This is a genomic window from Bacteroides sp. 2201st1_D9_2201SCRN_220225, assembly GCF_040928965.1.
Lineage (GTDB): Bacteria > Bacteroidota > Bacteroidia > Bacteroidales > Bacteroidaceae > Bacteroides > Bacteroides stercoris.
This window is the reverse complement of sequence record NZ_JBCODG010000032.1, coordinates 1-54,024: the sequence shown is the minus strand read 5'-3', so window position 1 is coordinate 54,024 and position 54,024 is coordinate 1. Positions and strand designations below refer to the sequence as shown.

The 54,024-nt window shown below is 49.6% G+C and carries 52 protein-coding genes and 3 pseudogenes; 40 read left to right on the top strand and 15 right to left on the bottom strand.

Translation table 11 applies throughout. From position 1 onward, the window contains the following. The 3 genes and pseudogenes from AB5903_RS12335 to AB5903_RS12325 form a co-directional block, all read left to right on the top strand. Positions 1–268, top strand: a pseudogene (locus tag AB5903_RS12335) (MATE family efflux transporter); the annotation flags it as partial. A gap of 30 nt (positions 269–298) precedes the next feature. Then, on the top strand, positions 299–1,396 hold the full coding sequence (gene dinB, locus AB5903_RS12330) for a DNA polymerase IV (RefSeq protein ID WP_005654549.1): 1,098 nt from the start codon (positions 299–301) through the stop codon (positions 1,394–1,396). Between the two features lie 92 nt (positions 1,397–1,488). Continuing rightward, entirely contained in the window at positions 1,489–1,863 is a 375-nt protein-coding gene (locus tag AB5903_RS12325; RefSeq protein WP_005654550.1) for a YccF domain-containing protein, read from the top strand. Between the two features lie 94 nt (positions 1,864–1,957). On the opposite strand, the gene AB5903_RS12320 is transcribed toward AB5903_RS12325, so the two are convergent. Continuing rightward, on the bottom strand, positions 1,958–2,098 hold the full coding sequence (locus AB5903_RS12320; RefSeq protein WP_165438829.1) for a hypothetical protein: 141 nt from the start codon (positions 2,096–2,098) through the stop codon (positions 1,958–1,960). Positions 2,099–2,503: 405 nt separating this feature from the next. Between AB5903_RS12320 and AB5903_RS12315 the strand changes: the two genes are divergently transcribed. Then, on the top strand, positions 2,504–3,739 hold the full coding sequence (locus AB5903_RS12315; RefSeq protein WP_004291422.1) for a site-specific integrase: 1,236 nt from the start codon (positions 2,504–2,506) through the stop codon (positions 3,737–3,739). Positions 3,740–3,750: 11 nt separating this feature from the next. Then, a complete protein-coding gene (locus tag AB5903_RS12310) occupies positions 3,751–4,113 on the top strand; it encodes a hypothetical protein (RefSeq protein ID WP_004291423.1) in 363 nt (120 codons plus the stop codon). A gap of 77 nt (positions 4,114–4,190) precedes the next feature. On the opposite strand, the gene AB5903_RS12305 is transcribed toward AB5903_RS12310, so the two are convergent. Both AB5903_RS12305 and AB5903_RS12300 read right to left on the bottom strand, forming a co-directional pair. Next, a complete protein-coding gene (locus tag AB5903_RS12305) occupies positions 4,191–4,496 on the bottom strand; it encodes a helix-turn-helix domain-containing protein (RefSeq protein ID WP_004291424.1) in 306 nt (101 codons plus the stop codon). A 31-nt stretch (positions 4,497–4,527) separates the two neighbouring features. After that, entirely contained in the window at positions 4,528–4,827 is a 300-nt protein-coding gene (locus AB5903_RS12300; RefSeq protein ID WP_004291426.1) for a helix-turn-helix domain-containing protein, read from the bottom strand. 201 nt (positions 4,828–5,028) lie between these two features. Here AB5903_RS12300 and AB5903_RS12295 point away from each other — a divergent pair, with 201 nt between their 5' ends. From AB5903_RS12295 to AB5903_RS12235, 13 genes are all read left to right on the top strand, one after another. After that, a complete protein-coding gene (locus tag AB5903_RS12295) occupies positions 5,029–5,391 on the top strand; it encodes a helix-turn-helix domain-containing protein (RefSeq protein WP_004304264.1) in 363 nt (120 codons plus the stop codon). 3 nt (positions 5,392–5,394) lie between these two features. Continuing rightward, on the top strand, positions 5,395–5,745 hold the full coding sequence (locus tag AB5903_RS12290; protein WP_004291454.1) for a helix-turn-helix domain-containing protein: 351 nt from the start codon (positions 5,395–5,397) through the stop codon (positions 5,743–5,745). Between the two features lie 20 nt (positions 5,746–5,765). Continuing rightward, complete coding sequence (locus AB5903_RS12285) at positions 5,766–7,337, top strand: DUF3945 domain-containing protein (RefSeq protein WP_004291455.1); 1,572 nt, start codon at positions 5,766–5,768, stop codon at positions 7,335–7,337. A 60-nt stretch (positions 7,338–7,397) separates the two neighbouring features. Then, positions 7,398–9,485, top strand: coding sequence for a type IA DNA topoisomerase (topB, locus tag AB5903_RS12280; protein WP_004291456.1), 2,088 nt, complete (start codon positions 7,398–7,400; stop codon positions 9,483–9,485). A gap of 162 nt (positions 9,486–9,647) precedes the next feature. Continuing rightward, complete coding sequence (locus AB5903_RS12275) at positions 9,648–10,100, top strand: DUF1896 domain-containing protein (protein ID WP_004304266.1); 453 nt, start codon at positions 9,648–9,650, stop codon at positions 10,098–10,100. Beyond that, a complete protein-coding gene (locus AB5903_RS12270) occupies positions 10,090–15,906 on the top strand; it encodes an N-6 DNA methylase (RefSeq protein ID WP_004291462.1) in 5,817 nt (1,938 codons plus the stop codon). The genes AB5903_RS12275 and AB5903_RS12270 overlap by 11 nt, the downstream gene beginning before the upstream one ends. 657 nt (positions 15,907–16,563) lie before the next feature. Further along, on the top strand, positions 16,564–18,489 hold the full coding sequence (gene tet(Q), locus AB5903_RS12265) for a tetracycline resistance ribosomal protection protein Tet(Q) (protein ID WP_004291466.1): 1,926 nt from the start codon (positions 16,564–16,566) through the stop codon (positions 18,487–18,489). After that, complete coding sequence (locus AB5903_RS12260) at positions 18,489–20,807, top strand: ATP-binding protein (protein WP_004291467.1); 2,319 nt, start codon at positions 18,489–18,491, stop codon at positions 20,805–20,807. The genes tet(Q) and AB5903_RS12260 overlap by 1 nt, the downstream gene beginning before the upstream one ends. After that, positions 20,800–22,122, top strand: a complete 1,323-nt coding sequence (locus AB5903_RS12255) for a sigma-54 dependent transcriptional regulator (RefSeq protein ID WP_004291471.1) — start codon at positions 20,800–20,802, stop codon at positions 22,120–22,122. Before AB5903_RS12260 ends, AB5903_RS12255 begins: the two co-directional genes overlap by 8 nt. Before the next feature lie 279 nt (positions 22,123–22,401). Beyond that, positions 22,402–22,824: a dihydrofolate reductase family protein gene (locus AB5903_RS12250; protein ID WP_004291474.1), complete on the top strand. Its 423-nt coding sequence runs from the start codon at positions 22,402–22,404 to the stop codon at positions 22,822–22,824. 238 nt (positions 22,825–23,062) lie between these two features. Beyond that, complete coding sequence (locus AB5903_RS12245; RefSeq protein ID WP_004304269.1) at positions 23,063–23,668, top strand: RteC domain-containing protein; 606 nt, start codon at positions 23,063–23,065, stop codon at positions 23,666–23,668. Between the two features lie 301 nt (positions 23,669–23,969). Next, positions 23,970–25,100 (top strand): ATP-binding protein, encoded by a 1,131-nt coding sequence (locus AB5903_RS12240; RefSeq protein ID WP_004291480.1) that lies wholly within the window; start codon positions 23,970–23,972, stop codon positions 25,098–25,100. A gap of 16 nt (positions 25,101–25,116) precedes the next feature. Then, complete coding sequence (locus AB5903_RS12235; RefSeq protein ID WP_004291481.1) at positions 25,117–28,371, top strand: P-loop NTPase fold protein; 3,255 nt, start codon at positions 25,117–25,119, stop codon at positions 28,369–28,371. A gap of 131 nt (positions 28,372–28,502) precedes the next feature. On the opposite strand, the gene mobC is transcribed toward AB5903_RS12235, so the two are convergent. The 3 genes from mobC to mobA are packed head-to-tail and all read right to left on the bottom strand — an operon-like array spanning position 28,503 to position 32,206. After that, positions 28,503–30,521, bottom strand: coding sequence for a conjugal transfer protein MobC (gene mobC / locus AB5903_RS12230; RefSeq protein WP_004291482.1), 2,019 nt, complete (start codon positions 30,519–30,521; stop codon positions 28,503–28,505). A 30-nt stretch (positions 30,522–30,551) separates the two neighbouring features. Then, complete coding sequence (gene mobB, locus AB5903_RS12225; protein WP_004291483.1) at positions 30,552–31,799, bottom strand: conjugal transfer protein MobB; 1,248 nt, start codon at positions 31,797–31,799, stop codon at positions 30,552–30,554. Next, complete coding sequence (mobA, locus tag AB5903_RS12220) at positions 31,778–32,206, bottom strand: conjugal transfer protein MobA (protein ID WP_004291488.1); 429 nt, start codon at positions 32,204–32,206, stop codon at positions 31,778–31,780. The genes mobB and mobA overlap by 22 nt, the downstream gene beginning before the upstream one ends. Positions 32,207–32,627: 421 nt before the next feature. On the opposite strand from mobA, the gene AB5903_RS12215 reads away from it, so the two are divergent. The 21 genes and pseudogenes from AB5903_RS12215 to AB5903_RS12115 all read left to right on the top strand — a co-directional run bounded on the left by AB5903_RS12215 (position 32,628) and on the right by AB5903_RS12115 (position 49,436). Then, complete coding sequence (locus AB5903_RS12215; protein ID WP_004291492.1) at positions 32,628–33,677, top strand: ParA family protein; 1,050 nt, start codon at positions 32,628–32,630, stop codon at positions 33,675–33,677. Positions 33,678–33,679: 2 nt separating this feature from the next. Next, positions 33,680–34,120, top strand: coding sequence for a DUF3408 domain-containing protein (locus tag AB5903_RS12210; protein ID WP_004291503.1), 441 nt, complete (start codon positions 33,680–33,682; stop codon positions 34,118–34,120). Between the two features lie 2 nt (positions 34,121–34,122). Next, on the top strand, positions 34,123–34,476 hold the full coding sequence (locus AB5903_RS12205) for a DUF3408 domain-containing protein (RefSeq protein ID WP_004291505.1): 354 nt from the start codon (positions 34,123–34,125) through the stop codon (positions 34,474–34,476). A gap of 16 nt (positions 34,477–34,492) precedes the next feature. Next, a complete protein-coding gene (locus tag AB5903_RS12200; protein ID WP_004304280.1) occupies positions 34,493–35,221 on the top strand; it encodes a hypothetical protein in 729 nt (242 codons plus the stop codon). Positions 35,222–35,422: 201 nt separating this feature from the next. Beyond that, complete coding sequence (locus AB5903_RS12195) at positions 35,423–35,740, top strand: DUF4134 domain-containing protein (protein ID WP_002560983.1); 318 nt, start codon at positions 35,423–35,425, stop codon at positions 35,738–35,740. A 10-nt stretch (positions 35,741–35,750) separates the two neighbouring features. Beyond that, positions 35,751–36,083 carry a DUF4133 domain-containing protein gene (locus AB5903_RS12190; RefSeq protein ID WP_004291514.1) on the top strand — a complete coding sequence of 111 codons (333 nt, stop codon included), beginning with the start codon at positions 35,751–35,753 and terminating at the stop codon, positions 36,081–36,083. Further along, positions 36,080–38,584 carry a TraG family conjugative transposon ATPase gene (locus AB5903_RS12185; protein WP_004291515.1) on the top strand — a complete coding sequence of 835 codons (2,505 nt, stop codon included), beginning with the start codon at positions 36,080–36,082 and terminating at the stop codon, positions 38,582–38,584. The genes AB5903_RS12190 and AB5903_RS12185 overlap by 4 nt, the downstream gene beginning before the upstream one ends. A 40-nt stretch (positions 38,585–38,624) precedes the next feature. Beyond that, positions 38,625–39,005 (top strand): DUF3876 domain-containing protein, encoded by a 381-nt coding sequence (locus AB5903_RS12180; RefSeq protein ID WP_004291516.1) that lies wholly within the window; start codon positions 38,625–38,627, stop codon positions 39,003–39,005. Between the two features lie 23 nt (positions 39,006–39,028). Then, entirely contained in the window at positions 39,029–39,658 is a 630-nt protein-coding gene (locus tag AB5903_RS12175) for a DUF4141 domain-containing protein (protein WP_004304283.1), read from the top strand. 3 nt (positions 39,659–39,661) lie between these two features. Continuing rightward, on the top strand, positions 39,662–40,666 hold the full coding sequence (gene traJ / locus AB5903_RS12170) for a conjugative transposon protein TraJ (RefSeq protein ID WP_004291518.1): 1,005 nt from the start codon (positions 39,662–39,664) through the stop codon (positions 40,664–40,666). 31 nt (positions 40,667–40,697) lie between these two features. Further along, on the top strand, positions 40,698–41,321 hold the full coding sequence (gene traK / locus AB5903_RS12165; protein ID WP_004291519.1) for a conjugative transposon protein TraK: 624 nt from the start codon (positions 40,698–40,700) through the stop codon (positions 41,319–41,321). A 6-nt stretch (positions 41,322–41,327) separates the two neighbouring features. Next, positions 41,328–41,636 carry a TraL conjugative transposon family protein gene (locus AB5903_RS12160; RefSeq protein ID WP_004291520.1) on the top strand — a complete coding sequence of 103 codons (309 nt, stop codon included), beginning with the start codon at positions 41,328–41,330 and terminating at the stop codon, positions 41,634–41,636. Next, the gene (traM, locus tag AB5903_RS12155; protein ID WP_004291521.1) at positions 41,617–42,969 is read left to right on the top strand and encodes a conjugative transposon protein TraM; all 1,353 of its coding nucleotides are present in this window, start codon (positions 41,617–41,619) and stop codon (positions 42,967–42,969) included. The genes AB5903_RS12160 and traM overlap by 20 nt, the downstream gene beginning before the upstream one ends. Positions 42,970–43,003: 34 nt before the next feature. Continuing rightward, on the top strand, positions 43,004–43,990 hold the full coding sequence (gene traN, locus AB5903_RS12150; RefSeq protein WP_004291522.1) for a conjugative transposon protein TraN: 987 nt from the start codon (positions 43,004–43,006) through the stop codon (positions 43,988–43,990). A gap of 2 nt (positions 43,991–43,992) precedes the next feature. Further along, positions 43,993–44,568, top strand: coding sequence for a conjugal transfer protein TraO (locus AB5903_RS12145; RefSeq protein ID WP_004291523.1), 576 nt, complete (start codon positions 43,993–43,995; stop codon positions 44,566–44,568). A gap of 7 nt (positions 44,569–44,575) precedes the next feature. Then, positions 44,576–44,752: pseudogene (locus tag AB5903_RS12140) on the top strand (DNA primase); the annotation flags it as partial. Between the two features lie 559 nt (positions 44,753–45,311). Further along, a complete protein-coding gene (locus AB5903_RS12135) occupies positions 45,312–47,120 on the top strand; it encodes a reverse transcriptase/maturase family protein (RefSeq protein WP_007850383.1) in 1,809 nt (602 codons plus the stop codon). A gap of 115 nt (positions 47,121–47,235) precedes the next feature. After that, a pseudogene (locus tag AB5903_RS12130) lies at positions 47,236–47,958 on the top strand (toprim domain-containing protein); the annotation flags it as partial. Next, complete coding sequence (locus tag AB5903_RS12125) at positions 47,955–48,458, top strand: DUF3872 domain-containing protein (protein ID WP_004291525.1); 504 nt, start codon at positions 47,955–47,957, stop codon at positions 48,456–48,458. The pseudogene AB5903_RS12130 and the gene AB5903_RS12125, both read left to right, overlap by 4 nt. Further along, positions 48,455–48,982 (top strand): hypothetical protein, encoded by a 528-nt coding sequence (locus AB5903_RS12120; protein WP_004291526.1) that lies wholly within the window; start codon positions 48,455–48,457, stop codon positions 48,980–48,982. Before AB5903_RS12125 ends, AB5903_RS12120 begins: the two co-directional genes overlap by 4 nt. A gap of 64 nt (positions 48,983–49,046) precedes the next feature. Beyond that, positions 49,047–49,436 (top strand): hypothetical protein, encoded by a 390-nt coding sequence (locus AB5903_RS12115; RefSeq protein WP_004291527.1) that lies wholly within the window; start codon positions 49,047–49,049, stop codon positions 49,434–49,436. Between the two features lie 33 nt (positions 49,437–49,469). Here the strand turns inward: AB5903_RS12115 and AB5903_RS12110 are convergent, their stop codons facing one another. The 9 genes from AB5903_RS12110 to AB5903_RS12070 form a co-directional block, all read right to left on the bottom strand. Continuing rightward, positions 49,470–49,778 carry a hypothetical protein gene (locus tag AB5903_RS12110; RefSeq protein WP_004304290.1) on the bottom strand — a complete coding sequence of 103 codons (309 nt, stop codon included), beginning with the start codon at positions 49,776–49,778 and terminating at the stop codon, positions 49,470–49,472. Between the two features lie 53 nt (positions 49,779–49,831). Next, a complete protein-coding gene (locus AB5903_RS12105; protein WP_005783104.1) occupies positions 49,832–50,134 on the bottom strand; it encodes a hypothetical protein in 303 nt (100 codons plus the stop codon). Next, positions 50,074–50,307: a DUF3873 domain-containing protein gene (locus AB5903_RS12100; protein WP_004304291.1), complete on the bottom strand. Its 234-nt coding sequence runs from the start codon at positions 50,305–50,307 to the stop codon at positions 50,074–50,076. Before AB5903_RS12100 ends, AB5903_RS12105 begins: the two co-directional genes overlap by 61 nt. A gap of 19 nt (positions 50,308–50,326) precedes the next feature. Further along, positions 50,327–50,584 carry a hypothetical protein gene (locus AB5903_RS12095; protein ID WP_004291531.1) on the bottom strand — a complete coding sequence of 86 codons (258 nt, stop codon included), beginning with the start codon at positions 50,582–50,584 and terminating at the stop codon, positions 50,327–50,329. 24 nt (positions 50,585–50,608) lie between these two features. Beyond that, positions 50,609–51,940, bottom strand: a complete 1,332-nt coding sequence (locus AB5903_RS12090; RefSeq protein WP_004291532.1) for a PcfJ domain-containing protein — start codon at positions 51,938–51,940, stop codon at positions 50,609–50,611. Continuing rightward, positions 51,937–52,353 carry a PcfK-like family protein gene (locus AB5903_RS12085; RefSeq protein WP_368117861.1) on the bottom strand — a complete coding sequence of 139 codons (417 nt, stop codon included), beginning with the start codon at positions 52,351–52,353 and terminating at the stop codon, positions 51,937–51,939. Before AB5903_RS12085 ends, AB5903_RS12090 begins: the two co-directional genes overlap by 4 nt. A gap of 13 nt (positions 52,354–52,366) precedes the next feature. After that, the gene (locus AB5903_RS12080; protein ID WP_004291534.1) at positions 52,367–52,588 is read right to left on the bottom strand and encodes a hypothetical protein; all 222 of its coding nucleotides are present in this window, start codon (positions 52,586–52,588) and stop codon (positions 52,367–52,369) included. Positions 52,589–52,599: 11 nt separating this feature from the next. Further along, positions 52,600–52,815: a hypothetical protein gene (locus AB5903_RS12075; RefSeq protein ID WP_004291535.1), complete on the bottom strand. Its 216-nt coding sequence runs from the start codon at positions 52,813–52,815 to the stop codon at positions 52,600–52,602. A 161-nt stretch (positions 52,816–52,976) separates the two neighbouring features. Further along, positions 52,977–53,387 (bottom strand): hypothetical protein, encoded by a 411-nt coding sequence (locus AB5903_RS12070; protein ID WP_004291538.1) that lies wholly within the window; start codon positions 53,385–53,387, stop codon positions 52,977–52,979. 106 nt (positions 53,388–53,493) lie between these two features. Here AB5903_RS12070 and AB5903_RS12065 point away from each other — a divergent pair, with 106 nt between their 5' ends. Beyond that, positions 53,494–53,706 carry a hypothetical protein gene (locus AB5903_RS12065; protein WP_007567577.1) on the top strand — a complete coding sequence of 71 codons (213 nt, stop codon included), beginning with the start codon at positions 53,494–53,496 and terminating at the stop codon, positions 53,704–53,706. Positions 53,707–54,024: the final 318 nt, after the last annotated feature.

The following is a 54,024-nucleotide window of genomic DNA, read 5'->3' as shown; positions in this document are numbered from 1 at the left end:
GCATATATCTGTCTCTTTCTTCCCGATACTTGGTTTGCTTTGTATTTTGCGTTATACAATTCAGGGAGTAGGTTATACTAATCTGGCTATGCTTTCGGGTGTTTCCGAAATGATAGCCCGTATCCTGATCAGTTTGCTGGCAGTTCCGGCGTTCGGCTATATCGCTGTTTGCTTCGGTGACCCGACTGCCTGGATTTTTGCAGATTTATTCCTCATTCCCACTTTTGCTTATGTCTACCGGCGCATACTGCGAATGAACAAAAATTAGTGTATCTTTGTATCGGTAGTTGGCAAGGTTATGACCGAACGTAAGATTATACATATTGATATGGACGCTTTCTATGCTTCCGTAGAACAGCGCGACAATCCGGAACTGCGTGGCAAACCCGTAGCGGTGGGGCATGCGGAAGAGCGTGGTGTGGTGGCTGCCGCCAGCTATGAAGCCCGTCGGTTCGGGGTGCGTTCGGCAATGTCATCACAGAAGGCAAAACGGCTGTGTCCGCAGCTTATTTTTATTCCGGGGCGTATGGACGTCTATAAATCGGTGTCCCGTCAAATTCATGAGATATTCCATGAATATACGGATGTCATAGAACCTATCTCTTTGGATGAGGCGTTTCTGGATGTGACGGAAAATAAGCCGGGTATTCTTCTGGCTGTGGATATAGCCAGAGAAATAAAACGGAAAGTGCGCGAGCGGCTGAGTCTGGTGGCCTCTGCCGGAGTTTCCTACAATAAGTTTCTTGCCAAAATAGCATCCGATTACCGTAAGCCCGACGGTTTGTGTACCATTCATCCCGACCAGGCTTTGGATTTTATAGCACATCTGCCGATAGAGAGTTTTTGGGGAGTGGGTCCGGTGACGGCAAGGAAGATGCATGTTTTGGGGATACATACCGGCGGGCAACTGCGTGCCTGTTCGCAAGCGATGCTGTTGCGCGAGTTTGGTAAGGTGGGGAACATCTATTATGATTTTGCGCGCGGGATAGATCTTCGTCCTGTAGAAGCGGTGCGCATTCGTAAGTCTGTGGGGTGTGAACATACTTTGGAGAAGGATATCAACCGGCGGTCGTCGGTCATTATCGAGTTGTATCATACTGCGGTGGAACTGGTAACCCGTCTGGAACATAAGAACTTCCGGGGGAATACGCTGACGCTGAAAATCAAGTTTCACGATTTCAGCCAGATAACCCGCAGCGTTACGCAGTCCAGGGAGTTGACGGCACTTGATGTGATCCTGCCGTTGGCGAAACAACTGTTGAGGGAGGTTGATTACGAACACCATCCTATCCGTCTGATAGGCCTTTCCGTATCCAACCCTCGTGAAGAAAGTGATGAAAAAGGTGTTTGGGAGCAGTTGAGTTTTGAATTTAGTGACTGGGAATTTGATGAATAAAAGGCACGTTCCTGATATAAATAAATTCTTATTATCCGCTTAAGACCAAAAGAATGGTATCTTTGCAATGTAGAACGTAAAAATGTAATGCAATGGGTTGTCTGATGAATGTTTTATGGCTGGTGTTTGGCGGCATACTAACTGCCGTGGAGTATATGATTGCCAGTTTGCTGATGATGATTACAATCGTCGGCATTCCTTTCGGTATGCAAACAATGAAGATGGCGGGGCTTGCCCTGTGGCCTTTCGGCAAAGAGGTGCGCAGCGGAGAGCGTTCGGGAGGCTGTCTGTACATACTGATGAATGTGTTATGGATTTTTCTGGGAGGAATATGGATTTGCCTTTCGCATTTGGGCTTCGGCGTATTGCTGTGTATCACCGTCATCGGTATTCCTTTCGGGATGCAACATTTCAAACTTGCCGCTTTGGCGTTGGCACCTTTCGGGAAAGATATTGTAGAATCATAACATCCTATTATCCCGTATAGGCAGGAGGCTTGTAAAAGAAGAGGGCAGGAAATGAAAATTTCCCGCCCCCGTTCATTTTATTTAAAGGTGTAATTTACATGGTCATGGTAGCTTGCTTTGCAAGCAGTTTTTGCAGTTTGCCGTTTAAAGTTTGGCACATAGTTCCGTTACCCATTGCCTGATAGCGTTTGATACGGTACTGTAACATAAAAATTTCATTTGCATTCTTTTTCATAATCGTCTTCTTTTTTGCTTTCCGCGTTTCGGAAAGCGGTTGAACATCTTTTATTGTTTTCTCTCTTATTAACGCTGCAAAGTTACTACAAAAAAGTGAAATGCGGAAAGATATAGTGATAGAATTGAGTTACAAGGGTTTTGGTTGAAGTGGCGATAATCCGTGAAGCCATTACAATCCCTGCCGAAGCCAAATCCTGACGCCGCTACGTTACTTGTTCGTAACCATGCCCGAAAATGCGACAAACGGGTACGAATAGCGAAACAAGGCTCTAAGGAATAGTGAGTTATCCATAACTCATGCGAAAAATCAGGTTACGGAAAAAGATTGCGCCGTTCCTCCCCGTTTTGCGTACCAACACCGGACTCTTCACCAACTAATTTTGAAACCCAAAAATTAAGGACAATGAAGAGTACATTTTCAGTAATCTACTACCTCAAGCGTCAGGTAGTGAAAAAGGACGGGACAGTTCCCGTCATGGGACGCATCACGGTGGACGGCAGCCAGACACAGTTCAGCTGCAAACTGACTGTCGATCCGAAACTGTGGGACACCAAAGGTGGACGTGTCACGGGCAGAAGCACGGCGGCACTCGAAACGAACCGTATGCTTGACAAGATGCGGGTACGCATCAACAGGCATTATCAGGAAATCATGGAGCGTGACAACTTCGTCACGGCGGAGAAGGTGAAGAACGCCTTTCTCGGACTGGAACACCGCTACCACACGCTGATGCAGGTGTTCCGCCAGCACAACGAGGACTACGAGAAGCAGGTGGAGGCAGGCATGAAAGCCAAAGGCACGCTGCTGAAGTACCGCACCGTTTACAAGCACATGCAAGAGTTCCTCGACATCCGCTACCATGTGAAGGACATCGCCCTAAAAGAGCTTACCCCGGCTTTCATCTCCGACTTCGAGATGTTCCTGCGCACGGACAAGCACTGCTGCACCAATACCGTGTGGCTGTACGTCTGCCCGTTACGGACGATGGTATTCATCGCCATCAACAACGAGTGGCTGACGCGCGACCCGTTCCGCGAGTATGAAATCAAGAAGGAGGAAACAACACGCAGTTTCCTGACCAAAGATGAGATCCGCCTGCTGATGGAGGGGAAACTGAAAAACGCCAAACAGGAATTGTACCGCGACCTCTACCTGTTCTGCGCCTTCACGGGGCTGTCGTTCGCGGATATGCGCAACCTTACGGAAGAGAATATCCGCACCTACTTCGACGAACACGAGTGGATAAACATCAACCGCCAGAAAACGGGCGTGGTGTCCAACATCCGCCTGCTCGACATCGCCAACCGCATAATCGGCAAATACCGGGGACTGTGCGGGGACGGCAGGATATTTCCCGTTCCGCATTATAACACGTGCCTTGCCGGTATCCGTGCCGTCGCCAAGCGTTGCGGCATCACCAAGCATATCACGTGGCATCAGAGCCGCCACACGGCAGCCACGACGATATTCCTCTCCAACGGTGTTCCCATCGAAACGGTCAGCTCCATGCTCGGACACAAGAGCATAAAGACGACGCAGATTTACGCAAAGATAACCAAAGAGAAGCTCAATCAGGACATGGAGAACCTTGCCGCAAGATTGAACGGCGTCGAGGAATTTGCAGGTTGCACCATCTAAAAAGAAAAGCCATGAAACGTGACACAATCATCATCGAGGACAAGGCAGTCAGCGTAACCGGTAACGACGTGTGGATGACCGCCACCGAAATAGCCGGATTGTTCCATACGACCGTCCCGGCAGTGAACGCCGCCATCAGAGCCGTCCGCAAGTCGGACGTGCTGAACGACTACGAGGTGTGCCGCTACATGCAGCTTGAAAACGGGCTGCACGCGGACGTGTACGCCCTTGAAATCATCATCCCGGTCGCTTTCAGGGTGAATACCTACAACACCCACCTGTTCCGCACATGGCTGGTGGGAAAGGCACTCTCACAAGAGAAACGGCAGACATACGTGATGTTCATACAGAACGGAAAAGCCGGGTATTGCTGATTGCACATACCCCATAAGACAAGTAAACGGGTAGCACCACAAAAGGTGTCACCCGTTTACTTTTTCATGAAACCGCCTCACTCCAGCGGCTTGCGGTAGTTCGCTTCCAGTACCCCGCGCAGCCCCGTTTCCGGGTAAAGCACCTTCCCTCCCAAAAGTATGAAGGGCAACACGCGGTTGTTGCGGTATTCCTGCAAGGTGCGCCGGCTCACACGGAGCAGTTCCGACACCTCGCCGTCCGTCAGGTAACGTTCCCCGTCCAGCGGAGGACGGTAGCTTTCCAGAAATGCGGACAGCCATTTCGAGCCTTTGCGCATATCCTGCACCACAGAGGCTATCGGCTCGTCTTCCATCGTAAAAACATCGTTGTTCTCGTTCATCATAACTTCGGATTCAGTGGGTGAATAAATCAAATCATCTGCCGTGCGGATAGAGCGTGCCGACAAGCGGTATCAGCCGCTTCACCTCCTCTGGCTTGTAATAGAACCTGCGGTTTATCTGCGAGTAGCCGATAAGCCGCCTGTCACGCAGCGTCTGCAACGTGCGCGGGCTTATTCTCAACTGCCCGCAGACCTCCTCGCCCGTGAGCCATCTTTCCATGCGCCCCGTGTCGCTTTTGCGCCTCAGGGCGGCGACCTTCTCCGAGAGTGCGCCGAATGCCGCCACCATCATCTCGAAAGTCTTTTTCTCGATAGATACTATTTCCATATTCATGTCATTTAGAGTTTGCCGCAAAGGTAACGAAACGGCATACAAGACGTATCGTTTTCCGCTGAAAGGCTGCCTGTTGCGCCGTTTGACCGGGTTACGGAGCCATCTTCCGCAAAAATCTTACGTGAGTCACGTAGTGAGTTGTTAAAGCCCCTTTTGTTTATTGCCGAATTTTGTCGCAGAAACAAAAAGAAAGGACTGAACATGAAAGTGATAACAATGGAAAGTTCCGCCTACAAGGAGATGATGGCGCAGATTGCGAACATCGCAGGGTACATCCGCGAGGCAAGGGACGAGAAGAAACGGAAGCGGGAAACCGAAGACAAGCTGCTTGACACGGCACAGGCGGCGAAGATGCTCAACGTGAGCAAGCGCACCATGCAGCGTATGCGCACCGACCACCGTATCGAGTATGTGGTGGTACGCGGAAGCTGCCGCTACCGCCTTTCCGAGATACTGCGGCTATTGGAGGACAACACAGTAAGGAACGAGGAAGGGACAATAGACACCCTGTTCCACAACCACACGCTGCGCACGGGCGGCAAACCAAAAGGAAGGAGGACATAGGTCATGGAACTGCTCACACGAAACAACTTCGAGGGCTGGATGCAGAAGCTGATGGAACGGCTCGACCGTCAGGACGAACTGCTGCTGGCGATGAAGGCTGAGGGGAAACAGCCCACTATCACGGAAAGCATCCGCCTTTTCGACAATCAGGATTTGTGCATGTTGCTCCAGATAAGCAAACGCACCCTCCAACGCTACCGCAGCGTAGGCGCATTGCCCTACAAGACGCTGGGCAAGAAGACCTATTACAGCGAGGAGGACGTGCTGACATTCCTTTCCAACCATATCAAGGACTTCAAAAAGGAAGATATAGCCTTCTACAAGGCTCGTATCCATAATTTCTTTCATAAATAACCCATTAAAACATTTTTCAGATGGCAAAGAAAAAAGACGAAAAGGACGTGCTGGTAGTCCGTGACGAGAAGACAGGCGAGATCAGCGTGGTAGCCGGGCTGAACGCGGACGGCACACCCAAGCGCACCCCCGCAAAAGCGGAGAACGCGCAGAGTTTCCTGCAATTCGACCGACATGGCGACGTGCTGGACAACTTCTTCAAGAACTTCTTCCGGCAGTGCAAGGAACCCAGCCGCTTCGGTTTCTACCGCATTGCGGCAGACCAAGCTGAAAATCTCTTAGAGGTGATGAAGCAACTGCTGAAAGACCCCGAAGCGAACAAGGAGCTGCTCGCCCCTCACAAGGTGGACACCTCCGACTATGAGAAGAAGGTGCAGGAAGAGATGGCAGCACAACAGACAGAGAAACAAGAACCTCAAAAACAGGAGAACATGGAACAACGGAAAGAACAGCAACAGGACAAATCCGAACAGATGCAGGGCAAACGTGGCTACCAGCCCATCGACGAGAGTAAAATCAACTGGCAGGAGCTGGAGGACAGATGGGGCGTAAAGCGGGACAACCTTGAAAAGTCCGGCGACCTTACGAAGATGCTCAACTATGGCAAGTCCGACTTGGTAAAGGTCAAACCGACCTTCGGCGGCGAATCATTCGAGCTGGACGCCCGCCTCTCCTTCAAGAAGGACGGTGAGGGAAACATCAGCCTCGTGCCGCACTTCATCCGCAAGGAGCAGAAGCTGGATGAGTACAAGGAACACAAATTCTCCGACAATGACCGGAAGAACCTCCGCGAAACGGGCAATCTCGGTAGGGTCGTGGACATTGTGGACAGGGAAACGGGCGAGATCATCCCCTCCTACATCAGCATCGACCGCAAGACGAATGAAATCACGGACATTCCGGCAAGCAGGGTGCGCATCCCGGAGCGCATCGGCAAGACGGAAATCACCACGCAGGAGCGGGACATGCTCCGCGCCGGACTGCCCGTACGCGACAAGCTCATCGAGCGCAACGACGGCAGAAAGTTCGTCACCACCCTGCAAGTGAACGTGGAGCAGCGCGGCGTGGAGTTCGTGCCGGGAACCGGCAAGTCGCCCCGTACCGCACAGACACAGGAAACCAAAGGCGACACATCGAAAAGTCAGGCGCAGGGCGGGGAAAATGCCGCACAGACCAAGAAGGAGCAACGCCGCAACACGTGGACGAACGAGGACGGCAGCATCCGCCCCATCAGCAAATGGAGCGGCGTGAGCTTCACCGACCAGCAGAAAGCCGACTATGTGGCGGGTAAAGCCGTGAAGCTGGAGAACGTGACCGACAAGCAGGGCTTCCATGCCACGATGTATATCAAGTTCAACCCGGAGAAGGGACGCCCGTACCGCTACGACACGAACCCTGACAATGCACAGCAGGTTGCTCCGTCCAACGAGAGCCGCACGCAGGTGGCGGTGAACAACGATGGCAAGACCAACGAGGCTACAAAGAATCTGAGAGAGCCGTTGCAGAAAGGTCAGACCAACCCGAAGGACGCCCGCCAGCAACAGCAGCAGGAGAAGCCGCAGAAGAAAACGGGCAAGGGCATGAAAATGTAATCCCGTGTCCGCCACTGAATCCAAAATAAAATCCAAAGTATCAACAAAAAAGAAGAAGACATGAAGACAATCATTGCAGAAAAGCCCTCCGTGGCACGTGAAATCGCCCGCATCGTGGGCGCGACAAAGAGAGAGGAAGGATATTTCGAGGGAGGCGGTTATGCCGTGACATGGGCATTCGGACACCTCGTTCAGCTTGCCATGCCCGACGGCTACGGCGTGCGCGGATTTGTCCGTGACAACCTCCCGATTATTCCCGACACATTCACGCTCGTCCCCCGTCAGGTCAGGACGGAGAAAGGTTACAAGCCCGACAGCGGCGTGGTGTCGCAGATAAAAGTCATCAAAAGACTGTTCGACACAAGCGAACATATCATCGTGGCGACCGATGCCGGACGCGAGGGAGAGCTTATCTTCCGCTACCTCTACCACTATACGGGTTGCACCACTCCTTTCGTGCGCCTGTGGATCAGCTCTCTCACCGACAAAGCTATCCGCGAGGGACTGCGGAAACTCGAAGACGGCAGCAAATACGACAACCTCTACCTCGCCGCCAAAGCGCGGAGCGAATCCGACTGGCTCGTGGGCATCAACGGCACACAGGCGTTATCCATCGCCGCCGGACACGGCACGTATTCCGTGGGGCGGGTGCAGACACCAACGTTGGCTATGGTATGTGAACGCTACTGGGAGAACCGCCGCTTTACGTCCGAAGCATTCTGGCAGCTCCATATCGCAACGGACGGTTGCGACGGCGAAGTCGTGAAATTCTCATCCTCCGAGAAATGGAAAGAGAAAGAACCGGCGATGGAACTATATAATAAGGTAAAGGCGGCAGGTTGCGCCACTGTCACGAAAGCCGAGCGCAAGGAGAAGACGGAGGAAACTCCCTTGCTCTACGACCTGACCACGCTCCAGAAAGAAGCCAACGCCAAGCACGGCTTCACGGCGGAACAGACGCTTGAAATCGCGCAGAAACTCTACGAAAAGAAGTTGATAACCTATCCGAGAACGGGAAGCCGCTACATCCCCGAAGACGTGTTTGCCGAAATTCCCAAACTGCTCGCTTTCATCGGCACACAGCCCGAATGGAAAGACAAGGTGCGGGCAAAAGCCGCCCCGACACGCCGCAGCGTGGACGACGGCAAGGTGACAGACCACCATGCCCTGCTCGTCACGGGTGAGAAACCGCTCTTCCTCTCCAAAGAGGACAATACCATCTATCAGATGATTGCCGGGCGCATGGTCGAGGCATTCTCTGAGAAATGCGTCAAGGATGTGACCACTGTCACGGCGGAATGTGCCGGAGTGGAGTTTACCGTAAAAGGCAGCGTCGTGAAGCAAACCGGATGGCGTGCCGTCTATGGCGAGGAAAAAGAGGAAATTACCATCCCCGGCTGGCAGGAAGGCGACACGCTGACACCGAAAGGCTCGTCCATTACCGAAGGAAAGACCAAACCCAAGCCGCTGCATACCGAAGCCACCCTGCTCTCGGCAATGGAAACGGCGGGCAAGGAAATTGAGGACGACGCACTGCGGCAGGCGATGAAGGACTGTGGCATCGGTACTCCCGCCACACGCGCCTCCATCATCGAAACGCTTTTCAAGCGCGGTTACATGGAACGCTGCAAGAAGTCGCTTGTTCCCACCGAAAAAGGACTTGCCCTCAATTCCGTCGTCAAGACGATGCGCATCGCCGATGTTGCCATGACGGGCGAATGGGAAAAGGAGCTGGCGCGTATCGAGCGCGGGGAACTGTCCGACGACACCTTCCGCAAGGAGATAGAGGCGTACACACGTGAGATAACCTCCGAACTGATCTCGTGCGACAAGCTCTTCGGCAGCCGTGACTCCGGCTGCGCGTGTCCCAAGTGTGGCACGGGCAGGATGCGGTTCTACGGCAAGGTGGTACGCTGCGACAACACGGAGTGCGGACTGCCCGTGTTCCGGCTGAAAGCGGGACGCACCCTGTCCGACGATGAAATCAAAGACCTGCTCACCGAAGGGCATACCAAGCTGCTCAAAGGGTTCAAGAGCAAACAGGGCAAGAGTTTCGATGCTGTTGTCGCCTTTGACGGGGAATATAACACGACTTTTGTGTTCCCGGAGGCTAAAAAGGACAAGAAATTTTCAGGACGGAAGAAATAGTATTAACTTTGCCACTTGTTCAGAGTAATGAATTGTTCTTCGATACCGGATTACACTCATACTTTGGATTTAGTGGTGGCACTCGGAGGGATACCGAGTGCCTTTTTCTTCCTTTTTCCAACCGATTATCCCGTTAATTATCAATCCGCTAAATCCAAAGTAATGAACAACAAGAAGAAAAACGAGGGTCAGACCGACTTTTCCTATTACGGTCTGTACCTGCTGGACTATCTCCGCACGAACAAGTTTGAACAGGCTGACGACACCGCTTTCATACGGGAACGGGCCGACCGTGCCGCCGAAACGTATGAGAGGGCACGGCTTGAAGGCTATCCCGCCGATGGTGCGCAGGAACTGGCGATGGACACGCTGCTGCGCGGGCTGCATTATTCCCGTTACGCCATCCTCCGCGAAGTCGTGGAAAACGAGTTTGCCGATGAAGTGCCGGAAGAGAAGCGTGAAGCCTTTGTCCTGAAACTGCTGCCGCTTGTCGGCAACGTGTTCTCCGTCTATGACCTCTCGGATGACAATTTCGCCCTGTCTTCCGATTACGACCTGCTCTACACGGAGCTGACGGGAGCAACCGTCCTTTACTTAGACGAATATGGCGTTTAACCGCAAACAGAAACTGCGGGACAACATCGAGGCGATACGGACGGCATTCATCCTTGACAGGGAAAATAGGACAGCGACAACCGAAGAGCGTGCCATACTTCAAAGGTACTGCGGTTTCGGCGGTCTGAAATGTATCCTCAACCCTGCAAAGGAACTGACGGATGCCGTCCGGTGGGCGAAATCCGACCTCGAACTGTTCGCCCCGACGGTGGAGCTGCACAGGCTTATCCGTGAGAACAGCAAGGACGAAACAGAGTACAAGCGGTTTGTGGATTCGCTGAAAGCGTCCGTGCTGACCGCTTTCTACACCCCCAAAGAGATAACCGACACCATCGCGGACGTGCTGGCAGATTACAGCGTCCGCCCCGCCCGTATGCTCGAACCGTCGGCAGGTGTCGGCGTGTTCGTGGATTCCATGCTGCGGCACAGCCCCAATGCGGATGTGATGGCTTTCGAGAAGGATCTGCTCACGGGTACAATCTTGAGGCATCTCTATCCCGACCAGAAAATGCGCACCTGCGGTTTTGAGAAAATCGAAAGACCGTTCAACAATTATTTCGACTTGGCGGTGTCCAACATTCCGTTCGGTGACATTGCCGTGTTCGACGCGGAGTTTCAGCGGAGCGACTCTTTCGGCAGACGCTCCGCCCAGAAAACCATCCACAACTATTTCTTTCTCAAAGGACTGGATGCCGTGCGTGACGGCGGTATCGTGGCGTTCATCACCTCGCAAGGGGTATTGAATAGCACCAAGACCTCCGTGCGTAACGAGCTGTTCAGTCAGGCCAATCTGGTATCCGCGATACGCCTGCCCAACAACCTGTTCACGGACAACGCGGGCACGGAGGTGGGCAGTGACCTGATTGTCCTGCAAAAGAACCTCAGCAAGAAGGAAATGTCGCAGGACGAGCGGCTGATGACCGTGATACAGACGGACACGAAAACCGCCCTGACCGACAACGCCTATTTCATCCACCACCCGGAACGCATCGTGCATACGATGGCGAAACTTGACACAGACCCCTACGGGAAGCCCGCTATGGTTTATCTGCACGAGGGCAAGGCAGCAGGCATCGCCGGGGATTTGCGCCGTATGCTCGACGAGGATTTCCATTACAGGCTTGCCATGCGCTTGTATTCGGGTTCAATCCGGCAGGCAGGAACGGAAGAAAAAGTTGCCGTTCAAAATAAAGTAGAGCGTCCTGCCATAAAATTGGAAACAGTATCCTCGGCGCAGACGGTGGAAACTCCGACAGAAAAGCCGCAACCCGCAGATGAAAAGCCGGAGATAGAACCGCGCCCGCAATATTCCGCAGGCGTGCAGCTCACCCTGCTTGACCTCTGGGGGATGACGGAAGAGGTCAGCCAACCGAAAACCTCCAAAAAGAAAAAGACGGTGAAAAAGGCAGTTACGGCAAAGTCCACTCCGCCCAAACCGAAAGTCACGGTTACACCGACAGCTCCAACTGCAAAACCCGCAATGGAGAATAAGGAGGTGAAAGCGGAGAACACCGCCAAGCCTGCCGACCCGGACGACATCTATGCCACACTGGACTGGGATACCAATCCTCCCATCAACGGTTTCTATGAAATGATGATGGGTTTGACGCCGGAGCGTAGGAAAGAACTTCGGGAACTGGCAAGGCAGCATAACGAGAAACAAGTGGCGGAAAAGACGGAAGTGAAAGCCGTGCCGGAAACTTCCCGTGAGCAGCCACGACAGGAGGAAACACAGCCGGAGGCAGTCGCCGCACCTGCCGTTACAGATACCCCATCGGAAGCGGTGGGGACTTTCCTTTTCCCCGACATCGAAGCGGAAAAGCCGAAGGAGGAAGTCGTGGACCTTTCTCCGCGTGCCTACCACCGCACGCCGGAGATGCACCTGCGCGAAGGGTCGCTGGTGGCTGACCGGGGGCGTCATAACATCGGCTACCTGAAAGACATCACGCCATACGGGGCGACATTCCAGCCGCTCGACCTGAAAGGATACCAGAAGGAAAAGGCGTTGTTGTATGTGTCGCTGCGTGACGCCTACGAGCGTCTGTACCGTTATGAATCGCTCCGGCGCGAGGCAAATGTTCCGTGGCGAGAGCATCTGAATACCTGTTACGATGAGTTTGTCATGCGCTACGGCAACCTCAACGCCAAGCAGAACGTGAAGTTAGTGATGATGGATGCGGGCGGGCGCGACATCCTTTCGCTGGAACGGATGGAAAACGGAAAGTTCGTCAAGGCGGACATCTTCGAGCATCCTGTTTCCTTCGCGGTGGAGAGCCATGCCAACGTAGGCTCTCCCGAAGAAGCCCTGTCTGCGTCGCTCAACAAATATGGTACGGTCAATCTCGACTATATGCGGGAGATAACCGACAGCACGGCGGAGGATTTGCTCACTGCCCTGCAAGGGCGCATCTACTACAATCCGCTCGTGACCGGTTACGAAATCAAAGACCGTTTCATCGCCGGAAATGTCATAGAGAAAGCGGAACGCATAGAGGCATGGATGGGTGACAATCCCGAAAATGAGCGTATGCCGGAGGTGAAGCAGGCGTTGGAGGCTCTGAAAGATGCCGAGCCGCAGCGCATCGCCTTCGAGGATCTGGACTTCAATTTCGGGGAACGCTGGATTCCGACGGGTGTCTATGCCGCCTACATGAGCCGGCTGTTCGACACGGAGGTGAAAATCGCCTATTCCGCAAGCATGGACGAGTTTTCGGTGGTGTGCGGCTACCGCACCATGAAAATCACGGACGAGTTTCTGGTGAAGGGGTATTACCGGAACTATGACGGTATGCACCTCCTAAAACACGCCCTGCACAACACCTGCCCTGACATGATGAAGTCCATCGGCAAGGACGAGCATGGCAACGACATCAAGATGCGCGACAGCGAGGGAATACAACTCGCCAACGCCAAGATTGACGAGATACGAAACGGCTTCTCCGAATGGCTCGAAGAGCAGTCGCCGCAGTTCAAGGAGCGGCTTGTGACGATGTATAACCGCAAGTTCAACTGTTTCGTGCGCCCGCGCTACGACGGCTCCCATCAGACCTTTCCCGACCTCAACCTGAAAGGGCTGGCAAGCCGGGGTATCAAGAGCGTCTATCCCTCACAGATGGATTGCGTCTGGATGTTGAAACAGAACGGCGGCGGAATTTGCGACCACGAGGTGGGAACCGGTAAGACGCTGATAATGTGCATCGCCGCGCATGAGATGAAGCGTCTGAATTTGGCACACAAGCCGATGATTATCGGGCTGAAAGCCAACGTTGCGGAGATTGCAGCCACCTATCAGGCGGCATATCCCAACGCACGTATTCTGTACGCTTCGGAGAAGGACTTTTCGACCGCCAACCGTGTGCGCTTCTTCAATAATATAAAGAACAACGACTACGATTGCGTCATCATGTCGCACGACCAGTTCGGCAAGATACCGCAGTCGCCGGAATTGCAGCAGCGCATCCTGCAAGCAGAGCTTGACACGGTGGAGGAAAACCTCGAAGTGCTACGGCAGCAGGGAAAGAACGTGTCGCGGGCGATGCTGAAAGGATTGGAGAAGCGCAAGCACAACCTTGAAGCGAAGCTGGAGAAGGTGGAACACGCCATAAAGTCACGCACGGACGACGTGGTGGATTTCAAGCAGATGGGCATCGACCACATCTTCATAGATGAGAGCCACCAGTTCAAGAATCTGACTTTCAACACGCGCCACGACCGTGTGGCGGGATTGGGAAACAGCGAGGGAAGCCAGAAGGCACTTAACATGCTCTTTGCCATACGCACCATACAGGAGCGCACAGGAAAAGACTTGGGTGCGACCTTCCTCTCCGGCACGACTATCAGCAACTCACTGACTGAATTGTACCTGCTGTTCAAGTACCTGCGCCCGAAGGAGCTGGAACGGCAGGACATAAGGTGTTTCGACGCTTGGGCGGCGATATTTGCCAAGAAGACGACGGATTTTGAATTTAACGTGACGAACAATGTGGTCCAGAAGGAGCGTTTCCGCTACTTCATCAAAGTGCCGGAGCTTGCCGCCTTCTATAATGAAATCACGGACTACCGCACGGCGGAGGATGTGGGCGTTGACCGTCCTGCCAAGAACGAGATACTGCACCATATACCGCCCACGCCGGAACAGGAGGACTTCATACAGAAACTGATGCAGTTCGCCAAGACGGGCGATGCCACCTTGTTGGGCAGGCTGCCGCTTTCGGAAACGGAAGAAAAGGCGAAGATGCTCATCGCCACGGACTATGCCCGGAAAATGGCACTCGACATGCGCATGATAGACCCGAATTACGAAGATCATCCCGACAACAAAGCGAGTCACTGTGCCAAGATGATCGCGGAGTATTATCAAAAATACGACGCCCAGAAAGGCACGCAGTTCGTTTTCTCTGATTTGGGGACATACCAGCCGGGCGACGGGTGGAACGTCTATTCGGAAATCAAGCGCAAACTGACGGAGGACTACGGTATACCGCCAAGCGAGGTGCGCTTCATTCAGGAGTGCAAGACCGACAAGGCGCGGAAGGCGGTGATAGACGCCATGAACGCCGGGACGGTGCGTGTGCTGTTCGGCTCTACCTCTATGCTCGGAACGGGTGTGAACGCCCAGAAACGGTGTGTGGCTATCCATCATCTCGATACGCCGTGGCGACCGTCCGACTTGCAACAGCGTGACGGACGCGGAGTTAGGGCAGGTAATGAGATTGCCAAACATTTCGCCGGGAACAACGTGGATGTAATCATCTACGCGGTGGAGAAGTCACTGGACAGCTACAAGTTCAACCTCCTGCACTGCAAGCAGACTTTCATAAGCCAGCTCAAAAGCGGTGCGATGGGTGCGCGTACCATCGACGAGGGGGCAATGGACGAAAAATCGGGCATGAATTTCTCGGAATACATGGCGTTGCTCTCCGGCAATACCGACCTGTTGGACAAGGCGAAACTGGAAAAGCGGATCGCATCGCTCGAAGGGGAACGCAAGTCGTTCAACAAGGGCAAGCGTGATTCGGAGTTCAAGCTGGAGTCAAAGACCGGCGAGTTGCGCAACAACACGGCTTTCATAGATGCCATGACGGAGGACTGGAACCGCTTCCTGTCGGTGGTGCAGACCGACAAGGAGGGCAACCGCCTTAATATAATAAAGGTGGACGGAGTGGATTCCGCCGATGAGAAGGTCATCGGAAAGCGTTTGCAGGAGATAGCCAAGAATGCCACGACCGGAGGGTTGTACACGCAGGTCGGTGAACTTTACGGTTTTCCGATAAAGGTGGTGAGCGAAAGGATACTCAAAGAGGGATTGGAGTTCACCGACAACCGCTTCGTGGTCGAGGGGAACTACAAGTACACCTACAACAACGGGCATCTGGCGATGGCTGACCCGTTGGCCGCCGCCCGCAACTTCCTCAACGCGATGGAGAGGATACCCTCCATCATCGACCAGTACAAGGCGAAGAACGAGGTGCTGGAGATGGAGATACCGCAGTTACAGGAGATAGCGGGTAAGGTGTGGAAGAAGGAGGACGAGCTGAAGCAGTTGAAGTCCGAACTTGCCGCCCTTGACCGAAAAATTCAGCTGGAGCTTGCGCCACCCACGCCCGAAGTCGCAGAAAAGGAGAATGAAGGGCAACAGCTCAAGCCGGAAGCGGAAGATGTGAGGAACAGGCAGGCGCAATATCCCGAAAATGCACCGCCGCAGATACGCAGTCCGGCGGATAGTATCGTTGCCAACCATGTCATAATCGGGCGTCCGGGACTGTATGCCAAGGAGGAAACCCGGTCCAAAGGATTGAAAATATAACCTAAGGAATTTTATCTGAAGTATTAATAAGGGCTATCCCAAAAGGTCTAAAAGTAAATTTTATCCTTTCTGCAAGTATCTATAGGATGGCAACTGCATTTTTTTCTTTTTGGGCAGCCCTTATTAAAATTTATTCTTATTTTAGGTTATATACATTCATGTCCATTTATGTAAAAAATTCCTGCTGACCTTGTTTATGTCTTGTCAGTCACCATTTGCAAAACCATATTTGACCCTCAAAGAGGCTGAATTTGATAAGTAACTTGCTACATACTCATAATAAGGAGCTAAATAGAACACGAATGGGAAATACACAAATGCTAAACTAAAGAAGATATTGGCCAAAATAAACGCTATACCGAGAGAGAAACTTGATTTTTCAACTTCCTAAAACGGTGTTGTTCAAACATTTCTACTTATTTGTACTTGCCAGTTGAACCTACGCTTCCCTAATAAAATGTCTATGGTAAAAAGTTAAAAAATCCTCCCACTTTTGTTAGATATATTTTTTTGTGTAATTTTGTAATCGTTATGCGGCAGTAATAATATACATATTAATACGAGTTAGTAATCCTGTAGTTCTCATATGCTACGAGGAGGTATTAAAAGGTGCGTTTCGACAATGCATCTACTGTAGTATATTATTGCTTAATCCAAATGAATATTATAAATTTAGGAATTCTTGCTCACATTGATGCAGGAAAAACTTCCGTAACCGAGAATCTGCTGTTTGCCAGTGGAGCAACGGAAAAGTGCGGCCGTGTGGATAATGGTGACACCATAACGGACTCTATGGATATAGAGAAACGTAGAGGAATTACTGTCCGGGCTTCTACGACATCTATTATCTGGAATGGAGTGAAATGCAATATCATTGACACTCCGGGACACATGGATTTTATTGCGGAAGTGGAGCGGACATTCAAAATGCTTGATGGAGCAGTCCTCATCTTATCCGCAAAGGAAGGCATACAAGCGCAGACAAAGTTGCTGTTCAGTACTTTACAAAAGCTGCAAATCCCGACAATTATATTTATCAATAAGATTGACCGTGCCGGTGTGAATTTGGAGCGTTTGTATATGGATATAAAAACAAATCTGTCGCAAGATGTCCTGTTTATGCAAACTGTTGTCGATGGATCGGTTTATCCGGTTTGCTCCCAAACATATATAAAGGAAGAATACAAAGAATTTGTATGCAACCATGACGACGATATATTAGAACGATATTTGGCGGATAGCGAAATTTCACCGGCTGATTATTGGAATACGATAATCGCTCTTGTGGCAAAAGCCAAAGTCTATCCGGTGCTACATGGATCAGCAATGTTCAATATCGGTATCAATGAGTTGTTGGACGCCATTTCTTCTTTTATACTTCCTCCGGCATCAGTCTCAAACAGACTTTCAGCTTATCTCTATAAGATAGAGCATGACCCCAAAGGGCATAAAAGAAGTTTTCTTAAAATAATTGACGGAAGTCTGAGACTTCGAGACGTTGTAAGAATCAACGATTCGGAAAAATTCATCAAGATTAAAAATCTAAAGACTATTTATCAGGGCAGAGAGATAAATGTTGATGAAGTGGGTGCCAATGATATCGCGATTGTAGAAGATATAGAAGATTTTCGAATCGGAGATTATTTAGGTGCTAAACCTTGTTTGATTCAAGGATTATCTCATCAGCATCCCGCTCTCAAATCCTCCGTCCGGCCAAATAAGCCCGAAGAGAGAAGCAAGGTGATATCCGCTCTGAATACATTGTGGATTGAAGACCCGTCTTTGTCCTTTTCCATAAACTCATATAGTGATGAATTGGAAATCTCGTTATATGGTTTGACCCAAAAGGAAATCATACAGACATTGCTGGAAGAACGATTTTCCGTAAAGGTCCATTTTGATGAGATCAAGACTATCTACAAAGAACGACCTATAAAAAAGGTCAATAAGATTATTCAGATCGAAGTACCACCCAACCCTTACTGGGCCACAATAGGGCTGACTCTTGAACCCTTACCGTTAGGGGCAGGGTTGCAAATCGAAAGTGACATCTCCTATGGTTATCTGAACCATTCTTTTCAAAATGCCGTTTTTGAAGGGATTCGTATGTCTTGCCAATCTGGTTTACATGGATGGGAAGTGACAGATCTGAAAGTAACTTTTACTCAAGCCGAGTATTATAGCCCGGTAAGTACACCTGCTGATTTCAGACAGCTGACCCCTTATGTCTTCAGGCTGGCTTTGCAACAGTCAGGTGTGGACATTCTCGAACCGATGCTCTGTTTTGAGTTGCAGATACCCCAAGTAGCGAGTTCCAAAGCTATTACAGATTTGCAAAAACTGATGTCTGAGATTGAAGACATCAGTTGTAATAATGAGTGGTGTCATATTAAAGGGAAAGTTCCATTAAATACAAGTAAAGACTATGCCTCAGAAGTAAGTTCGTACACTAAGGGCTTAGGCATTTTTATGGTTAAGCCATGTGGGTATCAAATAACAAAAGACGGTTATTCTGATAATATCCGCATGAACGAAAAAGATAAACTTTTATTCATGTTCCAAAAATCAATGTCATTAAAATAATGGAGCGGTCAGGAAATTTCTATAAGGCAATACGGTTGGGATATATACTTATCTCCATTCTTATCGGATGTATGGCATATAATAGCCTCTATGAATGGCAGGAGATAGAAGCATTAGAACTTGGCAATAAAAAAATAGACGAGCTCCGAAAAGAAATAAACAATATCAATATTCAAATGATAAAATTTTCTCTATTGGGTGAAACAATACTGGAATGGAACGATAAAGATATCGAGCATTACCATGCACGGCGTATGGCAATGGACAGTATGCTCTGCCGTTTCAAGGCCACCTATCCAGCAGAGCGCATCGATAGTGTGCGCAGTCTTTTAGAGGATAAGGAACGACAGATGTTCCAGATAGTCCGGTTAATGGATGAACAACAATCTATTAACAAGAAGATAGCCAATCAAATTCCGGTTATTGTACAGAAAAGTGTGCAGGAACAGTCCAAAAAGCCAAAACGAAAAGGTTTCTTAGGCATATTCGGCAAAAAAAAGGAAGTAACTCCAGCAGTATCAACCACTATCCTTCATTCGGTCAATAGAAACGTAATCAGCGAACAGAAAGTGCAGGATCGCCAATTGTCGGAACAAGCCGACAGCCTTGCAGCTCGTAATGCAGAACTTAACAGACAACTGCAAGAATTGATTTGCCAAATAGAAGAAAAGGTACAAACCGAACTGCAAAGCCGGGAAAACGAAATAGTTGCCATGCGTGAAAAGTCATTTATGCAAGTAGGCGGTTTAATGGGATTCGTTCTTCTATTGTTGTTAATTTCCTACATCATCATACATCGTGATGCAAAAAGCATTAAACAATACAAGCACAAGACAACTGATTTGATAAGGCAACTGGAACAATCCGTACAACGGAACGAGGCACTGATAACGTCAAGGAAGAAGGCGGTACATACTATCACCCATGAACTGCGCACACCGCTGACAGCAATAACAGGCTATGCCGGACTGATACGGAAAGAACAGTGTGAGGATAAGTCCGGGCAGTATATCCAAAACATACTGCAATCCTCCGACCGTATGCGGGATATGCTTAACACTTTGCTTGACTTCTTCCGCCTGGACAACGGCAAGGAACAGCCCCGTCTGTCACCCTGCCGGATTTCAGCAATCACGCACACACTTGAAACGGAGTTCATGCCTGTTGCCGTGAACAAAGGGCTGTCCTTGTCCGTGAAGACTGGACACGATGCCATTGTATTGACCGACAAAGAGCGAATAATACAAATCGGGAATAACCTGCTGTCAAACGCTGTCAAGTTCACAGAAGAAGGCGGTGTTTCTTTGATTACTGAATATGATAATGGAGTTCTGACACTGGTCGTTGAAGATACAGGTACAGGCATGACAGAAGAGGAACAGAAACAAGCGTTCGGTGCGTTTGAACGTCTATCAAATGCCGCCGCAAAGGAGGGTTTCGGGCTTGGGCTTGCCATAATGCGTAATATTGTGTCGATGCTTGGCGGAACAATCCGTTTAGACAGCAAGAAAGGGAAAGGCAGTCGTTTCACAGTTGAAATTTCTATGCAGGAAGCTGAAGAACAGCTTGGATATACAAGCAATACACCTGTTTATCATAACAATAAATTCCATGATGTTGTCGCCATTGACAATGATGAGGTATTACTTCTGATGCTGAAAGAGATGTATTCCCAAGAAGGAATACACTGCGACACTTGCACCGATGCTGCGGCACTGATGGAAATGATACGCCAGAAAGAATACAGCCTGTTGCTGACAGACTTGAATATGCCCGATATAAACGGTTTCGAATTGCTGGAACTGTTGCGTTCGTCCAACGTGGGCAATTCACCAACAATCCCGGTGGTTGTGGCAACCGCTTCGGGCAGTTGTAACAAAGGGGAACTATTGGCAAAAGGCTTTGCCGGATGCCTGTTCAAACCGTTCTCCATATCGGAACTGATGGAGGTTTCCGACAGGTGTGCCATAAAAGCGACACCGGACGGGAAACCGGACTTTTCCGCCTTATTGTCCTATGGCAATGAAGCCGTCATGCTGGAAAAGTTGATAACTGAAACAGAAAAGGAAATGCAGGCGGTACGGGATGCAGCAAAAGAAAAAGACCTGCAAAAGCTGGATTCCCTGATCCACCACCTGCGCAGTTCGTGGGAGGTGCTCCGTGCCGACCAACCGCTGAATGTACTTTACGGATTGCTTCGTGGCGATGCTCTCCCGGATGGTGAAGCGTTAAGCCATGCCGTGACTGCCGTGCTGGATAAGGGAGTGGAAATAATACGGTTGGCAGAAGAGGAAAGGAGAAAATACGAAGATGAATAAGACAAAAATAATTGTGGTGGAAGACAACATCGTGTATTGCGAATATGTCTGCAATATGCTGTCACGGGAGGGCTACCGCAATATGAAGGCTTACCACCTCTCAACCGCGAAGAAACATCTGCAACAGGCAACAGATAATGATATCGTGGTTGCCGACCTGCGTCTGCCTGACGGCAGTGGCATAGACCTTTTGTGCTGGATGCGAAAGGAGGGAAAGATGCAGCCCTTCATCATTATGACCGACTACGCCGAAGTTAATACCGCCGTGGAAAGCATGAAACTCGGCTCGATAGACTATATTCCCAAACAGCTTGTGGAGGATAAACTTGTCCCCCTGATCCGTTCCATACTGAAAGAACGTCAGGCAGGACAACGCCGTATGCCTATATTCGCCCGTGAAGGTTCCGCCTTTCAGAAAATCATGCACCGCATAAGGCTGGTAGCCGCCACCGATATGAGCGTGATGATATTTGGTGAGAACGGCACGGGCAAGGAGCATATTGCCCACCTGTTGCATGACAAGAGCAAACGTGCAGGCAAGCCATTTGTGGCGGTGGACTGCGGTTCACTCTCCAAAGAGCTTGCACCGTCGGCTTTCTTCGGACACGTCAAAGGTGCATTTACAGGTGCGGACAATGCCAAGAAAGGATATTTCCATGAGGCGGAAGGCGGCACGTTGTTTCTGGACGAGGTAGGAAACCTCGCGTTGGAAACCCAACAGATGTTGCTCCGTGCCATACAGGAGAGGCGGTATCGCCCGGTCGGAGACAAGGCAGACCGGAATTTCAATGTCCGCATCATCGCTGCTACCAATGAAGATTTGGAGGTATCGGTGAATGAAAAGCGTTTTCGGCAGGATCTTCTGTACCGCCTGCACGACTTCGGGATAACCGTTCCTCCGTTGCGTGACTGTCAAGAAGACATTATGCCGCTGGCAGAGTTCTTCCGTGATATGGCAAACAGAGAGCTGGAGTGTAGCGTGAGCGGGTTCAGTTCCGAAGCACGTAAAGCGTTGCTGACACACGCATGGCCGGGCAACGTGCGGGAACTTCGGCAGAAAGTTATGGGTGCTGTATTGCAGGCGCAGGAAGGTGTTGTCATGAAAGAGCATCTGGAACTTGCCGTGACGAAACCGACCTCTACTGTCAGCTTCGCCTTGCGCAATGACGCGGAGGATAAGGAGCGGATATTGCGTGCGTTGAAACAGGCAAACGGCAACCGGAGTGTCGCCGCAGAACTGCTCGGCATAGGCAGGACAACACTATACAGCAAACTTGAAGAGTATGGACTTAAATATAAATTCAAGCAATCATAGCCCGTAATTCACTGAATTTGGCTATCTTTGCATAACATTTGAGAAAAACGGCGATTGGCAGGAGCTTTTCGCCGCCAACATATAGGATAAGACCGCAAGGCGTTTCAAGCGAAAATCTGGTAAATTGGAACTACGGAGACGATTGCGTGATGCTTATGCTATGCTTACGCATAGCGTGCATTCACGTACTCTCCGTAAAGGCTTTACCAGAGCCATCGCTTGAAGGTAGTGTGAATTGCACGCTACTTTTTTACCCTTGCCTAACGAAAGGAAACGATTATGGGTAAAGTTCAGATTCTCGCCGTACTGACGATGGACGGATGTCTTTCTTCAGAGTTATATGATAAAGCACATCAGGATTTGTGCCTTGACCGTTGCGGTCTTGATGAAATCAGGAAGAAAGCCTTTTACCGTGTGACACCGGACTATTCCATTTCAATGCTGCACGAATGGAGAAAAGACTGCACAAACATCCGTTACCTCGCGGAAGCCACACCGGACACGGCAGACTATATAAACGGACTGCTGCGGATGCACGCTGTGGATGAAATCATACTATACACCGTTCCTTTCATATCCGGAAGCGGACGACATTTTTTTAAGTCGGCTCTGCCAGAGCAACACTGGACGCTTTCCTCTTTGAAAAGCTATCCCAACGGTGTATGTCGCATTATCTATATCCTTGATAAAAAAGCAAGATAGCCAAAATGTGCGGCAAGCATACATTTCTATTTTCAGGAATAGAATAAATGTTCCGATTACAAACAATTTAAGTCGGAGATAATTTGTCCTTGTGAAAAAATACTGAATTTTATACCTCTGAAATCCAGCACTTTGTAAAATTGAGTGTTGGATTTTTTATTTTCTGCCGCGTTTTTTGCCAATTATATTCATGTGCGCACGCAGAAAACAAAGTGTAATTTTCAAAATTGACAGAACCATGAATTATTTCTTGCTGGCGGAAACCGACTTTTTCCGCCTGATAAACGAAGCCGGCGACTGCAATATGGAAACGGCATACACGGCTTTCGCCACCCAAGTGATCGAACTGTGCAACGGCGGCATGGACATGAACCTTACCGTCATCGCGCTTGCCTACATCGAAATCGAGTTGCAGCACCATCCCGTACGTAATCTGTCAGAAGAAAAAAGAGAGATTGCCGCCTACGTCAGCAAGGCTCTGTCTTTCGTAAGAAAGATGCAGAAATTCCTTGCCACGCCCCAAGTGCCACCACTAATATCCGCCAACAACGCAACAGAAACCACCGCCAGCCTTCTTCAATGGACGGGCAATGCCATCGACCTCGTGGAACTTATCTACGGCATAGACGTGATGGGCTGCATCAACAACGGCAATATGCCGCTCAAACAGCTCGCCCCACTTCTCTATAAGATATTCGGGGTTGATTCTAAAGACTGCTACCGCTTCTACACTGATATCAAACGCCGGAAGAACGAAAGCCGCACCTATTTCATTGACAGGATGCAGGAAAAACTGAACGAGAGAATGTTGCGTGATGAGGAGTTGGAGCGGATGAGAAAATAAAAAAATATCCATTACATATGAGAAGACAGGAATACTCGTATCCTGTCTTTTTATTTTCATTTAATTATATATTAATTAGCACAATATATGTGAGTTTTTCATTCCTATAAGGACAAATTTCAGAAACGTATGTCTGGTAAATTATTGAGTCATCATAGTATGAACATATATCATTACTAAAAACAATGAAACAACTTCCATAAGATTGTGGTTGTAAAAATCGCCATTTAATAGCCCGTTTTTTTTGTAAAATTCGCCAATTAAAAAAATATGATTATCTTTGCATTATATTTTATAAGGTATGGAAACAGTAAATAGAATACTTCAAGAGAAGATTACAGCACGAATCGCGCCCAATAAAGCAGTACTGATTTTTGGTGCTCGCCGTGTTGGTAAAACGGTAATGATGCGTAAAATTGTGGACAACTATTCAGGTAGGACGATGATGCTCAACGGCGAAGACTACGACACATTAGCACTATTGGAGAATCGCTCAATAGCCAATTATCGGCATTTATTGGATGGTATTGATTTGCTGGCTATTGATGAGGCACAGAACATACCACAAATCGGTAGTATTCTGAAGTTGATAGTTGATGAAATACCGGGAATAAGTGTCTTGGCAAGTGGTTCTTCGTCATTCGATTTGCTGAATAAGACTGGTGAACCGTTGGTCGGCCGCAGTACGCAATTTCTCCTTACACCATTCTCGCAACGGGAAATCGCACAGACGGAAACGGCACTTGAAACCCGCCAGAACCTCGAAGCGCGCTTGATTTACGGTTCCTATCCCGAAGTAGTAATGATGGAGAACTATGAACGTAAAACAGACTACCTACGTGATATTGTCGGTGCATACCTGCTTAAAGATATCTTAGCAATTGACGGCTTAAAAAATTCGAGCAAGATGCGCGATCTACTGCGATTGATAGCTTTTCAGTTGGGCAGCGAAGTTTCTTACGAAGAGTTAGGTAAACAACTCGGCATGAGCAAGACGACCGTTGAAAAATACCTCGACCTATTGGAAAAGGTCTTCGTTATCTATCGTCTGGGGGCTTATTCGCGTAACCTACGCAAGGAGGTTACAAAAGCTGGCAAGTGGTACTTCTACGACAACGGCATTCGCAATGCCATTATCGGGGCTTTCTCACCGCTGGCCATTCGGCAGGATGTCGGTGCGCTGTGGGAGAACTACATCATCGGAGAGCGGCGCAAAGCGAACTTCAATGAGGGACTGCACAGGGAGTTCTATTTCTGGCGCACCTACGACAAACAGGAAATCGACCTGATTGAGGAGAGTGCCGACAGTCTTACCGCCTTGGAGTTCAAGTGGGGAAATAAAATGCCGGCCGCACCGAAAGCCTTCCAAGAAGCCTATCCCTATGCCGAGTTTCATGTGGTAAATCGGGAGAATTATTTGGAGTTCGTATAATCAATAAATTACGTATATGGAAACAAAACTACAATCCAAACAGCAATATCCGCGGTTTATCCAAAATAAACCGTGTGGTATTGACAAATTCGATGGAGGTTCGCAAGAAAGGTTGGCAAAAACTATTGCTCGCCATTTTTGTCAGAATGATTCATTGGATGAGGAATGTACTTTACCTCGAATTATCGGCATCGAAGGTATTTGGGGATCTGGAAAATCCAACGTGGTTAAAATGTTGGAACGTGAATTATCAGACGACTATTACTTTTTTGAGTATGACGCATGGGGACATCAAGAGGACTTGCAACGCCGCTCTATATTGGAATTGCTTACAAGCAAACTTATTGATGATGGTATCCTATCTGGAAATGCAACAATAAAAGTCAAAGGTGGAGGTACGAAAACCGTATCATGGTCTGAAAAGCTGAAATATTTATTAGCCCGTAAAACGGAGACCGTAACCGAAAAATATCCCCTTATCAGTAATGGTATGGTTGCGGCATTTTTGGTTGCAGTTTTAACTCCGATATTTACATTTATTGCGTATGCAGTAAAACCTACACCCACAACATGGTGGTTTTCTTTATTGTCTATTATCATAGCTGCACTGCCAGTTCTTATTGCATTGTGCGTTTGGAAATGGGCATATAGCAAAGATCATAAATATGGATGGAGTTATATGTTAGCTATTTATCAAGATAAAGTCGAAAAGGACGTTTGCTATGAGACTTTGAGCGAAGACGAACCAACGGTTTACGAGTTCAAAACATGGATGCAAGACATTTCTGATTTTATCAAGGAAAAAGGACAACGTAAATTAGTCCTTGTTTTTGACAACATGGATCGTCTCCCCGCTGAAAAAGTAAAAGAATTATGGTCTTCTATCCATACGTTCTTCGCCGATAGCGGTTTTGAAAATGTTTGGGCTGTTATTCCTTTCGATGAAACACATTTAGCTTGTGCATTCGGAGATGAGACCGACGAACAAACGAAACAACTGACCAAGTATTTTATCAATAAAACTTTCCCTATTGTTTATCGTGTTGCTCCTCCTGTTATTACCGACTATCGAAGTATATTCAACAAACTGTTTGTTGAAGCATTTGGAGAAACAGAAAATGAAGCGAAAGAAACTATAAATCGGATATTCAGATTGGTAAATCCTAATGCCAATGTTAGGGAAATTATATCATATATCAATGAGATGGTCGCTCTTAAACAAGAGTGGTGTAACGAAATTTTGATGATAAACATAGCATTGTTCTGTTTGAAGAAGACGGATATTCTGGCAAATCCAGTAGAACAAATATTGTCCGGCGACTATCTGAATGGCATTCAAACAATAATTAACAATGATCTGCAAACACAACGCGAAATTGCAGCTTTGGTATATGGTGTCGATGTTGAAGATGCTCGACAAATTCCATTGAAAAAATATATTGAAGGCTGCATCAACGGAGAAGAAGACCACGACATAAATCAATATGCAGAGACTAATAAACAATTTGACACTGTATTAGAAGAAGTTATACAATGTATGGACAATGCGCTTATCGATAAGATTATACATTGTTTGCATAAATTAACTCGAAAGAGCGATGTTATTCTGCGTGTATGGCAAAGAATAGCACAATTGAAATTAAAAGAATCCATAGAGAAGCAGGTGTTCCCTGTCGAATACCAAGAACTGCTGTTGCATTTAGACACGGAAAGCCAAAACCATGTGATTGCTCAATTATATAAGAAGATAGTTCGGTTCAATGACTTCAATGGCGGCGACTATTTCAAAACGTTAGATGCAATAGACAGGTTTATTGCGCAAAATAAGTTGGCGTGCGATTTTACGTCATTGATTGAAGCAAAAACAGTCAAGCCAAATACATTTATCGATTATATTCAAGCTGCAAATGCAACAGATGCTGCCTATCGGGATAACGCGACAACTAAAGCATATAAATATTATCAAGTAGCAACAAATTCGGAGGCGCTCGATAATTATTTGGCAAACTTACTACCCGATAATTTCGACCATGCAGATATTGTAAAAACGTTAAAAGATAATTCTACCTATACGTTTCCAACGCTTTTGCAAGCGATCACGAATTGCATTGATGAACAGAATGTAAATAAAGATAATATAGGGGCTATATTTACAACCTATCGTTTATTGGCATCTGACGAAGAAAGACCTTTACCTGTAACGTTAGATTCAACCTACATAAATCAGTTGCATTCTGAATTAGAAACTGATGGCCGAAACATTAAAGAGTCTGGATATTACGATTTAGTCGCCATGCAATTGGCACATGGTCATTCCGTTTCCTTAATAGAGGGTGGAGATATAAAATATGTTGCAGAACTCATGGACTATTATGTGGATCATGGAGACTTATTAGTAAATAGTGTGGGATGGAATATACCGCTATTAAATGAAACACTACAATACATGGTAAATCATAAACTTGGCTATAAATTATTGCTCTCAGACATATTGCCCCAATTTGAAGATATTAAGAACAGAATAGGTGTAACGGATGAGGTATTTATCGAGCATTTAGCAGAGTGGAATACCGATTTGGATAAGTATATCACTAAGAACAATATTAAAGATGTAATTCCTGACGCATCTTTTTACGATTTGACCACTAAAATAAGCAATGTCCTGACCGATCATATCAATAAAATAGCGTTCGAAGCGTTGTCTGAAATAAGTGTTGATACATTATACGCCCAAAGAACAGCACATACATCATATTATTGGTTTGTCGCAATAAAACATTTACTGGCTAAAATCAAATCCTTGCCAGATAACTTGACTGAATTTGGCAAAAAGATTCTGATGGATATTGCTTCTGGAACTCAAAGTTTGAATCCTTTCCCTAATTGTTTCAAGAATATAGTTGAAAGATTGGATAAACGAAAAATTAAATCGACAGTTACCGATATAAGAAATGATTTCTGCATCGGTAAAAAGACTATCAATGCAATAAAGTTTCAATTTTTCGAAACATGGCTTAGATCGCATGGTAATTTGAAAAGTCAAGCTGGAGACGTTATTGATAAAATAGTGAAACCTGTAATTTCCGATGGGGCATGCCGTTCATTGATTCTGCAAAACAAAGATTTTTATATGGATTTAATAAATACAGCAGGGGATGATGCTTATGAATTGAAAAAGAGTCTCCGAAACCTCATACAAAAAGATTCAGATCCGCAATTGGTTAAATTTGTCAATTCGATAGATTCAGTACCTGAGGTTGAAACCGCGTAAGTATTTGTCTAACAAGTCCGAATTTTACGATTTTACCCGTCAGAACTGAAGTGCCCCCCAAAAAAATTGTATCCAACTTTTGGGGGTCACTTCAAACTTCGATAGGGATAATTTTCAATTTTGGGGACTTGTTAGACAGTCTCATTATCTGGTAGCAGTTTACACAGCACCGGATCGTTTTTGATACGCTCCAGTTCCTCCTGCACAATCTGCTTCACCTCTTCCTTGATGCGCCGGTAGTTCGCCTGCACCGTTTCCTTCATGCGGTCGTTGCCGTCCTCGTCCGTGAAGTTTGTAATGACGGGAATTTTCTTGTAGGCACTTTCTTCCCGTTTCACCTTTTCGGCATCCACCACAATCTCGCAATGAAAAATCTTCTGCTCGATACGCTCGTTGAAGTTGTCGGATACAGAACCGACAAACATTCCCTGCGTAAGCCCGGAAATCTTACTCGGTGGAATGAGCGCGTCCATCTGCGTGTTGATGGAGGTGGAAACATCCTGCCGGTTGATGGAGATGGACTGCCGTTTCTGCAACACCTTACCGAACCGCTCGGAGAGCGTCTTGGCTGTTTCCCCCACCACCTGACCGGAGAAAATATTGCCGACAGTGTTCATCACCACTTTCGCCTCTTTGTCCCCGTAGTCACGCACTAACTGGCTGAAATCCTGAAAGCCCAGACACACGGCAACCTTGTTGCTTCGGGCGGTAGCTATAAGATTGTCCAACCCTTTGAAGTATATTGTGGGCAACTCGTCGATGATGACCGATGACTTCAGCATCCCCTTCTTGTTGATGAGCTTCACGATACGGGAATTATACAGACCGAGTGCCGCACCGTAGATATTCTGACGGTCGGGATTGTTACCCACGCAGAGGATTTTCGGCTCTTCGGGATTGTTGATGTCCAGCGTAAACTCGCTGTCTGACATCACCCAGTAGAGCTGCGGTGAAATCATCCTCGAAAGCGGGATTTTTGCCGACGCTATCTGACCCATGAGCTGCTCCGCAGCCCCTCCAAGCCACGCATCCATGAACGGCGAAAGGTAGTTCTCCAGCTCCGGATAAGAGGTCAGTATCGGAAATATATCCTCGTAACGGCGGTTCAGAAACTCGATAGCATGGGGAAACGTGCAAAACTTCCCGTTCTGATAGATTTTGAGATACCAGATAATACTGGCAAACAGAATGATAGGTGACTCCACGAAGAAGTCGCCCTGCTTTTGCACCCACGTTTTATTGAGGTTGAGCATTATTGTGTAGGCACTCTCATAGGCATCCGTAATATCTTCCATAAAATCCGGGTGAATGGGATTGCACCGATGAGAGCGTCGCGGGTCGTCGAAGTTGATCACATAGAACTTCGGCTTTACCTTGTAGCCGTCCGGGTGGTTCAGCAAATGGTTGTAGGCAATAGTAGATAGGTCGGGATACTTGAAATCGTAGATGTATTGACTAAAGCCCTTTTCAATCTGTTGCTTGATAAAATTGTTTACCACGGCATAGGACTTGCCGCTGCCCGGCGTACCCAACACGATGGACGCACGGAAGGGATTAACTACATTGATCCAACCGTTGTTCCAGCGTTTCCTGTAATAGAAACGTGTCGGCAGATTGACCGAATACTCGCTTTCGATAAGCCTCGTTTCCTGCATGAAACTCTCGTTCTCGTTGTTGAAAACATCCTCCATCAAATTGTGTTTCAACAGGCGGCTCATCCACAGACCACCCATCAACAGGCAGACATAGCCCGTTCCAATGGTAAGGACATACAGTCCCGTCACCGCTTCAAGCGGCAGCGGCAGGGGCAGCAACCACCAGTTCAGGAAAAACAGCACGAACCCGACGGCAAATGCTGTCCAGATTCTCCCCCAAGTGATTTTCTCACCCTTGACACCCTTCGTACCCAGACAGGACAAGGCAAGCAAAAGGACGGAAAACAGCTTCGTGTAGAGAATGGAATGGAACAGCCCCGCCGTGCGGTCGAAGTTCAGAAGGATTTTGTCCACCACGCCGATGTTCACGCCCCACAGCCGGATGGCTTCGTAGCAGAACCAGTACACGTTCATGACCACTAAAATGATACTCACGGCACGCAGAAAATCCATGATTTTCGCCAATGCCCTCAAATCGTCTTCTTGTTGTGACATACATTGATTTTTTAATTGTTGATACTCTGATTACATACCCAAGCCCTTGCGTTTTTTCTTCTTTTTGCGCTTCATCGCCCGGATGAAAGCCTCTTCCTCGGCATCTACCGCCGGACCTTCGGGAGTGAGCAAGCCCATACCGCCCGATATATCTTCACTGTCGTAGGCGGTCTGCCCGTGTGCCTTGTCCGCAGCATCCACAGGGATGGATAGCGGTATCGGCGGTTGTCCGGCGTATGGCAGGGTGAAGTGTTCCTGCAAGGCATTCGCCGAAAGCTCCTTACCCATGCGCGAACCGTTCAGCACGCATCCCGTGCGGTGGTCGATGAAGGTAGCCCCATAGATGCGCCCTTCCTCTGTGTAGCGCAGTACGGTGTCGATGCCCTTCTCTTTGAGTTGGGATACAAATTTGTCCTTGTCATAAGTGCCTTGCAGCACGGAAAGGACGGTGCGTTTCGTCATGTCTGCCAGTTTCCTATCCTTGATTTCCGATTTGGAACGGACAAACTTCTTCTGTACGGCTTCATAGCCTGCGGACTTCCCGAAAAGCGAGGATTTGAACGGGTTGCCCACCTTGTTACCCTTGTCGTCCGTGACGGAATAGACCAGCCCGTGATACTCCCGTCCGCGCACGTTGCCCCTCGCTTCCTCCACCGTCATATTATATAAGGAAAGGAGCGCACGGTATTCGCCCATCGTCTGGAAACGGTACTGCCCATTCAGAGCCTTCACGGTGTTGCCTACCTGCTTCTTCACATCACCTGCCGATGCGGCCACCTTGCGCAACGGATTATCCAATCTCTGATTTTTACGTTCTGCCGGATGCAATCCGTACTTCTGTTCCAGTTCCCTGCGGATACGGTCGCTGCGGCGGTAGAGAAAATCCCGGTTGAGCCTTTTCCCGTTCTCGTCCACGTTGACCGTCACGATGTGCAGGTGGTGGCGGTCGATGTCCTCGTGCTTGAATACAAGATAAGGCTGGTTTCCGAAACCGAGTTTTTCCAGATACTCGCGGGCGATATTCTGCAACTCAATATCGGTCAGCACATCCTCCGGGTGCGGGTTGAGAGAGATATGCACCACCGGCTTCTCGATCTTCATCTGCGGTGGCAGGAAGGTGAGAAAACCCTCCATCGCCTTGCCTATGTCCACCGTTCCCGAACCGTCATTGTAGATGCGGTTGGTGGTGAGAAGCCGCCCCTGCGCCTCGTTAATCTTCTCCCCGTTGTAGGCAATCGCGCCGTACAACGAACTTCCTACACTGATTTTTGCGACCATTTTGCCTCCATTTCCCTTGAAAGTTCCACAATCCGGCGGCTCAGTTTCACGAGTTCGACGGTGTGTTGCTCTAATTTGTAGAGCAACGCCATCGCCTTTTTCTCTGAAAAATGCAGCCTCAGTTCCTTCACGACTTGGTTGTAATTCGTACCCACGGCACGGAATTGTGCATGAAAATCCGACAGTTTGGTGTAATAGTCCACCAACGTCTTGTCCACCTTCAGCACCTTGAACGGTTGCCCGAAGAAGTGCGCTTTGAGGAAAACAGACCGTGCATAGACACCCGATTTTCCGAACATGGCGAGGAAACGGTTGTGTTCCTCCTCGTTGAAACGGACGGTGTACCGGTACACCGCCGGATCAAGTTTGGGATTTCTCCCTGATTTGCTTTTCCTTTTCTCTTTCATATTACTTTGGATTTAGCGGATTGACGGCATAAGCCGCCGCTTCGGATTACAGCACCGCAGTTCTGAAAGGCTTCCCGACTTCGGAGGGAAAGCCCGCCCCCTGCAAGGGCAAGTGCTTTTCGTGGCTGCTCAAAATATTTTGAGCGGCTGAAAAGACATCTTGCTATGTTCAGGTGAACATAAAAATCCGTCAGGGGACGGATTGGGAAAATACCTTTCAGGACTCCGGGCCGCGCGTCATCGGCGAACCCTGCTGTCCGGGTGCAAAGTTACGCCCTTAAAGCGGTATCGGACAGATGCTTGACCCGGTCAATGACTGCCAACCGGCGCAACGTGCCGCCACTTGCCGGAGAAGTGATACAGGTTCCAAAATATACTTGTTTATTTGCAGCATGATTCAAGAAACGAACGATTTGAAGATATGATAAACGGAACATTCAAATACCCGGAAATCCGCTTCTTCGGATACTTGCCGAAACGGATACCCGAACCGTCGGAAACCCGGTTCTCCGACAATTCGGTGACGTATGGATTCAATGACTTCATGACGCAATGTCGTCAATCACCATTTGTCCGACGCACCGCTTCACCACAGAACCGGATACGCGACGACCCGCCTGCGTGTGTAGTCACGGAAGCGGATGGTGCGACAGCCAAATCCGTATGGAAACAGAAAAACAAATCATCAACAATTAAAATAAATGGAACTATGAGTAAGGAAATCTTCGTTGCATTCGCAACACAGAAAGGTGGCATCGGCAAATCCACTGTCACGGCACTTGCCGCCAGCTACCTGCACAACGTGAAAGGCTACAATGTCGCCGTCGTGGACTGCGACGACCCGCAGCACAGCATCCACGGGCTGCGCGAACACGAAATGGGGCTTATCGACAGCAGCACCTACTTCAAGGCTCTCGCTTGCGACCATTTCCGCCGGATCAAAAAGAACGCCTACACCATCGTCAAAAGCAATGCGGTGAACGCCCTCGACGATGCCGAGAGGATGATTGCCACTGAGGACGTGAAACCCGACGTGGTGTTCTTCGACATGCCCGGCACACTCCGAAGCAACGGCGTGATAAAGACGCTCTCGCAGATGGACTACATTTTCACTCCGCTGAGTGCCGACCGCTTTGTCGTGGAGAGTACCCTGAAATTCGTCACGATGTTCCGCGACAGGCTGATGACTACCGGACAGGCGAAAACAAAGGGGCTGCATCTGTTCTGGACGATGGTGGACGGCAGGGAGAGGAACGACTTGTACGGCATCTACGAGGAAGTGATAGCCGAAATGGGCTTTCCGGTACTTTCCACCCGCTTGCCCGACAGCAAGAAGTTCCGCCGTGACCTTTCGGAAGAGCGCAAGAGCGTTTTCCGCTCCACCATCTTCCCGATGGACACGGCACTGCTGAAAGGGAGTGGCATCCGGGAGTTTTCCGAAGAGATAAGCGACATCATCAGACCGCAGTGAGCATGGGCAGCAGGAAAGTGAACACGGAAGGCATCGACGAGGAACTGCTGTTAGCCTCCATCGGGCGGCGCACACAGGACGGGACACTGCGCCCCGCACAGGAAGTACCCGCAGCTGCACCGACCGAAGAGGACACCGCCGCACCGGAACCATCTCCTGTGCAACCCGTAACACGGGAAAAAGCGCAGAGGGAAAGTGGACGCCGGAAAAGGCAGGACGAGGACTACAACGAGCTATTCCTGCGCCGCAACGAGATAAAGACCCGCCAATGTGTCTATATCAGCCGTGACGTCCACGGCAAGATCCTCAGAATCGTGAACGACATCGCCGGAGGGGAAATCTCAGTAGGCGGATATGTGGATACCGTGCTGCGCCAGCATCTGGAACAGCACAAGGAGAGAATCAACGAACTGTACAAGAAACAACGTGAAGATCTGATTTGAAAATGGAAAAAGAAATGACACCGAATGAAAAAAGACCACAGCAAGACTGCGGAGGTATGTTTACCCAAGTGCAGGCGAGTGTGGAAATACTGTCGCCTGTCCCGGTAAGCGGCAAATGCAGTGAGAAGGACTATGAACGCCTGTTCATCCGCGACCCGGAAGTAAAGGCACGTGAGGGGAAGATGGCGTATGTGCGCCCGGAGTACCACGAGCGTATCATGCGTATCACCCGTGTAATCGGGCATGACCGGCTTACGCTGTCCGCTTACATCGACCATGTGCTGACGCACCACTTCAACCAGTGCGAAGATGCGATAAAGAGCCTTTATGCCCGAAATTACAATTCAGTATTCTAACCAAAAACGGAAGGATATGAATTACACAATCAGCATGACAGACATTCTGCTGGCGGTATCGGTCGGCTGCAACCTCTGGTTCCTGTTCCTGCTCCTTTACGAGCGCATCATGGACACGCGGATTGTCCGCTTCTTCAAGGGCATTGTCGGATTATGGCGGTCACTGGACGGGAATGAGGCTAAACGCATAGCGGCACACGAGGAAGTCCCTGCGGAAAAGGCGGACATCATCGGCAAGAGCCGTTTCAGGATGGCATCCACCCGGACAACCGCTGCCATACCGACGCAAGAAGCCGCCACTATTGAAAAAGGCATTGAGCTGTCGGAGGAAGAGGCTACTTTTGACGACGGAAAAACGGGAAACGCATCCCGCCCGGCACAAGTCCCGGAGGAAAAACTCGATGAGACCTTCACGAGCATACCGCCGGAGGAACTGGGATACGGGGACGACGAACCGGAAGAGGACGCCTCGGACACGCCACGGGCTTCGGGCAGCAGCTTTGACGAGATTGACGACGCCTGCAAGACCGCCAAAAACCCGGACGCGACACAGGCGGAACGTGAAAAGGCGGCTAAGGTGTTCACCGACATGGAGGGCACGGAGTTGTACGAGAAAATGATGGAAGGCTCTTCGGAGATAGGCATCCGCATCAAGGGGCTTATCGAGATTCGGCTGAAGAAATCTGAAAAGGAGTTCGTCGTGCCGGACAACATCGAGGAGTTCGACATTCGCAACTATGTATGACAACAATAAAAGAAATGAACATGAAAGAATGACATCAACCCACGCGGCGAGGAAACGCAAGGCGCATCCCCATCCGCAACGGACACGCCCACGTCCGTGGAAACAAACGGGCATCCACTAAAACCAAAGTAAAGAAACAAAGTATCAACCGCCCGACAAAGGACCATCCACCCTTTTGACGGCAAAAAACAAGAACAGTTTATGAACAAGAACATCTTGAAAAACAGAAAAGCAATCCTCTCCGCGGCACTTGTCATCGCCGCAACCGCCTCCGCTTTCGCGCAGGGAAACGGCATCGCGGGCATCAACGAAGCCACCTCTATGGTGAGTTCTTATTTCGACCCCGGAACTAAACTGATATACGCCATCGGTGCAGTCGTCGGGCTTATCGGGGGCGTAAAAGTGTACGGCAAGTTTTCATCGGGCGACCCCGACACCAGCAAGACAGCCGCCTCGTGGTTCGGCGCGTGCATCTTCCTGATTGTTGCCGCCACCATCCTGCGCTCATTCTTCCTTTAATAAATAATGTATGGCTGAATACCCAATCAACAAGGGTATCGGCCGTCCGGTAGAGTTCAAGGGCTTGAAGGCACAGTACCTCTTCATCTTCTGCGGAGGTCTGCTGGCTCTCTTCGTCCTGTTCGTCATCCTCTACATGGTCGGTATCGACCAGTGGATATGTATCGGCTTCGGCGCGGCATCGTCCTCCCTCCTTGTATGGCAGACCTTCGCGCTGAACGCCCGGTACGGTGAACACGGGCTGATGAAATTAGGAGCGGCACGGAGCCATCCCCGATACCTTATCAACCGGCGGCGGATAACCCGTCTGTTCAAACGACAACGAAAGGAAGAAAGACAATGAGGAATACATCGAAAATGACAACACTGGAAAACAGGTTCCCACTTTTAGCGGTGGAGCATGGCTGCATCATCTCAAAGGACGCCGACATCACGGTGGCTTTCGAGGTGGAACTACCGGAACTTTACACCGTGACGGGTGCGGAGTACGAGGCGATACACAGTTGCTGGTGCAAGGCTATCAAGGTGCTGCCGGACTACTCCGTCGTCCACAAACAGGACTGGTTCATCAAGGAACGCTACAAACCGGAGCTTCAGAAGGACGACATGAGCTTTTTAAGCCGCTCTTTCGAGCGTCACTTCAACGAGCGTCCGTACCTGAAACACACCTGCTACCTCTACCTGACCAAGACAACAAAGGAGCGTAACCGGATGCAGAGCAATTTCAGCACGCTGTGCCGGGGACATATCATCCCGAAGGAGCTGGACAGGGAAACCACGACCAAGTTCTTGGAAGCCTGCGAACAGTTCGAGCGCATCATGAACGACAGCGGGCTTGTCAGGCTGCGCCGCCTCTCCACCGATGAGATTGTGGGTACTGAGGGAAAGACGGGACTTATTGAACGCTACTTCTCGCTCATGCCGGAAGGTGACACCACCTTGCAGGACATCGAGCTTTCGGCAAGGGAGATGCGCATCGGCGACAACCGCCTGTGTCTGCACACCCTCTCCGACGCGGAAGACCTGCCGGGCAAGGTGGCTACCGACACCCGTTACGAGAAGCTCTCCACCGACCGGAGTGACTGCCGACTGTCATTCGCCTCCCCGGTGGGGCTTCTGCTCTCCTGCAACCATATCTACAACCAGTATGTGCTGATAGACAACAGTGAGGAAACCTTGCAGAAGTTCGAGAAGTCCGCCCGTAACATGCAGTCGCTATCTCGCTATTCAAGGAGCAACAGCATCAACCGCGAGTGGATAGACCAATACCTGAACGAAGCCCATTCCTACGGACTGACCTCGGTACGGGCACACTTCAACGTCATGGCGTGGAGCGACGATGCGGAGGAACTGAAGCATATCAAGAACGACGTGGGCAGCCAGTTGGCAAGCATGGAATGCGTGCCGCGCCACAACACCATCGACTGCCCGACACTCTACTGGGCGGCGATACCCGGCAATGCGGCGGACTTCCCGGCGGAAGAGAGTTTCCACACCTTCATCGAACAGGCGGTGTGCCTGTTCACAGAGGAAACCAACTACCGCAGCTCGCTCTCGCCCTTCGGCATCAAGATGGTGGACAGGCTCACGGGAAAACCGCTGCACCTTGACATCTCCGACCTGCCCATGAAGCGAGGTATCACGACCAACCGCAACAAGTTCGTGCTGGGTCCTTCGGGCAGCGGCAAGTCTTTCTTCATGAACCACCTCGTGCGCCAATATTATGAGCAAGGCGCACATGTGGTATTGGTGGACACGGGAAACTCCTATCAGGGCTTGTGCGGCATGATCCGACGCAAGACAGGCGGAGCGGACGGTGTGTATTTCACCTACACGGAAGATAAGCCCATCAGCTTCAACCCGTTCTACACCGACGATTACATCTTCGACGTGGAGAAGAAGGACAGCATCAAGACCCTGTTGCTGACGCTCTGGAAGTCGGAGGACGACAAGGTGACAAAGACGGAGAGCGGCGAGCTGGGCAGTGCCGTGAGTGCCTATATTGAGCGCATCCAATCCGACCGTAGCATCGTGCCGTCGTTCAACACCTTCTACGAGTATATGCGTGACGACTACCGCAAGGAACTGGCACAGCGTGACATCAAGGTGGAGAAGTCCGACTTCAACATCGACAACATGCTCACCACCATGCGGCAGTATTACCGGGGCGGGCGTTACGATTTCCTGCTCAACTCCACGGAGAACATCGACCTGCTCGGCAAGCGGTTCATCGTCTTCGAGATAGATTCGATTAAAGAAAACCGCGAACTGTTCCCCGTCGTGACCATCATCATCATGGAAGCCTTCATCAACAAGATGCGGCGGCTGAAAGGCGTGCGGAAACAGCTTATCGTGGAAGAGGCTTGGAAGGCCCTCTCATCGGCGAACATGGCTGAATATCTGCGCTATATGTATAAGACGGTCAGAAAATATTACGGCGAGGCAATCGTGGTGACGCAGGAGGTGGACGACATTATCAGTTCTCCGGTGGTCAAAGAGAGCATTATCAACAACTCGGATTGTAAAATCCTGCTTGACCAAAGGAAATATATGAACAAGTTCGACCAGATACAGGCGTTGCTCGGACTGACGGAAAAGGAGAAGTCGCAGATACTCTCCATCAACATGGCGAACAACCCTTCACGGCTCTACAAGGAGGTGTGGATAGGCTTGGGCGGCACGCAGTCGGCGGTCTATGCCACGGAGGTCAGCGCGGAAGAGTATCTGGCGTACACCACCGAGGAAACGGAAAAAGTGGAGGTTTACCGTCTGGCGGAGAAGCTGGGCGACGACATCGAAGCCGCCATCCGGCAGCTTGCCGAAAGGCGGAGAAACAAGGAATAACTAAAAAACAGAATGTATCAACCAAAAAAGAAAAACGCGTATGAATTTACCAAAAGTGAAAATGCTGCAAGTCAGCAAGTGCCTTATCGGATTGGCGGTCATGATGCTGCAATCCTGCGACGTGGCCGACAACCGCCGCGACATGCTGTGCGGGAACTGGGAGAGCGTGGAGGGAAAACCTGACGTGCTTATCTACAAGGAGGGCGAAGCCTACAAAGTGACGGTGTTCCGTCGTAGCGGTCTGCGCCGCAAGCTCAAGCCGGAAACCTATCTCTTGCAGGAGGAGAACGGCAACCTGTTCATGAACACCGGCTTCCGCATCGACGTGTCCTACAACGAGGCCACGGATGTGCTGACTTTCTCGCCAAACGGGGACTATGTGCGGGTGAAGCCGCAGCCGGGACATCCGACCGAAGAATAACAACCACTAAAATCCAAAGTAACATGAGAACAAGAATAACAATGATTATCTGCCTGTGCCTGCTTTTCGCGGGCAGGGCAAGCGCACAGTGGGTCGTAAGCGATCCGGGCAATCTAGCGCAGGGCATCATCAATGCCTCCAAAAACATCATCCATACCTCCAAGACCGCCACGAACATGGTGAGCAACTTTCAGGAGACGGTGAAAATCTATCAGCAGGGCAAGAAGTATTACGATGCCCTCAAATCGGTGAACAATCTGGTCAAGGACGCCCGCAAGGTGCAGCAGACCATCCTGATGGTGGGCGACATCACAGACATCTATGTGAACAGTTTCCAACGGATGCTCCGTGACGGGAATTTCAGACCCGAAGAGCTTTCCGCAATCGCTTTCGGCTACACGAAACTGCTGGAGGAAAGCAACGAAGTGTTGACGGAACTCAGGAACGTGGTGAACATCACCACGCTCTCCATGACCGACAAGGAGCGCATGGACGTGGTGGAACGCTGCCACTCGAAGATGAAGCGTTACCGCAACCTCGTGAGCTACTACACGAACAAGAACATCTCCGTGAGTTACCTGCGTGCGAAAAAGAAGAACGACCTCGACCGCATCATGGGGCTGTACGGGAACATGAACGAAAGATACTGGTAGCCTATGAAGTTCGACAACCTTCATCAGATTTTACGTTCACTTTATGAGCAGATGATGCCGCTGTGTGGGGACATGGCTGGTGTGGCGAAAGGCATCGCCGGGCTGGGTGCGCTGTTCTACGTCGCCTACCGGGTATGGCAGTCGCTGGCGAGAGCTGAACCGATAGACGTATTCCCGATGCTCCGTCCTTTTGCCATCGGTCTGTGCATCATGTTCTTCCCGACTGTGGTGCTGGGCACGATAAACAGCATCCTCTCACCCGTCGTACAGGGCACGGCAAAGATGCTGGAGGCGGAAACGCTGGACATGAACCGATACCGGGAGCAGAAGGACAAACTGGAATACGAGGCGATGGTACGCAACCCCGAAACCGCCTACCTCGTGTCCAACGAGGAATTTGACAAGCAACTGGAGGAACTCGGCTGGTCGCCCTCCGACATGGTGACGATGGCGGGAATGTATATCGACCGGGGAATGTACAACATGAAGAAGAGCATCCGCGACTTCTTCCGCGAGATACTCGAACTGCTGTTCCAAGCCGCCGCCCTCGTGATAGACACCGTCCGCACCTTCTTTCTCGTGGTGCTGGCGATTCTCGGTCCGATAGCCTTCGCCCTGTCGGTATGGGACGGTTTCCAAAACACGCTCACGCAGTGGATATGCCGCTATATACAGGTCTATCTGTGGCTACCGGTATCGGACATGTTCAGCACCATACTGGCGAAGATACAGGTTCTGATGCTGCAAAACGACATCGAGCGGATGCAGGCAGACCCGAACTTCTCGCTGGATTCGAGCGACGGGGTGTATATCGTATTCCTCTGCATCGGCATCATCGGCTACTTTACCATTCCCACCGTTGCGGGCTGGATTATCCAAGCCGGAGGCATGGGCGGTTACGGTCGCAACGTGAACCAGATGGCGGGACGAGCCGGAAGCATGGCGGGCAGCGTGGCGGGTGCAGCCGCAGGAAACGCAGTCGGACGTGTCGGCAAATTGCTGAAATAATCAATGTGCAATCATAAATTGGAAAATATAAATGGAATTCAAATCACTTAGAAACATCGAATCGTCGTTCAGGCAGATACGCCTGTTCGGTATCGTCTTCCTCTCGCTGTGCGCCGTGGTGACGGTGTGGAGCGTGTGGAACTCCTACCGTTTCGCAGAGAAGCAACGGGAGAAAATCTATGTGCTGGACAACGGCAAGAGCCTGATGCTCGCCTTGTCTCAGGATTTGTCGCAGAACCGCCCGGCGGAGGCACGGGAACATGTGCGCCGTTTCCACGAGATGTTCTTCACGCTATCACCTGAAAAAAGCGCGATTGAACACAACGTGAAACGTGCCTTGCTGCTGGCGGACAAGAGCGTGTACCACTATTATTCGGACTTCGCGGAGAAGGGGTACTACAACCGCATCATCGCCGGGAACATCAACCAAGTGCTGAAGGTGGACAGCGTGGTGTGCGACTTCAACGCCTATCCCTACCGTGCCGTGACCTACGCCACACAGAAAATCATCCGGCAGAGCAACGTCACCGAGCGCAGCCTCGTGACCACCTGCCGCCTGCTGAACGCATCGCGGTCGGATGACAACCCGAACGGTTTTACCATCGAGGGTTTCACCATCATTGAGAACAAGGATTTACAGACTATCAAACGGTAACAGGACATGAAAAGTATCAGAAAATCAATGTGGGGCATGTATTGGAAACTCCACGACAAACGGAAACGCTTGGCGGCAAGTCTCAAAGGGTATCTGGACGGCTTGCCGCCGGAAACACGCCGCCGCATCGTGCTGGGGATGTTCGCCGCCTTCGCGGTGCTTGCCCTTTACACCTTCGGCAGAGCCGTCTATGACATCGGCAGGAACGACGGCTCACATATGGAAACGGGACACGCCGGACGGGTGGAACTGCCGACCCCGGCGGAAACAGGCAATCACTTAACACCTTATTTATATGGAACAGACAAAGAATGAACCGACGAAAGAGAACAAAGCTGCTCCCGAAACGGGGAAACCGAAAAAGGAGCGCGAACCGCTGACAGAGGCGCAACGGCTGAAACGGCAGAAGATGATCGTGCTGCCCGCTATGGTGTTGGTGTTCATCGGGGCGATGTGGCTGATATTCGCCCCGTCCTCCGGCAAGGAGCAACCGCCGGGAACGGACGGATACAACACCGAGATGCCCGACGCTGACAAGGCGAACCGGCAGATTATCGGCGACAAGCTGAAAGCCTACGAGCATGGGGAGATGGAAGAGCGTCAGGAGAGCCGCAACCGTGCCATCGGGCAGCTGGGCGACATGTTCGACCGCGAGATAGCGGGAACGGAGAACGGAGTGGACTTCGACCTCGCCAATCCGGGCGGCAAGGAAGAAAGGGCAAAGCCAGCCACGCCGCAGACCATCCAGTCCTCCGCAGCCGCCTACCGTGACCTGAACGCCACGCTCGGAAACTTCTACGACCAGCCGAAAAACGACAATGCGGAGATGGACGAATTGTTGGAGCGCATCGCATCGCTGGAGTCGGAACTGGAAAGCGAGAGGGGCAAGGCTTCCTCTATGGACGAGCAGGTGGCTCTTATGGAGAAGTCCTACGAGCTGGCGGCAAAGTACATGGGCGGTCAGAACGGAGGACAGCCATCGGCGGAACAGAGGGCAGAGCCAACTACCGTGCAGAAAGGGAAGAAGAACAAGGCAATGCCTATCAGACAGGTGGAGCATCAAGTAGTTTCTTCACTCTCACAGCCTATGAGTAACGCGGAGTTTGTCGCCGCCTTATCGCAGGAACGCAACCGGGGTTTCAACACGGCTGTCGGCACGGCGGAGGTATTGGACAGGAACACCATACCGGCGTGCGTGCATGGGGCGCAGAGCGTGACGGACGGGCAGACGGTAAGGCTGCGCCTGCTGGAGCCTATGGCGGTGGCAGGCAGGACAATACCCCGGGGTGCGGTGGTGGTCGGCACGGGCAAGATACAGGGTGAGCGGCTCGACATCGAGATTACCTCGCTGGAATACGACGGCACGATTATCCCCGTGGAGCTTGCGGTCTATGACACGGACGGACAGCCCGGCATCTTCATCCCGAACTCGATGGAGATGAACGCCGTCCGGGAGGTCGCCGCCAACATGGGCGGCTCGCTGGGAAGCAGCATCAACATCTCCACCAATGCCGGGGCGCAGCTCGCCTCCGACTTGGGCAAGGGGCTGATACAAGGCACGAGCCAGTACATCGCCAAAAAGATGCGAACCGTCAAGGTGCATCTGAAAGCCGGGTACAGGGTCATGCTTTACCAAGAAAAATATTGAAAACAATAAAAATTACCACTAAAATCCAAAAGTAATGAGAAAAGTAATCATCATGTTTGCCCTCGCTATGGGCATCATAACTGCCAACGCGCAGGAGAATGTAACCGTTGAAACGACCAACGGAAGTGAACAACCGACCTTGACGAAGGAGGTCTATCCGCAGAAGGAGGCGGACGGCGACCTATATCACGGGCTGTCACGCAAGCTGACCTTCGACCGCATGATACCGCCGCACGGTCTGGAAGTGACCTACGACAAGACCGTCCACGTCATTTTTCCGGCGGAGGTGCGCTATGTCGATTTAGGCTCGCCCGACCTGATTGCCGGGAAAGCCGACGGAGCGGAGAACATCATCCGTGTGAAGGCTACCGTAAGGAATTTTCCCAACGAAACGAATATGTCCGTCATCACGGAGGACGGCAGTTTCTACACCTTCAACGTGAAGTACGCCGCCGAACCGCTGTTGCTCAACGTGGAGATGTGCGACTTCATCCATGACGGCAGCACGGTGAACCGCCCGAACAACGCGCAGGAAATCTATCTGAAAGAGCTGGGCAGCGAAAGCCCGATGCTGGTGCGCCTTATCATGAAGTCCATCCACAAACAGAACAAGCGCGAGGTGAAGCATATCGGCTGCAAGCGTTTCGGCATCCAATACCTGTTGAAAGGCATCTACACGCACAACGGCTTGCTTTATTTCCACACGGAGATAAAGAACCAGAGCAACGTGCCTTTCGATGTGGACTACATCACTTGGAAAATCGTGGACAAGAAGGTTGCGAAGCGTACTGCCGTGCAGGAGCAGATTATTCTGCCGCTCCGCGCGCAGAACTACGCCACCCTCGTGCCGGGCAAAAAGAGCGAGCGCACGGTCTTCACGATGGCGAAGTTCACCATCCCCGATGACAAGTGCCTCGTGGTGGAATTGAACGAGAAGAACGGCGGCCGTCACCAGTCCTTCGTGATTGAGAACGAGGATTTGGTACGCGCGGGTACCATCAACGAACTTCAAGTACGCTGACCATGAGAAAGTACATCGCAATAATCATCGCGTCGCTTGCCCTTTTTACAGGGCAGGCGCACGCCCAGCGGTGTCTGCCGAAGATGCAGGGCATCGAGGTGAGGGCGGACATGGCGGACGGCTTCAATCTCGGCGGCAAGGACGGCGGGTACAGCTTCGGGGCGGCTCTCTCCACCTACACGAAGAAGGGGAACAAGTGGGTGTTCGGTGGCGAATACCTGTTGAAGAACAATCCCTACAAGGACACCAAGATACCCGTGGCGCAGTTCACGGCGGAGGGCGGCTATTACTTCAAGATACTGTCGGACGCCCGAAAGATTGTTTTCGTCTATGCCGGGGCTTCGGCTCTCGCCGGATATGAGGCGGTAAATTGGGGGAAGAAGGTGCTGCATGACGGCTCCACGCTGCACGACCGGGACGCCTTCATCTACGGCGGTGCGCTGACGCTCGATGTGGAGTGTTACGTGGCAGACCGTATCGCCCTGCTTGCCAACCTGCGGGAGCGTTGCCTTTGGGGTGGCGACACACGGAAGTTCCACACGCAGTTCGGGGTCGGTATCAAGTTCATCATCAACTGACACGGGCATGGAAAGGACGGAAATAGATGCTGTCAGAAGGATGCCGCTTGCGGATTTTCTCGCACGGCTGGGGCATGAGCCTGTCAGAAGGAGCGGTAACGAGCTGTGGTATCTTGCCCCGTACAGGGGCGAGCGCACATCCTCTTTCCGTGTGAACGTGGCGAAACAGCTCTGGTACGACTTCGATGCGCCCATATAGGCTACACAATAAATATCTCTTTGGCAAGAGATTAGGTTAGAGTTCAAATAGGCCTATCCTCAACGACTCAGCTGGAGGGGAAACCCAAAGGTGACAGAAGCATGTCAGTAAAGTCATTAGTCAGCCAATTACCAAGCTGCGACTGTATGGCAAGAGGAAAAGACAGACACAAGGATGAAGCCTAATTGGTTGAACGATAGTTCTGCGGCACCTGTACCAGCCCCGACGTAAGGTAATTGAAATGTCGGGCAGAAGCACCCTATGTAAACCGAAATTACAACAGGGCAAGAACTGGCTTCTGAGCAACCGCAATAAGCGGATACAGAACGTAAGTCGCATCCGACAGTCAGTCCGCCAAATAGTTATTGTGAAAGCAAATGGGGATTCCCTAAATCAGAATGCTGAAAAGCTATGAGCATAGGCTCTGAATATCTGACATGGGAACGGAGCTTCCGTAGTAGTCCGAGCAAGGGAAAGCCTTGTACATGGCGAAGGGAAGCAGTTAGATAACTTAATACAAACAACGGAAAATGTGTGAGACATTATGAGAAGTCCAGAGCAAGTATTAAAAGCTTTAAACAAGCATGGCAAAGTTTCGGATTACAAGTTCGAAAGATTGTATCGCATTTTGTACAACGTGGAAATGTTCTATATGGCTTACCAACGCATCTATGCAAAGCCGGGAAATATGACACCCGGCTCTGACGGTAAAACAATAGACCAAATGAGCACTCAAAGAATAAGCCGCATCATCGCATCCCTAAAGGATGAATCTTACAAGCCGAATCCGGCAAGGAGAAAGTATATACCCAAGAAAAACGGCAAGAAAAGACCGCTTGGCATACCCTCCTTTGAGGATAAGCTTGTGCAGGAGGTAGTACGGACAATTCTCGAAGCTATTTATGAAGAAGTGTTTGAAGATTCTTCACATGGATTCAGACCTAACAGAAGCTGCCATACCGCCTTAACCCGCATACAAAAAACATTCAAAAGTACAAAGTGGTTCATAGAGGGAGACATCAAAGGATTCTTCGACAACATCGACCACAATGTATTGATAGGAATTCTGAGGAAAAGAATCTCTGACGAAAGATTTCTCAGACTCATCCGTAAGTTCTTGAATGCTGGTTACATTGAAAATTGGGAATACCATAACACCTTTTCGGGAACACCGCAAGGAGGTATAATAAGTCCTATATTGGCAAATATCTATCTTGACTGTTTCGATAAGTACATGGAAGAATATACCCGTAATTTCAACAAGGGAAAAGAAAGACATCTAACAAAGGAGTATTCAAGACTCAGCGAACAGATATACAAACTGAAAGCTGAGATTGAAAGTGCGAAAGATGCCGAAAGTGCGAAACAACTTAAAGACAAATATGAGAAACTTAGACGTGAACGGCTAAAGGTTACATGTAGGGATTATATGGACGACACCTATAAAAGACTGAAATACACGAGATACGCCGATGATTTTTTAATCGGTGTTATTGGTAGCAAGGCGGACTGTATCAAAATCAAGTCTGACATAACTCAATATATGCAAGAATGTCTGCATTTGGAAATGTCGCAAGAAAAGACTTTGATAACAAACGCTCAAAAGCCTGCAAAATTTCTCGGATATGAAGTCTTAGTCCGTAAAACTGACGTAACCAAACGTAACAAGTTCAATGTACCAGTCCGAAGTTTCAATGGTACAGTTGTCCTCAAGGTAGCCACAGAAACTGTAAAAAACAGATTGGAACACTATGAAGCCATTAAATATAAGATGGAAAACGGGGTTCAAACGTGGTTTTCTAAATTGAGGGGCAAACTGATGAAAAAGAAAATAGAAGACATAGTAGCACGGTACAACTCTGAAATCAGAGGATTCTACAACTATTACAGTATAGCCAATAACGTCTCGTATGCAGCTTCTAAATTTGGCTACATTATGGAATACAGTATGTATCATACCATTGCAGCAAAAACAAACAGTTCAATCAGTAAGGTCATTGACAAATACAAAAAAGGAAATGACATCATTGTTCCGTATCACGATGCAAAAGGTAAACTACGTTACAGAGTATTCTACAATGAAGGTTTCAAACGCAAACTGCCATCGTCTTTCGCAGATGTGGACAATATCCCATATATAATCACAGTACCACAACCAACGCTGGTTGAAAGGTTAAAATCCGAGGTGTGTGAGTTGTGTGGGAAAGTCGGTCCTGTTGTAATGCATCATGCAAGAAATCTGAATCATCTGAAAGGAGATACGGAATGGGAAAAACTGATGCTCGCAAAACATCGAAAGACTTTGGTCGTATGCACAAGTTGTAATGCAAAAATACAGAGCCATGCAGGATAAAGTCATGTTATCAATGGAGAGCCGTATGCGTGGAGACATGCAAGTACGGTTTGGGGGCAGGTATGAGGAAACCTACTGCCGAAAGGCGGCAAGGCGTCTTGTACCGAGCCTACGTTTGGGCAAGGGCGGCGACATCTTCACGCTTGCCGGGGAGTTTCTGCAAAGCGATGACTTCATGAAGCAAGCGAAGTTCATAGCGGAAGCCGCCAATATGACGGTTGCCGGATGGGAAAAGCCCGTCTATCTCTCGAAGCCGACCGAATCCGTTTTTGAGGATGTGGAGGTCGCTCCGCTGCTCCGCTCACTGCTGACGGAGTATTTAGAGGAACGGGGCATCCCTTACGCCATCGCATCCCGTCACTGCTGCCGCTTGAACTACGGTGTGCGTGGGAAACGGTATTTTGCCGTTGGCTTTCCGAACATGGCAGGTGGCTATGAAGTCAGAAGCCGATATTTCAAGGGTTGCATACCTCCGAAGTCTGTATCACTGGTAAAGGCGAATGACATCCCGGCTGACGAGTGCCTCGTGTTCGAGGGCTTCATGGACTTTCTCTCTGCCGTGACGCTTGGTGTAACCGGTAACGCTGACTGTCTTGTGCTGAACTCAGTCGCCAACGTGGAGAAGGCGGCGGGATTGCTGGACGGATACGGGCGCATCGGCTGCTTCCTCGACCGTGACGAAGCCGGACGGCGGACGCTTGCCGCACTTACCATGCGATACGGGGAACGTGTCACCGACCGTTCCTCCCTCTATGACGGTTGCAAGGACTTGAACGAGTACCTGCAACTGACAACGAAAAAACAGAAAAACAACCATCTAAAAATCGAAGAACAATGAACATACTGAACAACAGAAACAAGAGAACATCAATATTCAAGGCAGTGGCGTTATGCCTGATAGCCGCCATGTCATTCACCCTCGTGTCATGTGACGATGACATGGACATCCAGCAGTCCTATCCCTTCACGGTGGAGGTCATGCCCGTGCCGAACAAGGTAGTAAAGGGGCAGACAGTGGAAATCCGCTGTGAACTGAAAAAGGAGGGCGACTTTTCGGGTACGCTCTATACCATCCGCTATTTCCAGTTCGAGGGGGAAGGCTCGCTCAAAATGGATAACGGCATCACCTTCCTGCCTAACGACCGCTACCTGCTGGAGAACGAAAAATTCCGCCTGTACTACACGGCGGCGGGTGATGAGGCGCATAATTTCATCGTGGTGGTGGAGGATAACTTTAGCAACTCCTACGAACTGGAATTTGACTTCAACAACAGGAATGTAAAGGACGACGATCTTACCATCGTTCCCATCGGCAACTTCAGCCCCTTGTTGAAATGATGCGTGTATTCATGACAATGCTCTGTTCACTTCTGACGGTCTGTTCTGTGTCCGCGCAGATCAGCCGCCAAGAGGGAACGGACGGGCAGGCGGCAATCTACCGACTGCCGCTTATGGAACGTGCTTTTTTATGCTGCCGCTACTTTGAAGGCTGGCACTCAGAAAAACACTACCCATACGTCGGTTGGGGTCACAAACTTTTGCCAAACGAGAAGTATTCGGCACGAACCATGACAAAACGGGATGCGGATGAACTTTTGCGGAAAGACCTGCGCAAATTTGTCGCCATGTTCCGTAAATTCGGGGTTGATTCGATTTTGCTTGGCACGTTAGCTTACAATGTGGGACCGGCGAAGCTGTTAGGCAGCAAAACAATCCCCAAAAGCACCTTAATCAAGAAGCTGGAAGCTGGTGACAGGAACATCTACCGTGAGTATATAGCCTTCTGCAACTACAAAGGAAAACGCCACGCCATGCTGCTCAAACGGAGAAAGGCGGAGTTTGCGCTGTTGTATATCCCATAAAAGGACTGACAAAACTGGCAAAAGACGTGCCATATTTAACTTGGCACGTCTTTTGCTCTATCACTTGATAGATTATCGTAGGATTTTCTCGTTAATTGACATCGTTGAGCCATTTTTGCCTATCGGTTTCCAAATAACACTTCAAGTTGTAAGTGTTGTGAGAGCAATACAAAACATAGTTATTAACCATAAAAAGTATAGCGAAATTATGAAGAAAGTATTTAGGAAAATTCAGAAAGGAACAACAAAAATGATTGAACGTATCAAATCGTTGGGGGAAATGGAGACGAAGCAGAAATGTGTAGTTCAACGGTTCGAGATTATCATTCCCCTCCACCAAAAAATAACGACCCAATATATAGCCTCCGCAAGTTTTACTTGCGGATTTTTTAGTTATCGCAGATTGGACAAAGGTTTCTTTGCTACTTTCTTTGTCCGCCATCATGCTCACTGAAAGAAAGTAGGGCGGCTCTCGCCGCCCCGCCACTCAAAAGCGTGTGTAAAGTCCCGTCACCATCGTGAACATTTCCTCCAGCATATCAAAATAGATACCCTCGTGTACGGCAATGTCCTTTGTCTTGCACTCAAAGGTCTTTTTGCTGAACGTCCTGCGGTAGAAGCGCATATTGTAGAGGTCTGCCCCTTCGTCATAGATGATGTCAAGGCGGTTGGCACTTGTTTTGTTCCTTGCAAGGCTCATCCGTAAGCCGTTGCCCATATCTATGAAATCACGGCTACCTGTCATGGCGGTGAAGCGTTTTCCGCCTATCTGCTGTAATATCGTCTTGGCTATCATATCTTTTGTTTTTAGGGTTTTAAGTATTGGCGGTGCGGACACCGCCATCCCGTTCAAAATTCTCGCATTTCGGAAATGGGGGTCTGCCGTTGTAGCCACTCTTTCACACATTCCATATTGTACTCGCTCGTGATGACTGCCGTATGGCTGTCGGTGGCGGTGAAACGTGTGCTTTCGTAATCATCTATCCACCCCTTGAGGGTGTCCGTTCCCCACGCTCCGGTATCGTCAAAGATACCGTCCAATGCCGTGATAGGTTCGCTGAACTTGACTATCAGCGTTTGATAGGTCGTGTTCATAGTCTGTCCTCCTTTCCCTTCTTTGCGTTCAGCCACTTGTCCCGTGCGGCTCGGCACTCGTCCAACGTGGGTTTGACACAAGAGAACAATTCTCTGTCTATGGGGTGGCGGTAGTCGTACTGCACAAGTGTCCGCCTGCGTCTTCCGATACCCGATTGGAAACGCTCGTATTTCTCCGTACCTGCTTCCGCGCAGGTGCTTACTCCGTTGATGGTCATTCGTGTTGTCATAATGTTGCTTTTTAGATGGTTAAAAATGTACTGACAGAACTCTGTTCTTCATCACCATTTCGGGGTTGCTTGTGTAGCGTTGGTGCAGGTAGAAATGGTGTGAGCCGAAGCCGTAAAGGAAAAACTTGTCAAGTTCGTGCTTCTCGGCAAACTCCTTTACGCTCTTTCTCAATTCCCCCTCACTCGTTGTGAGAGTGAGGAGGTTCACAAATTCAAGGAACATCGTGGGGATTGCATCATCCCACACACAAATCATACTTTCAATTCTTACTTCCATATCAATGTTGTTTTAGGGGTTATGCTATGCCGCTTTCATCCGCTCACGGATAAGGTTGGCGTTCTTGTTCACAAGGTCTATGATGCGCTCGTGATATTCGGTGTCCTGGTTGTGCTTGCCGTGGCACTGCACCACTTCGAGGGTTCGCAAGTCCACCTCTACGGTTTCAATAATCTCATCGCCAATCCTTGCCGATAGTATGAGGGTGTCGGCTTTCTTGTAGTATCCACTGCCAAACACGCAGATGCCCTGCGTCTTGCCCTCGTTGTAATACTCGTCTATGCTTTCAAGCACCTTGACGATTATTTCCTCGTCCGTGATTACCAAGCCGAAGAATTTGGATTTGTTGGCGATGAAATCCTCCGCATCTTTCTTTCGTTGGAGTTGTCGCTGTTGCTCACGCTCACGCCTTTCAATCTCCCAACGGCGTTGCTCTGCGGCTCTTTCCTTCTCGTGTATGGCTTCAATTTTTCGGGTTGCGTTGTCGTGTGCCGCCATGAAATCTTCGGGACAGATGTTCTTCGGGTTACGGAGGTCTTGACCGAGTTTTTTGAGCATACGCAGATAGTCGCACCACATTGAGAGGTTGTCTATCTGATACTTGTGACGCTTGGCAATCAGATATGATGCCCAACATTCATCGGCAGTACGGGTATTGAAAAGAAAGTGTTTCATGACCTCAATCTCACCGCCTTTCATAAGGGTTTCAATTCTTGGGTCTGAAAGCAAGGCTTTGAAAAGACGCACGGGGGAGATGCCGTGGAAATCGCCCTTGAAGCCGTTACGTCTGAGTTGGGGCAATATCCTCATCTTTGGATATGCACAGCTTCTTGCCACCACATCATCGTATAGGCTGTTGTGCGGTCTTACCTCCATATCGCTGCCTAATGCCCACACATCGCAATAGCAGAAAAGGAAGCCACGGAGCAACGCCATGTCCGTAACCTTGCCGTCGGGTGAAATCCAACGCTGCACGACCTCGTGGCAGTAGAAACGCATCGGTTCGCCTTTCCTGCTCTCGCATCTGACCTGCGCCACGCGGATTACCTGATACCCTTTGCAGGTGGTTATCACGCTGAAATTCTGCGTTTCCTTGTAGATGCGTCTGCGTGTGTCCTGCACTTTGAGTTCGGCATGGCATTTGGGGCAGGTGCAGCCTTCAAGGGTGTCGCATAGTCCGCTGTCGCTGTGCCACTCGTGACCGCAGTCGGAACAGGTGATGTTCCCTTTCTTGGTGCGGTAGCCGATATGCTCAACGCAGTGGCGGTATGCCCAATCTATTTGTGTCGCTGATATGGGGCGAAGGTTGGCGGAAAGTCTTGCCACCTCTTTCTGTATCTTGGTCTTCGGTTTCATAAGCCTAAATCAAATAATGAGGGTTGGGGTTGGTTTTCTTTTCTCGCTGACGGTCTGTGGCGGTTCTGCAACTTGCGGAGTTCCTTCTCTTGGTATTTGCGGACAGCGTTCTGACGTGCCTCCGCCTTTTCCTCTGCCGTGAGTTTCACAACGTGGTTCACAACCACTTGGCAGTCCATCGGTTTGCCCACCTCTATCTCGTTTTCCTCATAGTAGTGGATGGCTTGCCCGAATATCTCTCCGTCCGTGAAACCGTTGCAACCGCTTTTCTGCACATAGTTCAGAATGTGGGTCACGCACTCGTCCATGTTCTTGGCAGGGTTGCGGTACTTCTTTGCAAATAGCGCATCTTCCTCCGCACGCTGTTCCAAGTACATATATATCGTTCTCTTGAAATGGTCTGTTCCTTTCATATCGCTGTCATTTTTAGATTATCTGTTTCAGTATCTCTCTCCAATAGGTCGGCTCTACCTCGCTGAGAAGGAAGTCCATGAAATCCCTCCGTGCGTCCTTGTTCAGTTCGTGGTACAATCTTCGGAAAGTTTCAAAATTGCCGTTGATGTACGTTTCCACCATATACACGAAGATGTTGTCCACCTCGTAATATCTGCACTGCTGCGCTGCCGTCTTGCTGTTTCTTTTTGCCATGTCGGTAAGGGTTAAAGGGTGAATAACCAAAGGATGAAGCCAAAGAAGGCAATGGTGGAAAGGATAGCCACGATTACACCTATCGCCACTCGGAACACTCCGTTTACAATCTCTCTGATGATGCCCCAAAGGATGCCGAACACCCCGAAGGCGGTGCGCATCATCAAGCCGCATATCGCCAACCCGATGTGTTGCGCCATTTGTCTGAAATTTGCCGTTGCCGTCATATCTTCGCTGTTTTTGATTTTTTTGTTTTTAATGCGGATTCAAGAGCTGAGGGAGTTGAGTTTCAAACTATCTTATCTGCCTCTCGTTTATCCGACATTTTTTTTATGCGTCTTTCTGTCGCATCGGTCGTTTTCGTTTCGGGTGCTTGAAAAGGTAGGGATTAGGGAATGCAAGGTTTTTCGGTCAAAATACTACCCGCAGGGCTGGAGATTTTTACCGAAAACAGGAGGCTTGACCTTGCTTTCCCGTCCAATCCCGGAATTACCTTTGCGCCCAGAACGAAAATGACTGACTGATGCGGCTTACTGAAAGGCGCAAAATGGAGGTAAACGAAAACAGAGGCAGATTGTGTAGAAAAAAACTTCAGGGGAAAATCCGTAAAAAAAAGAATCACCAAAAGGAAAAAGACATCACCGGAAGCGTGAAAAGGGCAAACCACAACAAAGGAAGTATGATTGTTTCCGATCCGACGGAACTTGTTCAGCCGGGTGGCAACAATCATTCTTCCCGGTTTGTCCGGCTGTGTGTGGGCGCCTGTTTCATTCATGGGGCAGGCTGACACACTCTGCATTCACTTTCCGCTTCCGGCAAAAGAGACAGCGAAAAAAGAAAAATCATTTGAAAACCCGTAAAAGCACCTCTTGGCATAGGCGCAAAAGAAAGGGGCATTGCTTCATCTGTCTAAACATCGTTTAGGCGTGAGGCAATGCCCTTTTCTCCAGCTATGCGGTAGTCGGCACACGTTTGTTCCAAACTCGTTTTGGGCAATGGTGTGCCGACGGACAATACCGCTTTTACGGAAAATTCTTATGAATGAGGGGATAAAAAACGGGAGTTTATATCAAAATCTCGAATTAAATAGCTACTTTTGCATACGAAGAGTTCTTTGAAGGTTACGCAACGCGCAGAAGGATAATGCAGTAGATAACTAACTAAATCGTAACCTATTACTATCAAGAGCAATTAACCTACGCTCATTTCCAATAAATTACACTCTTTTCGTAACTTCCCATTGCAAAGATACAAAATGTTTATGAGAAATATGTTTTATAACATAGAAATCTGCATTTTTTTCTTCATTTTCTTGAAAAATACCTTGTTTTGCCATCTGCGTATTACAAATATATTGCATATCTTTCCTCTATGAAAAGATAAAGATTACCCCTGTCTTTATGGCTCCTTTACTTAGTTTATGGTGTTAATGAGCA

Excerpts from the sequence above, each read along its gene's own strand:
- dinB (WP_005654549.1), top strand. The coding sequence starts at position 299 with ATGACCGAACGTAAGATTATACATATTGATATGGACGCTTTCTATGCT.
- AB5903_RS12325 (WP_005654550.1), top strand. The coding sequence starts at position 1,489 with ATGGGTTGTCTGATGAATGTTTTATGGCTGGTGTTTGGCGGCATACTA.
- AB5903_RS12320 (WP_165438829.1), bottom strand. The coding sequence starts at position 2,098 with ATGAAAAAGAATGCAAATGAAATTTTTATGTTACAGTACCGTATCAAA.
- AB5903_RS12315 (WP_004291422.1), top strand. The coding sequence starts at position 2,504 with ATGAAGAGTACATTTTCAGTAATCTACTACCTCAAGCGTCAGGTAGTG.
- AB5903_RS12310 (WP_004291423.1), top strand. The coding sequence starts at position 3,751 with ATGAAACGTGACACAATCATCATCGAGGACAAGGCAGTCAGCGTAACC.
- AB5903_RS12305 (WP_004291424.1), bottom strand. The coding sequence starts at position 4,496 with ATGATGAACGAGAACAACGATGTTTTTACGATGGAAGACGAGCCGATA.
- AB5903_RS12300 (WP_004291426.1), bottom strand. The coding sequence starts at position 4,827 with ATGAATATGGAAATAGTATCTATCGAGAAAAAGACTTTCGAGATGATG.
- AB5903_RS12295 (WP_004304264.1), top strand. The coding sequence starts at position 5,029 with ATGAAAGTGATAACAATGGAAAGTTCCGCCTACAAGGAGATGATGGCG.
- AB5903_RS12290 (WP_004291454.1), top strand. The coding sequence starts at position 5,395 with ATGGAACTGCTCACACGAAACAACTTCGAGGGCTGGATGCAGAAGCTG.
- AB5903_RS12285 (WP_004291455.1), top strand. The coding sequence starts at position 5,766 with ATGGCAAAGAAAAAAGACGAAAAGGACGTGCTGGTAGTCCGTGACGAG.
- topB (WP_004291456.1), top strand. The coding sequence starts at position 7,398 with ATGAAGACAATCATTGCAGAAAAGCCCTCCGTGGCACGTGAAATCGCC.
- AB5903_RS12275 (WP_004304266.1), top strand. The coding sequence starts at position 9,648 with ATGAACAACAAGAAGAAAAACGAGGGTCAGACCGACTTTTCCTATTAC.
- AB5903_RS12270 (WP_004291462.1), top strand. The coding sequence starts at position 10,090 with ATGGCGTTTAACCGCAAACAGAAACTGCGGGACAACATCGAGGCGATA.
- AB5903_RS12260 (WP_004291467.1), top strand. The coding sequence starts at position 18,489 with ATGGAGCGGTCAGGAAATTTCTATAAGGCAATACGGTTGGGATATATA.
- AB5903_RS12255 (WP_004291471.1), top strand. The coding sequence starts at position 20,800 with ATGAATAAGACAAAAATAATTGTGGTGGAAGACAACATCGTGTATTGC.
- AB5903_RS12250 (WP_004291474.1), top strand. The coding sequence starts at position 22,402 with ATGGGTAAAGTTCAGATTCTCGCCGTACTGACGATGGACGGATGTCTT.
- AB5903_RS12245 (WP_004304269.1), top strand. The coding sequence starts at position 23,063 with ATGAATTATTTCTTGCTGGCGGAAACCGACTTTTTCCGCCTGATAAAC.
- AB5903_RS12240 (WP_004291480.1), top strand. The coding sequence starts at position 23,970 with ATGGAAACAGTAAATAGAATACTTCAAGAGAAGATTACAGCACGAATC.
- AB5903_RS12235 (WP_004291481.1), top strand. The coding sequence starts at position 25,117 with ATGGAAACAAAACTACAATCCAAACAGCAATATCCGCGGTTTATCCAA.
- mobC (WP_004291482.1), bottom strand. The coding sequence starts at position 30,521 with ATGTCACAACAAGAAGACGATTTGAGGGCATTGGCGAAAATCATGGAT.
- mobB (WP_004291483.1), bottom strand. The coding sequence starts at position 31,799 with ATGGTCGCAAAAATCAGTGTAGGAAGTTCGTTGTACGGCGCGATTGCC.
- mobA (WP_004291488.1), bottom strand. The coding sequence starts at position 32,206 with ATGAAAGAGAAAAGGAAAAGCAAATCAGGGAGAAATCCCAAACTTGAT.
- AB5903_RS12215 (WP_004291492.1), top strand. The coding sequence starts at position 32,628 with ATGATAAACGGAACATTCAAATACCCGGAAATCCGCTTCTTCGGATAC.
- AB5903_RS12210 (WP_004291503.1), top strand. The coding sequence starts at position 33,680 with ATGGGCAGCAGGAAAGTGAACACGGAAGGCATCGACGAGGAACTGCTG.
- AB5903_RS12205 (WP_004291505.1), top strand. The coding sequence starts at position 34,123 with ATGGAAAAAGAAATGACACCGAATGAAAAAAGACCACAGCAAGACTGC.
- AB5903_RS12200 (WP_004304280.1), top strand. The coding sequence starts at position 34,493 with ATGAATTACACAATCAGCATGACAGACATTCTGCTGGCGGTATCGGTC.
- AB5903_RS12195 (WP_002560983.1), top strand. The coding sequence starts at position 35,423 with ATGAACAAGAACATCTTGAAAAACAGAAAAGCAATCCTCTCCGCGGCA.
- AB5903_RS12190 (WP_004291514.1), top strand. The coding sequence starts at position 35,751 with ATGGCTGAATACCCAATCAACAAGGGTATCGGCCGTCCGGTAGAGTTC.
- AB5903_RS12185 (WP_004291515.1), top strand. The coding sequence starts at position 36,080 with ATGAGGAATACATCGAAAATGACAACACTGGAAAACAGGTTCCCACTT.
- AB5903_RS12180 (WP_004291516.1), top strand. The coding sequence starts at position 38,625 with ATGAATTTACCAAAAGTGAAAATGCTGCAAGTCAGCAAGTGCCTTATC.
- AB5903_RS12175 (WP_004304283.1), top strand. The coding sequence starts at position 39,029 with ATGAGAACAAGAATAACAATGATTATCTGCCTGTGCCTGCTTTTCGCG.
- traJ (WP_004291518.1), top strand. The coding sequence starts at position 39,662 with ATGAAGTTCGACAACCTTCATCAGATTTTACGTTCACTTTATGAGCAG.
- traK (WP_004291519.1), top strand. The coding sequence starts at position 40,698 with ATGGAATTCAAATCACTTAGAAACATCGAATCGTCGTTCAGGCAGATA.
- AB5903_RS12160 (WP_004291520.1), top strand. The coding sequence starts at position 41,328 with ATGAAAAGTATCAGAAAATCAATGTGGGGCATGTATTGGAAACTCCAC.
- traM (WP_004291521.1), top strand. The coding sequence starts at position 41,617 with ATGGAACAGACAAAGAATGAACCGACGAAAGAGAACAAAGCTGCTCCC.
- traN (WP_004291522.1), top strand. The coding sequence starts at position 43,004 with ATGAGAAAAGTAATCATCATGTTTGCCCTCGCTATGGGCATCATAACT.
- AB5903_RS12145 (WP_004291523.1), top strand. The coding sequence starts at position 43,993 with ATGAGAAAGTACATCGCAATAATCATCGCGTCGCTTGCCCTTTTTACA.
- AB5903_RS12135 (WP_007850383.1), top strand. The coding sequence starts at position 45,312 with ATGAGAAGTCCAGAGCAAGTATTAAAAGCTTTAAACAAGCATGGCAAA.
- AB5903_RS12125 (WP_004291525.1), top strand. The coding sequence starts at position 47,955 with ATGAACATACTGAACAACAGAAACAAGAGAACATCAATATTCAAGGCA.
- AB5903_RS12120 (WP_004291526.1), top strand. The coding sequence starts at position 48,455 with ATGATGCGTGTATTCATGACAATGCTCTGTTCACTTCTGACGGTCTGT.
- AB5903_RS12110 (WP_004304290.1), bottom strand. The coding sequence starts at position 49,778 with ATGATAGCCAAGACGATATTACAGCAGATAGGCGGAAAACGCTTCACC.
- AB5903_RS12100 (WP_004304291.1), bottom strand. The coding sequence starts at position 50,307 with ATGACAACACGAATGACCATCAACGGAGTAAGCACCTGCGCGGAAGCA.
- AB5903_RS12095 (WP_004291531.1), bottom strand. The coding sequence starts at position 50,584 with ATGGAAGTAAGAATTGAAAGTATGATTTGTGTGTGGGATGATGCAATC.
- AB5903_RS12090 (WP_004291532.1), bottom strand. The coding sequence starts at position 51,940 with ATGAAACCGAAGACCAAGATACAGAAAGAGGTGGCAAGACTTTCCGCC.
- AB5903_RS12085 (WP_368117861.1), bottom strand. The coding sequence starts at position 52,353 with ATGAAAGGAACAGACCATTTCAAGAGAACGATATATATGTACTTGGAA.
- AB5903_RS12080 (WP_004291534.1), bottom strand. The coding sequence starts at position 52,588 with ATGGCAAAAAGAAACAGCAAGACGGCAGCGCAGCAGTGCAGATATTAC.
- AB5903_RS12075 (WP_004291535.1), bottom strand. The coding sequence starts at position 52,815 with ATGACGGCAACGGCAAATTTCAGACAAATGGCGCAACACATCGGGTTG.
- AB5903_RS12070 (WP_004291538.1), bottom strand. The coding sequence starts at position 53,387 with ATGCAGAGTGTGTCAGCCTGCCCCATGAATGAAACAGGCGCCCACACA.